The 55307-nt window shown below is 67.3% G+C and carries 60 protein-coding genes, 2 pseudogenes and 1 riboswitch (2 of these 63 running past the window's edge); of the genes and pseudogenes, 46 read left to right on the top strand and 16 right to left on the bottom strand.

Annotation, left to right across the window (positions count from 1 at the left end):
- Together U5S82_07815 and U5S82_07810 are read right to left on the bottom strand one after the other, a co-directional pair.
- Positions 1-632 carry the 5' portion of a GIDE domain-containing protein gene (locus U5S82_07815; protein ID MDZ7751553.1) on the bottom strand. It extends 292 nt beyond the left edge of the window, so only the first 632 of its 924 coding nucleotides appear in the window; it begins with the start codon at positions 630-632; the stop codon falls past the left edge of the window.
- A gap of 1 nt (position 633) precedes the next feature.
- Positions 634-1206 carry a LemA family protein gene (locus tag U5S82_07810; GenBank protein ID MDZ7751552.1) on the bottom strand — a complete coding sequence of 191 codons (573 nt, stop codon included), beginning with the start codon at positions 1204-1206 and terminating at the stop codon, positions 634-636.
- A gap of 241 nt (positions 1207-1447) precedes the next feature.
- Positions 1448-1540: riboswitch (glycine riboswitch) on the top strand.
- 173 nt (positions 1541-1713) lie between these two features.
- Here U5S82_07810 and gcvT point away from each other — a divergent pair.
- From gcvT to gcvPB, 5 genes are all read left to right on the top strand, one after another.
- The gene (gene gcvT / locus U5S82_07805) at positions 1714-2799 is read left to right on the top strand and encodes a glycine cleavage system aminomethyltransferase GcvT (GenBank protein MDZ7751551.1); all 1086 of its coding nucleotides are present in this window, start codon (positions 1714-1716) and stop codon (positions 2797-2799) included.
- A gap of 74 nt (positions 2800-2873) precedes the next feature.
- Complete coding sequence (gene gcvH, locus U5S82_07800; protein ID MDZ7751550.1) at positions 2874-3269, top strand: glycine cleavage system protein GcvH; 396 nt, start codon at positions 2874-2876, stop codon at positions 3267-3269.
- Positions 3270-3281: 12 nt separating this feature from the next.
- Positions 3282-4679, top strand: coding sequence for an aminomethyl-transferring glycine dehydrogenase subunit GcvPA (gcvPA, locus tag U5S82_07795; protein ID MDZ7751549.1), 1398 nt, complete (start codon positions 3282-3284; stop codon positions 4677-4679).
- Between the two features lie 16 nt (positions 4680-4695).
- The gene (tpx, locus tag U5S82_07790; GenBank protein ID MDZ7751548.1) at positions 4696-5193 is read left to right on the top strand and encodes a thiol peroxidase; all 498 of its coding nucleotides are present in this window, start codon (positions 4696-4698) and stop codon (positions 5191-5193) included.
- 61 nt (positions 5194-5254) lie between these two features.
- Entirely contained in the window at positions 5255-6769 is a 1515-nt protein-coding gene (gcvPB, locus tag U5S82_07785) for an aminomethyl-transferring glycine dehydrogenase subunit GcvPB (protein MDZ7751547.1), read from the top strand.
- 122 nt (positions 6770-6891) lie between these two features.
- Here gcvPB and U5S82_07780 read toward each other — a convergent pair whose 3' ends face one another.
- The gene (locus tag U5S82_07780; protein MDZ7751546.1) at positions 6892-7767 is read right to left on the bottom strand and encodes an HDOD domain-containing protein; all 876 of its coding nucleotides are present in this window, start codon (positions 7765-7767) and stop codon (positions 6892-6894) included.
- Between the two features lie 58 nt (positions 7768-7825).
- Positions 7826-8182 (bottom strand): Rap1a/Tai family immunity protein, encoded by a 357-nt coding sequence (locus tag U5S82_07775; GenBank protein ID MDZ7751545.1) that lies wholly within the window; start codon positions 8180-8182, stop codon positions 7826-7828.
- A 112-nt stretch (positions 8183-8294) separates the two neighbouring features.
- On the opposite strand from U5S82_07775, the gene gloB reads away from it, so the two are divergent.
- From gloB to lnt, 13 genes are all read left to right on the top strand, one after another.
- Positions 8295-9071 carry a hydroxyacylglutathione hydrolase gene (gloB, locus tag U5S82_07770; GenBank protein MDZ7751544.1) on the top strand — a complete coding sequence of 259 codons (777 nt, stop codon included), beginning with the start codon at positions 8295-8297 and terminating at the stop codon, positions 9069-9071.
- Between the two features lie 911 nt (positions 9072-9982).
- Positions 9983-10939 (top strand): AAA family ATPase, encoded by a 957-nt coding sequence (locus U5S82_07765; protein ID MDZ7751543.1) that lies wholly within the window; start codon positions 9983-9985, stop codon positions 10937-10939.
- 79 nt (positions 10940-11018) lie between these two features.
- Positions 11019-11936, top strand: coding sequence for a DUF58 domain-containing protein (locus U5S82_07760; GenBank protein MDZ7751542.1), 918 nt, complete (start codon positions 11019-11021; stop codon positions 11934-11936).
- Positions 11937-11956: 20 nt separating this feature from the next.
- The gene (locus U5S82_07755; protein ID MDZ7751541.1) at positions 11957-12469 is read left to right on the top strand and encodes a DUF4381 domain-containing protein; all 513 of its coding nucleotides are present in this window, start codon (positions 11957-11959) and stop codon (positions 12467-12469) included.
- Positions 12469-13494, top strand: coding sequence for a VWA domain-containing protein (locus U5S82_07750; GenBank protein MDZ7751540.1), 1026 nt, complete (start codon positions 12469-12471; stop codon positions 13492-13494). Before U5S82_07755 ends, U5S82_07750 begins: the two co-directional genes overlap by 1 nt.
- Positions 13491-14495: a VWA domain-containing protein gene (locus U5S82_07745; protein MDZ7751539.1), complete on the top strand. Its 1005-nt coding sequence runs from the start codon at positions 13491-13493 to the stop codon at positions 14493-14495. Before U5S82_07750 ends, U5S82_07745 begins: the two co-directional genes overlap by 4 nt.
- Positions 14492-16330 (top strand): tetratricopeptide repeat protein, encoded by a 1839-nt coding sequence (locus U5S82_07740; protein ID MDZ7751538.1) that lies wholly within the window; start codon positions 14492-14494, stop codon positions 16328-16330. The genes U5S82_07745 and U5S82_07740 overlap by 4 nt, the downstream gene beginning before the upstream one ends.
- Positions 16324-17793 carry a hypothetical protein gene (locus tag U5S82_07735; GenBank protein ID MDZ7751537.1) on the top strand — a complete coding sequence of 490 codons (1470 nt, stop codon included), beginning with the start codon at positions 16324-16326 and terminating at the stop codon, positions 17791-17793. The genes U5S82_07740 and U5S82_07735 overlap by 7 nt, the downstream gene beginning before the upstream one ends.
- Positions 17794-18167: 374 nt before the next feature.
- Positions 18168-19505 (top strand): tRNA (N6-isopentenyl adenosine(37)-C2)-methylthiotransferase MiaB, encoded by a 1338-nt coding sequence (gene miaB / locus U5S82_07730; GenBank protein ID MDZ7751536.1) that lies wholly within the window; start codon positions 18168-18170, stop codon positions 19503-19505.
- 66 nt (positions 19506-19571) lie between these two features.
- Positions 19572-20543, top strand: a complete 972-nt coding sequence (locus U5S82_07725) for a PhoH family protein (protein ID MDZ7751535.1) — start codon at positions 19572-19574, stop codon at positions 20541-20543.
- Positions 20485-20955 carry an rRNA maturation RNase YbeY gene (gene ybeY, locus U5S82_07720; protein ID MDZ7751534.1) on the top strand — a complete coding sequence of 157 codons (471 nt, stop codon included), beginning with the start codon at positions 20485-20487 and terminating at the stop codon, positions 20953-20955. Before U5S82_07725 ends, ybeY begins: the two co-directional genes overlap by 59 nt.
- 62 nt (positions 20956-21017) lie before the next feature.
- The gene (locus tag U5S82_07715) at positions 21018-21869 is read left to right on the top strand and encodes a transporter associated domain-containing protein (GenBank protein MDZ7751533.1); all 852 of its coding nucleotides are present in this window, start codon (positions 21018-21020) and stop codon (positions 21867-21869) included.
- A 19-nt stretch (positions 21870-21888) separates the two neighbouring features.
- The gene (gene lnt / locus U5S82_07710; protein ID MDZ7751532.1) at positions 21889-23403 is read left to right on the top strand and encodes an apolipoprotein N-acyltransferase; all 1515 of its coding nucleotides are present in this window, start codon (positions 21889-21891) and stop codon (positions 23401-23403) included.
- Positions 23404-23554: 151 nt separating this feature from the next.
- On the opposite strand, the gene U5S82_07705 is transcribed toward lnt, so the two are convergent.
- Positions 23555-23920, bottom strand: a complete 366-nt coding sequence (locus tag U5S82_07705) for a tyrosine-type recombinase/integrase (protein MDZ7751531.1) — start codon at positions 23918-23920, stop codon at positions 23555-23557.
- Between the two features lie 83 nt (positions 23921-24003).
- On the opposite strand from U5S82_07705, the gene U5S82_07700 reads away from it, so the two are divergent.
- Genes U5S82_07700 through U5S82_07690 form a run of 3 tightly spaced genes read left to right on the top strand, consistent with a single transcriptional unit; the run spans position 24004 to position 25788 of the window.
- Positions 24004-24324, top strand: coding sequence for an IS66 family insertion sequence element accessory protein TnpB (locus U5S82_07700; GenBank protein ID MDZ7751530.1), 321 nt, complete (start codon positions 24004-24006; stop codon positions 24322-24324).
- Positions 24321-24686, top strand: coding sequence for an IS66 family insertion sequence element accessory protein TnpB (gene tnpB, locus U5S82_07695; GenBank protein MDZ7751529.1), 366 nt, complete (start codon positions 24321-24323; stop codon positions 24684-24686). The genes U5S82_07700 and tnpB overlap by 4 nt, the downstream gene beginning before the upstream one ends.
- A 34-nt stretch (positions 24687-24720) precedes the next feature.
- A complete protein-coding gene (locus U5S82_07690) occupies positions 24721-25788 on the top strand; it encodes an IS66 family transposase (protein ID MDZ7751528.1) in 1068 nt (355 codons plus the stop codon).
- Between the two features lie 42 nt (positions 25789-25830).
- On the opposite strand, the gene U5S82_07685 is transcribed toward U5S82_07690, so the two are convergent.
- Genes U5S82_07685 through U5S82_07670 form a run of 4 tightly spaced genes read right to left on the bottom strand, consistent with a single transcriptional unit; the run spans position 25831 to position 29694 of the window.
- Positions 25831-26847, bottom strand: a complete 1017-nt coding sequence (locus U5S82_07685; GenBank protein ID MDZ7751527.1) for a tyrosine-type recombinase/integrase — start codon at positions 26845-26847, stop codon at positions 25831-25833.
- A complete protein-coding gene (locus tag U5S82_07680) occupies positions 26844-27794 on the bottom strand; it encodes a tyrosine-type recombinase/integrase (protein ID MDZ7751526.1) in 951 nt (316 codons plus the stop codon). Before U5S82_07680 ends, U5S82_07685 begins: the two co-directional genes overlap by 4 nt.
- 8 nt (positions 27795-27802) lie before the next feature.
- Positions 27803-29023: a site-specific integrase gene (locus U5S82_07675; protein ID MDZ7751525.1), complete on the bottom strand. Its 1221-nt coding sequence runs from the start codon at positions 29021-29023 to the stop codon at positions 27803-27805.
- Positions 29020-29694 carry a hypothetical protein gene (locus U5S82_07670; GenBank protein ID MDZ7751524.1) on the bottom strand — a complete coding sequence of 225 codons (675 nt, stop codon included), beginning with the start codon at positions 29692-29694 and terminating at the stop codon, positions 29020-29022. The genes U5S82_07675 and U5S82_07670 overlap by 4 nt, the downstream gene beginning before the upstream one ends.
- A 224-nt stretch (positions 29695-29918) precedes the next feature.
- On the opposite strand from U5S82_07670, the pseudogene U5S82_07665 reads away from it, so the two are divergent.
- The 10 genes and pseudogenes from U5S82_07665 to U5S82_07620 all read left to right on the top strand — a co-directional run bounded on the left by U5S82_07665 (position 29919) and on the right by U5S82_07620 (position 37898).
- Positions 29919-30335: pseudogene (locus tag U5S82_07665) on the top strand (transposase).
- A 95-nt stretch (positions 30336-30430) separates the two neighbouring features.
- Positions 30431-31696, top strand: coding sequence for a site-specific integrase (locus tag U5S82_07660; protein MDZ7751523.1), 1266 nt, complete (start codon positions 30431-30433; stop codon positions 31694-31696).
- Entirely contained in the window at positions 31693-32640 is a 948-nt protein-coding gene (locus U5S82_07655) for a tyrosine-type recombinase/integrase (GenBank protein ID MDZ7751522.1), read from the top strand. Before U5S82_07660 ends, U5S82_07655 begins: the two co-directional genes overlap by 4 nt.
- The gene (locus U5S82_07650; protein MDZ7751521.1) at positions 32637-33740 is read left to right on the top strand and encodes a tyrosine-type recombinase/integrase; all 1104 of its coding nucleotides are present in this window, start codon (positions 32637-32639) and stop codon (positions 33738-33740) included. Before U5S82_07655 ends, U5S82_07650 begins: the two co-directional genes overlap by 4 nt.
- Before the next feature lie 64 nt (positions 33741-33804).
- Entirely contained in the window at positions 33805-34314 is a 510-nt protein-coding gene (locus U5S82_07645; GenBank protein MDZ7751520.1) for a hypothetical protein, read from the top strand.
- 46 nt (positions 34315-34360) lie between these two features.
- Positions 34361-35707, top strand: a complete 1347-nt coding sequence (locus tag U5S82_07640) for a DDE-type integrase/transposase/recombinase (protein ID MDZ7751519.1) — start codon at positions 34361-34363, stop codon at positions 35705-35707.
- Positions 35707-36507 (top strand): AAA family ATPase, encoded by an 801-nt coding sequence (locus U5S82_07635; protein MDZ7751518.1) that lies wholly within the window; start codon positions 35707-35709, stop codon positions 36505-36507. Before U5S82_07640 ends, U5S82_07635 begins: the two co-directional genes overlap by 1 nt.
- Positions 36504-36689, top strand: coding sequence for a hypothetical protein (locus tag U5S82_07630; GenBank protein ID MDZ7751517.1), 186 nt, complete (start codon positions 36504-36506; stop codon positions 36687-36689). The genes U5S82_07635 and U5S82_07630 overlap by 4 nt, the downstream gene beginning before the upstream one ends.
- Before the next feature lie 539 nt (positions 36690-37228).
- A pseudogene (locus U5S82_07625) lies at positions 37229-37435 on the top strand (transposase domain-containing protein).
- Between the two features lie 265 nt (positions 37436-37700).
- Positions 37701-37898, top strand: a complete 198-nt coding sequence (locus U5S82_07620; GenBank protein MDZ7751516.1) for a hypothetical protein — start codon at positions 37701-37703, stop codon at positions 37896-37898.
- Between the two features lie 355 nt (positions 37899-38253).
- On the opposite strand, the gene U5S82_07615 is transcribed toward U5S82_07620, so the two are convergent.
- The 3 genes from U5S82_07615 to U5S82_07605 form a co-directional block, all read right to left on the bottom strand.
- Positions 38254-38586 carry a DUF5615 family PIN-like protein gene (locus tag U5S82_07615; protein ID MDZ7751515.1) on the bottom strand — a complete coding sequence of 111 codons (333 nt, stop codon included), beginning with the start codon at positions 38584-38586 and terminating at the stop codon, positions 38254-38256.
- Entirely contained in the window at positions 38583-38813 is a 231-nt protein-coding gene (locus U5S82_07610) for a DUF433 domain-containing protein (protein MDZ7751514.1), read from the bottom strand. The genes U5S82_07615 and U5S82_07610 overlap by 4 nt, the downstream gene beginning before the upstream one ends.
- Positions 38814-39020: 207 nt before the next feature.
- Entirely contained in the window at positions 39021-40520 is a 1500-nt protein-coding gene (locus tag U5S82_07605; protein MDZ7751513.1) for an ISKra4 family transposase, read from the bottom strand.
- A gap of 724 nt (positions 40521-41244) precedes the next feature.
- Here U5S82_07605 and U5S82_07600 point away from each other — a divergent pair.
- The 3 genes from U5S82_07600 to U5S82_07590 all read left to right on the top strand — a co-directional run bounded on the left by U5S82_07600 (position 41245) and on the right by U5S82_07590 (position 42842).
- On the top strand, positions 41245-41802 hold the full coding sequence (locus tag U5S82_07600; GenBank protein ID MDZ7751512.1) for a Uma2 family endonuclease: 558 nt from the start codon (positions 41245-41247) through the stop codon (positions 41800-41802).
- A gap of 103 nt (positions 41803-41905) precedes the next feature.
- Complete coding sequence (locus U5S82_07595; protein ID MDZ7751511.1) at positions 41906-42322, top strand: hypothetical protein; 417 nt, start codon at positions 41906-41908, stop codon at positions 42320-42322.
- Positions 42323-42578: 256 nt separating this feature from the next.
- A complete protein-coding gene (locus tag U5S82_07590) occupies positions 42579-42842 on the top strand; it encodes a helix-hairpin-helix domain-containing protein (GenBank protein ID MDZ7751510.1) in 264 nt (87 codons plus the stop codon).
- Between the two features lie 442 nt (positions 42843-43284).
- Here U5S82_07590 and U5S82_07585 read toward each other — a convergent pair whose 3' ends face one another.
- Positions 43285-43962, bottom strand: coding sequence for a nucleotidyltransferase family protein (locus U5S82_07585; protein MDZ7751509.1), 678 nt, complete (start codon positions 43960-43962; stop codon positions 43285-43287).
- Complete coding sequence (locus U5S82_07580; GenBank protein ID MDZ7751508.1) at positions 43959-44960, bottom strand: phosphotransferase; 1002 nt, start codon at positions 44958-44960, stop codon at positions 43959-43961. The genes U5S82_07585 and U5S82_07580 overlap by 4 nt, the downstream gene beginning before the upstream one ends.
- A 164-nt stretch (positions 44961-45124) precedes the next feature.
- Between U5S82_07580 and U5S82_07575 the strand changes: the two genes are divergently transcribed.
- The 12 genes from U5S82_07575 to rapZ all read left to right on the top strand — a co-directional run bounded on the left by U5S82_07575 (position 45125) and on the right by rapZ (position 54120).
- Positions 45125-46093 carry a calcium/sodium antiporter gene (locus U5S82_07575; protein ID MDZ7751507.1) on the top strand — a complete coding sequence of 323 codons (969 nt, stop codon included), beginning with the start codon at positions 45125-45127 and terminating at the stop codon, positions 46091-46093.
- On the top strand, positions 46094-47065 hold the full coding sequence (locus U5S82_07570) for a KpsF/GutQ family sugar-phosphate isomerase (protein MDZ7751506.1): 972 nt from the start codon (positions 46094-46096) through the stop codon (positions 47063-47065).
- 273 nt (positions 47066-47338) lie between these two features.
- Positions 47339-47863 (top strand): 3-deoxy-manno-octulosonate-8-phosphatase KdsC, encoded by a 525-nt coding sequence (gene kdsC / locus U5S82_07565; GenBank protein MDZ7751505.1) that lies wholly within the window; start codon positions 47339-47341, stop codon positions 47861-47863.
- Entirely contained in the window at positions 47860-48429 is a 570-nt protein-coding gene (gene lptC / locus U5S82_07560; protein ID MDZ7751504.1) for an LPS export ABC transporter periplasmic protein LptC, read from the top strand. The genes kdsC and lptC overlap by 4 nt, the downstream gene beginning before the upstream one ends.
- On the top strand, positions 48407-48931 hold the full coding sequence (lptA, locus tag U5S82_07555) for a lipopolysaccharide transport periplasmic protein LptA (protein MDZ7751503.1): 525 nt from the start codon (positions 48407-48409) through the stop codon (positions 48929-48931). Before lptC ends, lptA begins: the two co-directional genes overlap by 23 nt.
- A complete protein-coding gene (lptB, locus tag U5S82_07550; GenBank protein ID MDZ7751502.1) occupies positions 48928-49653 on the top strand; it encodes an LPS export ABC transporter ATP-binding protein in 726 nt (241 codons plus the stop codon). The genes lptA and lptB overlap by 4 nt, the downstream gene beginning before the upstream one ends.
- Positions 49654-49703: 50 nt before the next feature.
- Entirely contained in the window at positions 49704-49895 is a 192-nt protein-coding gene (locus U5S82_07545; GenBank protein ID MDZ7751501.1) for a hypothetical protein, read from the top strand.
- 131 nt (positions 49896-50026) lie between these two features.
- A complete protein-coding gene (locus U5S82_07540) occupies positions 50027-51529 on the top strand; it encodes an RNA polymerase factor sigma-54 (protein ID MDZ7751500.1) in 1503 nt (500 codons plus the stop codon).
- Positions 51530-51697: 168 nt separating this feature from the next.
- Positions 51698-52012, top strand: coding sequence for a ribosome-associated translation inhibitor RaiA (raiA, locus tag U5S82_07535; protein ID MDZ7751499.1), 315 nt, complete (start codon positions 51698-51700; stop codon positions 52010-52012).
- Between the two features lie 52 nt (positions 52013-52064).
- Complete coding sequence (locus U5S82_07530; GenBank protein MDZ7751498.1) at positions 52065-52526, top strand: PTS sugar transporter subunit IIA; 462 nt, start codon at positions 52065-52067, stop codon at positions 52524-52526.
- A gap of 25 nt (positions 52527-52551) precedes the next feature.
- Complete coding sequence (locus U5S82_07525; GenBank protein MDZ7751497.1) at positions 52552-53067, top strand: hypothetical protein; 516 nt, start codon at positions 52552-52554, stop codon at positions 53065-53067.
- 171 nt (positions 53068-53238) lie between these two features.
- Positions 53239-54120 (top strand): RNase adapter RapZ, encoded by an 882-nt coding sequence (gene rapZ, locus U5S82_07520; protein ID MDZ7751496.1) that lies wholly within the window; start codon positions 53239-53241, stop codon positions 54118-54120.
- On the opposite strand, the gene queC is transcribed toward rapZ, so the two are convergent.
- The gene (queC, locus tag U5S82_07515; GenBank protein MDZ7751495.1) at positions 54108-54797 is read right to left on the bottom strand and encodes a 7-cyano-7-deazaguanine synthase QueC; all 690 of its coding nucleotides are present in this window, start codon (positions 54795-54797) and stop codon (positions 54108-54110) included. The two genes, rapZ and queC, sit on opposite strands and share 13 nt — an antisense overlap.
- Positions 54794-55307 carry the 3' portion of a 7-carboxy-7-deazaguanine synthase QueE gene (queE, locus tag U5S82_07510; GenBank protein MDZ7751494.1) on the bottom strand. Its footprint extends 152 nt past the window's final position, so the window shows 514 of its 666 coding nt (coding positions 153-666); its start codon lies off the right edge, out of view — the gene reads right to left on this strand; the stop codon is at positions 54794-54796. Before queE ends, queC begins: the two co-directional genes overlap by 4 nt.

Genomic DNA, 55307 nt, shown 5'->3' with positions numbered 1-55307 from the left:
ATCTTCGCGGCGTCTTTCTTCCAGGCCGTGAGGAGGGCCCGCAGGTCTTCGCGGGCATCGCCGGGGTCGCCGGCGCCGCCCACGGTGCGGAGCAGGCCGATGGCGTAGAGGTCATCGGCTGCGTGCATGCGTTCCTCGGTGTAACGGTAGTTGCCGCTGGCCAGCCAGCTGCGCCCCCCGGGCGCGGGCCCCGGCGGCTGGGGGCTGTTGCCGTACCAGACGTCCCGGGCCCGTGGGGTGACCGCCGCGCCCTCGGGATCGATGATGCACTGCCCGGTGTCGTCCACCAGCAGGAACAGCTCGTCGCTGGTGGTGCCGCGGATCTTGCGCCAGCGGGTCTGGCGCTTGCCGTTGACATGGTGGGTCTGGCGCTGCTCCACCTTGTAGCGGTACCAGGTGCAGCGGCTGCCGGTGAGGGGGGAGACAATAGGCACCCCGTCCATCAGCTCCTGGCGACCCTCGAGTTCCACGTAGCCCTGATGGGCGGAGCGTATCTTGGCGGTGGGGGTGTCCTGGATGATGCGCAGGCGGCGGTAGAACACGATGGACCCCACCAGCCCCCCCACCGCCGCCGCCACCGCCAGGGCCAGGGCTATCCAGTAGCCCGCGGGGTCCACGGCGGTGGGGTCCATATCAGGAGAACAGGGCCTTCACGTCCACGTCGCGGGTCTCCTCCTCGGAGAACTCCAGCAGCTCCCGGGGGCCGAAGCCCAACAGCCTCGCGACCACCAGGTCGGGGAACTGCTCGACGCGGATGTTGTTGATGTTGACACTGTCGTTGTAGAACTCGCGGCGATCGGCGATGGCGTTCTCGAGGCCGGTGATGCGGGCCTGCAGGTGCTGGAAGCTCTCGTTGGCCTTGAGTTCGGGATAGGCCTCGGCCACCGCGAACAGGTTCATGAGCCCGGAGCGCAGCTGGGTCTCGGCGGGGCCGAGGGCGCCCACATCGCCGCCGGCGCGGGCGTTCTGCACCGCCGAACGGGCCCGCATGACCTTCTCCAGGGTTTCCTGCTCGTAGGTCATGTACTGCTTGCAGGTCTCCACCAGCTTGGGCAGCTCGTCGTGGCGCTGCTTGAGCAGCACGTCGATGTTGGACCATGCCTGGGATACGTTGTGCTTCAGCCGCACCAGGTTGTTGTAGACGAGGGCGGCATAGACGAGGACCAGGGCGACGATGCCCCAGAAAATGAAGGTGCCGATTTCCATGGTGTTACTCCTTCGAGGTTGGGCGCCCGTAGCGGCGCGGCGGTAAGGGGATTCTAACCCCCTGCCGGTGCCGCGCCGCCCGGACCCCGGGACGCGGCATGTCTCCCCGATGTAGCGACGTGGCCGGGGGATCATTGAGTCCTGGGGACGGGCCGTGCTGCGCGCTGCGCGCGATGGCGTCGCGAACCCGGTGGCCGGTGGGTTGGTTTCGCCCCTTCAGGGGGTTATAGTCGGGTCTCGGTTAACACCCGTGGGAGAGACCGGCCCCTCGCTGGCCGGCGCCGAAGGCGCAACGTGCTCGGAATCGCTCAGGCAAAAGGACCGCGGGAGGTATACCGACTCTGGAGAGTGGCCCCAGGGGCGCGTGGCGCGTCGAGGGGCCCACCGATGGGGCGAGGGGTTGCCATGCAACCGCGAAACTCTCAGGTAAAGGTACAGAGGAGCGGCTGAGGCCTGCGGGGCCGCAGCCGTTTTTTTTGCCTTAAGACTTGAGGAGTACCGAAGGTTATGGGACGCCAGACACCCCTGTACGACAGCCACGTGGCCAGCGGCGCGAAGATGGTGGATTTCGCCGGCTGGGACATGCCCATCCACTACGGCTCCCAGCTCAACGAGCATCGCCAGGTGCGCCAGGCCGCGGGCATGTTCGATGTCTCCCACATGGCCGTGGTGGACCTCGCCGGGGCCGCCACCCGGGATTTCCTGCGTCACCTCCTGGCCAACGACGTGGCCAAGCTTCAGACCTCGGGTGCCGCCCTCTACACCTGCATGCTCAATCCCGCCGGGGGCATCAAGGACGACCTCATCGTCTACCGCCGGGATGACGGCGCCTACCGCATGGTGGTGAACGCCGGCACCCGGGACAAGGATCTGGCATGGATCAGGGAGTGGGCCGCGGACTTCGACGTGGCGGTGACCGAACGTCCCGATCTGGCCATGATCGCCGTCCAGGGCCCGGCGGCGCGGGATGCGGTCCACGGTGTGGTGTCCGACGGCCTGGCGGCGGGGCTGGCGGACCTCGAGCGCTTTCACGCCCTGGCCGGCGACGGGCTGTTCGTGGCCCGCACCGGCTACACCGGCGAGGATGGCTACGAGATCATCGTGCCCGGCGACGCGGCCGCCGACCTGTGGGCGCGGCTGGCGGCCCGCGGGGTGGCCCCCACGGGCCTGGGGGCGCGGGATACCCTGCGCCTGGAGGCGGGACTCAATCTCTACGGTAGCGACATGGACGAGGACACCACGCCCCTGGAGAGCGCCCTCGGCTGGACCGTGGCCTGGGAGCCTGCCGAGCGCGACTTCATCGGCCGCCAGGCCCTGGAGGCCCAGCGGGCGGCGGGGCCAGCACGGATCCTGGTGGGGCTGGTGCTGGAGGGCCGCGGCGTGCTGCGCGGTCACCAGAAGGTCATCACGGACAAGGGCGAGGGGGAGACCACCAGCGGCAGCTTCGCTCCCACCCTGGAGCGTTCCGTGGCCCTGGCCCGGGTGCCCGCCGGCACCACCTCGGCGCAGGTGGAGATCCGCGGGCGCCTCCATGACGTCATCATCAGCAGACCCCCCTTCGTCAAGAACGGCCAACCAAATCTCCATATCTGAGCTATAACGACGGTAGCGGCCGCAATGGCGGCCGTCACACCCGTCATAAACCTTGAAAACCGGAGCAAAGCACGATGAGTGACATTCCAAAAGACCTGCGTTATAGCCCATCCCACGAGTGGGTCCGCGACGAGGGCAACGGTGTGGTGACCCTGGGGATTACGGACCACGCCCAAGAGTCCCTGGGGGACCTGGTGTTCGTGGAACTGCCCGAGGTGGGGCAGGCCATCGCCGTGGGCGACGAGATGGGGGTGGTGGAGTCGGTGAAAGCCGCCTCGGACCTCTTCAGCCCCGTCTCCGGCGAGGTGGTGGAGGTCAACGAGACCCTGGGCGATACCCCCGAGGCGATCAATGGCGATCCGTATGGCGACGGCTGGATCGCCAAGGTGAAACTGTCCGTCCCCGCCGAGTTGGACGAGTTGCTCGACGCCGACGCCTACACGGCGGTGGCCGAGGAAGAAGACGACTAGGAGGCCGTAGACGTGCCGTTCATACCCCATACCGAGACCGATGTGCAGGAGATGCTCCAGCGTATCGGCGCCGATTCCATCGATGCCCTGTTCGAGGAGATCCCCGCCAACCTGCGTTGTCGGGGCCTCGACGGTGTGCCCCCCGGTCGCAGCGAGGCGGAGGTGGCACGGCTGTTGAAGAAGCGGGCCGCCGAGGACTCCGGCACCCTGTGTTTCCTCGGCGCCGGTGCCTATGACCATCACATCCCGGCGGCGGTCTGGGAGGTGGCGACTCGCGGCGAATTCTACTCCGCGTATACCCCCTACCAGGCGGAGGCCAGCCAGGGCACCCTCCAGGTCATCTACGAGTTCCAGTCCATGATGACCTCCCTGACGGCCATGGATGCCTCCAACGCCTCCCTCTACGACGGTGCCTCGGCGCTGGCCGAGGCGGTGCTCACGGCGGTGCGTCTGGGGGGGCGCAAGGGCAGCCGCAAGGTCCTGGTGCCCGCCTCGGTGCATCCGGTGTACCGACGCGTGGTAGCGGCCATCGTGCATAACCAGGGCATCGAACTGGTGGAGGTGCCCTACGATGCCGTCAGCGGCCGCACCGATCCCGCGGCCCTGGCGGCCTTCGAGGACGACTACGCCGCCCTGGTGGTACCGCAGCCCAACTTCTTCGGCGTGCTGGAGGAGGTGGACGCCCTCACCGACTGGGCCGGCGCCAAGGGCATGCTCACCATCGCCGTGGTGAACCCCCTGGCCCTGGCCCTGCTCAAGCCGCCGGGCCGCTGGGGCAGCCGCGGCCAAGGGGCGGACATCGCCTGCGGCGAGGGCCAGCCCCTGGGGATCCCCATGGCCTCGGGCGGTCCCTATTTCGGTTTCATGTGCTGCAAACAGGAGCACGTGCGCCAGATGCCGGGCCGCATCGTCGGCCGCACCGTGGATATGGACGGCAACACCGGCTTCACCCTGACCCTGCAGGCCCGCGAGCAGCATATCCGGCGCTCCAAGGCCACCTCGAACATCTGCACCAACCAGGGCCTCATGGTCACCGCCGCCACCATCCACATGGCCATCCTCGGACCCGATGGCCTGAAGGAGGCCGCCGCCGCCAGCCATCGCAACACCGTGGCTCTGGCGAAGCGCGTCACCGCCCTGGGGATGGAGCCCCTGTTCGACGGCCCCTTCTTCCACGAGGTGGCCCTGCGGGCCCCGGTGGATGCGGGCGGGTTATTGCGGGCCATGGCGGAGCACAACATTCTCGCCGGCGTGCCCCTGGAGGACTACTACCCGGAACTCGGCAACGGGCTGCTGGTGTGCGCCACCGAGAAGCGGGTGACCGAGGACATCGATGATTACGCCGCTCACCTGGAGCGGATCCTGGCCAGGCCGGGCGCCCCGGGGCACCCGGTGCAACCGAACGTGTAACTTAGGAGTAAGGGATATGGCGACCGTCACACTCGAAGGCACCCCCATCAACACCAATGGCGAACTGCCGGCGGTGGGCGACAGGGCCCCCGATTTCACCCTGGTGAACAACAAGCTGGAGGACGTGAGTCTCAAGGATTACGCCGGCAAGAAGAAGCTCCTGTCCATCGTGCCCAGCCTCGACACCCCGGTCTGCGCCACCTCCACCAAGCGCTTCAACGAGCTGGTGGCGAATCGCGACGACGTGGTGGTGTTGATCGTCTCCGCCGACCTGCCCTTCGCCAACGGACGCTTCTGTACCGCCGAGGGAGTGGATGGCGTGGAGACCCTGTCCCTCATGCGGGGCAAGGAATTTGCGAAGGACTACGGCGTGTTCATCGTCGACGGCCCCCTGGCCGGTATCACCGCCCGTGCCGTGCTGGTGCTGGACGGGGACGACAGGGTGGTGCATAGCGAACTGGTGCCCGAGATCGCCCAGGAGCCCGATTACGACCAGGCCATGGCGGCCCTGTAGCCGCCCCCCGGGCGCAGGGGCGCCCGGGCCATTTATTTCCAGATTCGAGGACGATTCCAGTATGGTGATTTTCGAACATTCCCGCGCCGGCCGGCGCAGTGGCGCCCATCGTTTCGACGCCGGGGGTTCCGACGCAGCGGGCACCGTGAGCGACCTGCCCCCGGAGCTGCTGCGCGGCGCGGAGCCGGAGCTGCCCCGGGTATCGGAGCTGGAGGCGGTGCGCCACTACACCCGCCTGTCCCAGAAGAACTTCTCCATCGACACCCACTTCTATCCGCTCGGCTCCTGCACCATGAAATACAACCCGCGGGCCTGCAACACTCTGGCCGGCCTGCCGGGTATCGTCGACCGCCACCCCCTGGCCCCTGACAGTCACAGCCAGGGCTTCCTGCGTTCCATGTTCGACCTCCAGGAGATATTGAAAAGCGTCACCGGCATGCAGGAGGTCTCCCTCACCCCCATGGCGGGGGCCCAGGGGGAGTTCACGGGCATGGCCATGATCCGGGCCTACCACGTGGCCCGCGGCGACCATGAGCGCACCGAGGTGCTGGTGCCCGACGCCGCCCACGGCACCAATCCCGCCACCGCGGTGATGTGCGGCTTCAAGGTGAAGGAGATCCCCACCGACGCCGTGGGGGACGTGGACATCGACAAGCTCAAGGCGGCGGTGGGGCCCCATACCGCGGGCATCATGCTCACCAACCCCTCCACCCTCGGGGTGTTCGAGCGCCACATCGCGGCCATCGCCCGCATCGTCCACGAGGCCGGCGGCCTGCTCTACTACGACGGCGCCAACCTCAACGCCATCCTCGGCCGCACCCGCCCCGGCGACATGGGCTTCGACGTGGTGCACATGAATCTCCACAAGACCTTCTCCACCCCCCACGGCGGCGGCGGCCCGGGGGCCGGCCCGGTGGGGGTGGGGGAGCGCCTGCGGCCCTTCCTGCCGGTGCCTATGGTCACCGAGGAGGACGGCGTGTACCGCTGGCTCACGGAGCGCGATCGCCCCCAGTCCATCGGCCGCCTGTCGGCGTTCATGGGCAACGCCGGCATCCTCATGCGTGCCTACATCTACGCCCTGTTGCTGGGGCGCGAGGGCATGGAGCGGGTGGCGGAGTTCGCCACCCTCAACGCCGCCTACCTGGCCACCCGGCTGCGCGAGGAGGGCTTCGAGCTGGCCTATCCCGACCGCCGGCCCACCCATGAGTTCATCGTCACCCTGCGCCGCGAGGCCAAGGCTTTCGGCGTCACCGCCATGGATTTCGCCAAGCGCCTGCTGGATTACGGCCACCACGCCCCCACCACCTATTTTCCGCTGCTGGTGCCCGAATGCCTGCTCATCGAGCCCACGGAGACCGAGAGCCGGGAGGTGTTGGACGAGTTCGTGGCCGCCATGGCCGCCATCCGCAAGGAGGCCGGGACCCGGCCCGACTACGTGCGCGGCGCCCCCTACACCACCCCGGTGCGGCGCCTGGACGATGTCCGGGCGGCTCGCCAGTTGGACCTGCGCTGGCGCCCTGCCCAGGAGGAGGCGCCGGCAACGGCCCCGGAGGTCGAGGAGGCCAGGCAGGCCTGAGGCCACGGCCGTTGCCGGAACCTGCGGGTGAACCGGGGACGCCGTGTCCCTGTCTCGACCGTCATGCCGGGCTTGATCCGGCATCCAGGGGAAGGTGGCACCGGGCCATCTTCTCCTGCCCGTCAGCGGGGATGGATGTGGCTGTGGACCTCGGCGAACTCGTCGTTCACCTTGTCGATGAGGCCGTCCAGGTCGATGCCGCCCCGGGTCATGCCCACCGTCGCCAGCAGTTCCTCCTGGAAGCCGGGCAGCTCTACCGTGATGCCCCGGAACAGCCCGGCGCCCTGGATCTGGTGGGCCAGCAGATCGGCCACCCAGATGTAGGAGGCCTCGCCCTGGTGGGCGCCTGCCACGTCGGGCCGATGGTGGTAGCGCACGCCGCCGGTGATGGTGGCGGGCAGTTGCCAGGCGCCGAGGATCTCCCCGCCCAGCTCGCCGTGGTCGAAGCCGAAGGTGTCCCGCTCCAGGGCCTGCAGGGTGTCCTCGTCACCGTTGGCGTCACGGATGAGGCCCTGCTCCATGTCCCCCAACTGGTTGCAGATCATCAACAGTCCCACGTCGTGAAGCAGGCCGGTGACGAACAGCCGTTCGGGCAGGGGATAGTGGCCGCGCCGCCCCAACTCCCGCGACAGCATGGCGGTGTAGAGGCTGTGGCGCCAGAAGGACTCCATGTCGATCTGCCGGTTGCCGAGGCGGCTGAAGGCGTCCACCGCCGACACCGCCACCACCAGTGTGTGGAGATCGTTCAGCCCCACGATGGCGATGGCCCGGGACAGGGTGTCGATCTGGCGGGGAAAGTTGTAGAAGGAGCTGTTCACCAACCGCAGCAGGCGGGTGGCGAGGCTGGTGTCCTGGGCGATGACGTCGCCGATGGCGGACACGTCGGCGCGCTCGTCGTGGATCAGGGCCATCACCCGGGTGCAGGTGTGGGGCGGCGAGGCGAGCCCCGCCACCTCGGCGAGGAGTTCGGCCTTGGTGGGGGTGGAGGTGGGGGTCATGGCAGCGCCTCGGGTGGTTGGTCCGGGCGGTGGCCCGGCGGGCGGTATGGCGGTGCGGTCAGCGGCAGGGGAAGTGCTGGCGAAAGGCGTTGAGGGCAAGGCCGGCTGCGGCGTTGTTCAGCTCCGATTCGTACTCCTGGGCCCATTCCACGAACACCCGGCGCAGCTTGAAGGGCGAGGCATCGGCGGGCACGCAGAAGCCCGGTGCCGCCCGCTGCCAAGTGCGCAGAGTGGTGGCGCCGTCGGCGAGGCCGGTGAGATAACCCTCGCACAGTCCCCGGTCCAGGGTGGCGGCATCGGTGGATCCGCAATAGTCGAGGAGCTGGCGGCCGGTCATGTACACCAGTTCGGTGGCCGGCACCGTCAGGGGCAGGAAGCCGGCGAGCAGGAGCAGGGTCTTCGGGGTGATGGCCATGGCTGGGAGTATCGCTGGTGGACGAGGACGATAGATTATCCCATTCCGGGGGGCGGATTCAGCACCGGCGGGTCGGTTATCATGGCCTGAACCCTATCGAGGGGAGTCCCCTATGCCTGATATCTCGCCTATTCCCGCATTTTCCGACAACTACATCTGGCTGGTGCGCGGTGGCGGCGATGGGGCCGTGGTGGTGGACCCCGGCGATGCGCAACCGGTGCTGGAAAGGCTGGCGCGGGAGGGCCTCGAGCTGCGCTCCATCCTCGTGACCCACCATCACGCCGACCACGTGGGGGGGATCCCCGCGCTCATCCGCCGCTTCCCCGGCATCCCGGTCTACGGACCCGCCGGCGAGGCCATCCCCACCCTGACCCAACGCCTCGGCCACGGCGACCGCCTGGTGCCCGCCGGGCTGGACACGGAGTTCGAGGTGCTGGACGTGCCCGGCCATACCGCCGGCCACATCGCCTACTACGGGGACGGCGTGCTGTTCTGTGGCGACACTCTGTTCGCCTGCGGCTGCGGGCGCCTGTTCGAGGGTACCCCGGAACAGATGGCCGCCTCCCTGGGCCGCATCCGCGCCCTGCCGCCGGAGACCCGGGTCTACTGTGCCCACGAATACACCCTGGTGAACATCGGCTTCGCCAAGTGGGTGGAGCCTGACAACGCCCATCTGCTGGCCCGCGAGCAGGCGGATGCCGCGACCCGCCGCGAGGGGCGCCCCACGGTCCCCTCCACCCTGGAGCTGGAGCTGCGCACCAACCCCTTCCTGCGCTGGGATGATCCCGCGGTCATCGCCGCGGCGGAGCGCTATGCCGGTCACGATCTGAGCGGTGCGGCCGAGGTGTTCGGCGCGGTGCGGCGCTGGAAGGATCGGGAATACGATTGATAACAGAGCGTTTTTATTGACCTGCGCCGGGCACCTGGCCGGCATCGCGAGGGACGGCGCTTGTGGTCAAAGGATAATCTACCGTAAGGTGGGGTTTTAGGTCTTTTGCGATGATAGGGACTCTAGGGCACCGGCCATCACCGGCGCGCACCAGGGCCGAGTCCCGCCACCCATCCGAGGAGTTCCATCCATGTCGTCACGGACACGAACGATTCCGTATGTGTTGACCGCCCTGTTGCTGGCGGCACCCGGGGTCTACGGCGCCTCCATGGGGGCCTCGGGCAAGCCCTGTCCGGCGCCGGGTGGGGCTTCCGCCCCTGCCGCGGGCGCCGCATCGATGGTCCCCCGGGCACCCCGCGCCGGGGGTTGGCCCACGCCGCCGGCCAACCTGCCGTGGCGGCCGCCGCCGGCGGCCTGGGGTCGTCCCCCCTATGCCTCCGGCTACAGCTATAGCTATAGCTACAGCTCCTCTCCCCCCGGCGCCGGCATGGCGCGTCCAGCGCCGCCCGCCGCCCAGCGCCGGGGCGGTAGCGCCCCACTATCTCCCATGGTTGGGTCCATGGCGGGGCCTGGGCCTGGGCCTGGGCGTGGCGTCGGCAGCGGCATGGCGCCATGGCCGGCCATGCCCCAGGGCGGCACCCAGGCGCCCCAGGCGGGCCGGTCCCTGCCCGCCAGTCGTCCGGGCTGGCAGCCACCCGCCGTGAGCCCGTCCCGGCCTGCTGCGCGCCCGCACCGGCCTGCCCCGGCGGCGCCCGTCGCGGACGAGCCGTCCCCCCGCGACCAGCCCGTCAGCCCCTACGCCGGCCCCATGGACGACCCGTGGGCAACAGAAAACGACCCTAGACATGCTCGACCCTGAACCCGGAAACGCCATGAATAGCCCACTGTACTCGCCGGGCGCCCCGGCCTCCCTGAATCCCCAGGTGCTGGAGCCCCTGCGCCGCCATCTGGCCTCCCGCGTCATCGGCCAGCAGGGCCTGCTGGAGAGCATGCTGGTGTGCCTGTTGTGTGACGGCCACATGCTGGTGGAGGGGCTGCCGGGGCTGGCCAAGACCACCGCCGTGAAGGCCCTGGCCGAGGGGGTGGAGGGAGAGTTCCACCGTATCCAGTTCACCCCCGATCTGCTGCCCTCGGATCTCATCGGTACCGACATCTACCGCCAGTCCGAAGGCACCTTCGAGTTCCGCCCCGGCCCCCTGTTCCACAACATTCTCCTCACCGACGAGGTGAACCGCGCGCCCGCCAAGGTGCAGTCGGCGCTCCTCGAGGCCATGGGGGAGCGCCAGGTGACGGTGGGCCAGAAGACCTATCCCCTGCCGGATCTGTTCATGGTGCTGGCCACCCAGAACCCCATCGAGCAGGAGGGCACCTATAACCTGCCCGAGGCCCAACTCGACCGCTTCCTCATGCACGTGTGGGTGGACTATCCCAACAAGGAAGAGGAGTTTCGCATCCTCGAGCTGGACAACGATCGGCGCCGCCATCCGGAGCAGGCGGACCGCCATCACATCTCCCAGGACATCATCTCCCGGGCCCGCGAGGCGGTGGCGGGCCTCTACCTGGACGACAAGCTGCGCCATTATATCGTCGACTTGGTGAGCGCCACCCGGCGGCCCGCGGATTACGACCCCGAACTGGCGCGCTGGTGCCGCTACGGTGCATCGCCGCGCGCCAGCATCGCCCTGGCACGGACCGCGCGGGCGGTGGCGTGGATGGCCGGCGAGGCCTACGTGGGGCCCCAGCACATCCAGAAGGTGGCGCCGGAGGTGCTGCGCCACCGTGTGCTGCTCAGCTTCGAGGCCGAGGCGGAGGGCATCACGCCGGACGACTTCATCGCCCGGCTGCTGAAAGTGGTGGCCATACCCTGAGCGGTCGTGGGTACCCTGTGGCGTTTCCTCCGGCATCCGCGGCTGTCGCCGAAGCTCCGATCGTGAGTATGGTGGGCCGTTGATCCCCCAGATAGACGAACTCCTCGAGCTGCGACACCGCGCCCACGCCATCGGCCTGGGGGTGCGCCACCGCGTCACCTCGAGCCTGGCGGGGCTGTACGGCTCCGTGTTCCGGGGCCGCGGCATGGACTTCGAGGAGAACCGCGAGTACCGCGAGGGCGACGAGTTCCGCTATATCGACTGGCGGGTCACCGCCCGTAAGGGTACCCCCCATCTCAAGGTGTTCCGCGAGGAGCGGGAACGCCCGGTGATGTTGTGTGTGGACGTGGGCGCCCACATGCGCTTCGGTACCCGCGGCACCTTCAAGGCGGTACAGGCGGCGCGGGCGGCCGCCCTGCTGGGCTGGGCCGCCGCCGCCAACAAGGACCGTGTGGGGGCTCTGCTGTTCGGCGACCCCGCGCGCCGCCTCGAATTTTTTTGTGCCAACCGTTCCCGCAGTGCCTTCTGGCGCATGCTCCAGGGGCTGGCACGCCCCCGCCATGGCGGCCACGGCCGGCCCCAGGAGGATCTCATGGAGGCCTTGCTGCGGGCCGATCGGGTGGCGCCCACGGGCGGCCTGATGTTCGTCATCGCCCACCTGGACCTCGACGCCAACGCCCTGCGGCCCGCCCTCGGTCGTCTGTCCCAGCGCCACGAGGTGGTGCTGGTGGCCGTGGATGATCCGGCGGACCGCGAGCTGCCGGACATGGGGCGGGTGGTGTTCCTGGACGCCGACGGCCGCGAGGTGGAGGTGGACACCGCCGACGAGGGCGGCCGCCAGCGTTATCAGGCGGCATGGGAGGCGCGCCGCCTGGCCCTCCGGGAGGTGTGCAAGCGCCTCGGCATCGGCCTCCTGCCCGTCGCCACCGACGGCGATGTAGAGGCCGCCCTGGCGGATGGCCTCAAGTACGCCCGCCGCCCCCAGAGGCGGCGATGAGCACTCAGCCGGTGAACCCCTTGTCGATAAACCCTGCGTCGATAAACGATGGCCTGCGGGATATCCACGGCCTGGACCCCGCCCCCTGGTGGCCGCCGGGACCGGGCTGGTGGCTGGTGGCGGCCGGGGTGGTGGCCGTCGTCGCGCTGGTGCTGCTGCTGCGCCGGCGCCGCAGCCATCAACGGGAGCAATGGCGCCGGGATGCCCTGGCCCGGCTGCGGCGCCTGGAGCGGCGCCTGCCGAATCTCACCCGCCACGATGCCGCCGGCGAGCTGGTCCAGCTGCTGCGCCGCGTGGCCATGGTGCGCTACGGACGCCACCAGGCCGCCGGACTGTGGGGAGATGAATGGCTGGCGTGGCTGGAACGCCATGATCCCCGCGGTTTCCCCTGGCGCAGCCGCGGTGCGGTGCTGGTGTCATCGCCTTATGCGCCACCGGACCCCGAGGACGGCCGTGCCCTGGCGGAGCTGGTGGCGGCGGCCCGCCACTGGGTGCGCCGCGAGCCCGACAACGCGACGGAGGGACGCGCCTGATGCTCGACTTCAACTGGCCGTGGCTGGTGCTGCTGTTGCCTTTGCCGTGGCTGCTGCGGCGCCTGTGGCCCGCCCGCGAAGGCGCTCCCGGCGGGCAGGCGGTGCCCACCCCGCGGCTGCTCAATCCCGGCGTGGCCCACCTGCGCCAGGCCTTCGCGGTGCGCCGGGCGGGCCGCTTCGACCTGTCCCTGCTGGAGCGCCTGCTGGCGGCCCTGCTGTGGGCCGCCCTGGTGGCGGCCCTCATGGGGCCCCAGTGGCTGACCCGCCACGAGGAGGTGGTGAGCCCCGGCTATGATCTCATGCTGGCGGTGGACGCCTCGCGCTCCATGGAGGCCCTGGATTTCAGCGTCGACGGCCGTCCGGTGAACCGCATGGCGGTGGTGAAGGGAGTGGTGGGGCGCTTCGTGTCTCAGCGCGCCGGTGACCGCATCGGCCTGGTGGTGTTCGGCGACAGCGCCCACCTCCTCACTCCCCTGACCCCCGACGGCGGTGCCGTGGGGCGCATGCTCGACAACGTTCAGCCGCGTATGGTGGGGGACGGCACCGCCATCGGCGATGCCGTGGGCCTGGCGGTGAAGAAGCTGCGGGAGCGCCCCCCCGGCTCGCGGGTGATCATCCTCCTCACCGACGGCGAGAACACCGCCGGCAGCCTGTCGCCGGTGGACGCCACCCGGCTGGCGGCCCACTACGGCATCCGCATCTACGCCGTGGGCGTGGGCAGCAAGGGCAAGGTGCCCTTTCCCCGCGCCGACGGCACCATCAGCTACGAGGACATGCAGATCGACGAGGCGGCCCTGGAGCGTATGGCCACCGCCACCGGCGGTGCCCATTACCTGGCCACCAACACCCAGGCCCTGGAAGACATCTACGCCAACATCGATCGGCTGGAGAAGACCGAGACCCACACCCACGTCACCTGGCTGCCCGAGCCCCTGTATCGCTGGCCCCTGGGGGTGGCCCTGGCGGCCCTGCTCGGGCTCGGGGTCCTGTCGGTGCGCCGCGGAGGGGCCCTGTTCGCGACATGATGGAGACCTTCCACTTCGCCCAGCCCCTGTGGCTGTGGGGCCTCGCGGCCGTGCCCCTGATGTGGTGGCTGTCGCGGCGCGAGTGTGCCCATTGCGCCACGGCACGCCACAAGCGCTATGCCGATCCCCACCTGCTGCCCTACGTGGTGCAGGGCTACCGCACCCCCGGCGCCATCCGCCGCCAGGTGTGGCTGTGGGCGCTGCTGTGGGTCATCGGCGTCATCGCCATGGCGGGCCCGCGCTGGGGCTACGAGAACGTCTACCTGGCGGGCAGCAGCGACAGCCTGGTGGTGGTGCTCGACCTCTCCCGCTCCATGGACATCGCCGACGTGCGGCCCTCGCGCATGGCCCGCGCCCGCCAGGAAGTGGATGATCTGCTGCGGGCGGCGCCGGAGGTCAGCACCGGCCTGGTGGCCTTCGCCTCGGTGTCCCACGTGGTGGTGCCCATCACCGCCGACAACGAGATGGTGCGCGCCGTGCTGCCCTCCCTGTCGCCGGACCTCATGCGCTGGTCCGGCAGCCGCGTTTCCTCCGCCCTCGACAAGGCGCGGCGGCTGCTGGACGCGCGTAGCGACGCCGGCAGCCGGGCCATGCTGGTGGTGACCGACGGTGACCTGCCCGAGCCCGGCCTGGAGAACCAGGTGGCCCTGATGCGCGAGGCCGGTATCACCGTGCACGTCCTCGGCGTCGGCACCCCCGAGGGCGGCGAGCTGCCCATGGAACGCCGCCGTGACCGCGGGCCCGTCATGAAGCCCATCGTCTCGCGCCTCGACGAGACCGCCCTCAAGGGCCTGGCCGCGGCCGGCGGCGGCATCTACCGGCGGGCCGATTACCTGGAGGAGGACACCGAACGCCTGGTGGCCGCCGTCACCAGCGGCCAGGTGGATACGAACCGCGGGGACGTGCGACGGGTGTGGTCGGAGCGCTACTACCTGCCCCTGGCCCTGCTCATGGTGCTGTTGCTCATGCGCCTGCGCCGCATGGCGCCGGAGCCGGCATGAGGCCCCCGGTGATCCAGGCCAGGTTGTTGCCGGCCCTGGCGCTGTGCGTCCTCCTGCCGGCGGCCCCGCAGGTCGCCGCGGGCTGGTTCTCGGGGCCCGAGGACGAGGCCCGCGAGGACTTCCGGGAGGGGCGTTTCGAGGTCGCGGCCCAGGCCTTCGACGACCCCTTCCGCAAGGGCGTCGCCCTCTACCGGGCCGGGCGTCTGGAGGAGGCGGCCCAGGCCTTCGAGCAGGTGGATCGCGACGAGGTGGCCCTGGATGCCCATTACAATCTGGGCAACACCCGCTTCCGCCTCGGCGCGTACGAGCAGGCGGTGGCGGCCTACGAGGCCGTGCTGGAGACGGACGAGGGTTACCAGGATGCCCGCCACAACCTGATGCTGGCGCGTGCCCGCCTCGCCGCCCTGGAGCCCGAGGTCGAGGAGGAGTCGCCGGAGGAGCCCCGGCAGGAAGACGAGGCCCCGCCCGACGAGGAGACCCCGCAGGAAGAGTCCGAGGAGCAGGAGTCCGGGCCGGAAGAATCAGAGCAGGAAGCATCGGAGCAGGAAGAGTCGGGCGAAGAGGAACAGCAATCGGAGCAGGTAGAGTCGGAGCAGGCAGAGTCGGAGCAGGAAGAATCCGGCGAGCAGGAGCAGGAATCGGAGCAAGGCGACTCCGGCGAGCAGGAACAGGAGTCCGAGCAGGGGGAATCCGGCGAGCAGGAACAGGAGTCCGAGCAGGGGGAATCCGGCGAGCAGGAACAGGAGTCTGAGCAAGGGGAATCCGGCGAGCAGGAACAGGAGTCGGAGCAGGGGGAATCCGGCGAGCAGGAACAGGAGTCCGAGCAAGGCGAATCCGGCGACCAGGAGCAGGATGATCAGCAGGGCGGCCAGCAGAGCGAGGAGGCCGAGGAGCAGGAGGGCGGCGGCGAGGACGGCGAAGAGGGTGAGTCCGGCGGCGACGGCAGCGCCGACCAGGAAGGCCAGGGGGAGGGCGATGCCGGCACCGAGGGTAGCGCGGCGGACGCCGGTGAGGGTGAGGCCGAGGGTGAGTCCGCCGCCGGCGCCGACGAGGGCACCGAGGCCGAAAGCGGCACCGCCGCAGAAGAGGCCACCGGCGGGACGGACGGCGAAGAGACCCGGGAAGAGGACCCGGAGGGTGAGTCGTCCCCGGACGAGGCCGCGGCGGCGCGGCAGGACCCGGCGGGTGGCGGGGAGCCCCGGGAGGAGACGGGCCCCGGCGACGAGGATGCCGCTACCGAGACGGACGGCGGCGACGAGACGGGGGCCGAAGAGGAGGGCGCGGATGACGACGGGCAACCCGAGCAAGCGGACGACGCCGGCAGCGAGCCCGACCCCGAGGCGGCGACGGATGGCGCAGACGACACCATGACAGAGGAGCCGGGCGCCACCGGCGACGAGCCCGCGCCCCCGGAAGAGCGGCAGCCCCCCGAGGGTAGCGAGGAAGCCGCTGAGACCGACGAGGCGGGGGGCGAAGGCGAAGAGCCCCGGCAGGACGAGGCTGGCGACCGGCCGCCGGCAGAGGGCACGGCGGGCGGGCCGTCGGCCGCCCCCGACCCCCGCGCCCTGGAGGCGGACGAGGCCAGCGAGGCGGTGCAGGAGATGGATCGTCTGGATCAGATGCGTCAGGCCGGCCTGGAGCCTTTTTCCGAGCAGGCGCCCGGTTTCGGTGGCGTGCCGGGCATGGGGGGCGAGGTGCCCGGCTGGCTGGTGGAGGAGTGGCTGGAGCGGGTGGAGGGCGATCCACGCCAGCTCCTGCGCAACCGCTTCATGCTGGAAGAGCAGCGGGCCTCCCGGGCCATCGGCGGGCGCATGGTGGAGCCGCGGCCATGGTAGGCGCGCACGCCATGGTCCGCCGGGTCCGCCTGCCGGCGGCGCTGCTGGTGCTGCTGGTCTGCTGGGGACACGCCGCGGCGGCGCCGGGGCGCATCTACGCCGAGGCCTGGCTCAGCAACCCGTCCCCCTACGTCAAGGAACCGCTGCTCTACACCATACGCATCTTCAGCAGCGTGGACCTGCGCACCTACCAGGTGGTGCCGCCCGTGGTGACGGACGCCACCCTGGAGCGGGTGGAGGAGTCCAACCGCAACGCCACCGTCACCCTGGGCGATACCCGCTACGTCACCAGCGACCTCCGTTATGTCCTCACTCCCCTGCAGGCGGGGGGGCTGAACATAGGGCCGGCCCGCGTCACCGTGGCCTATGGCGGCGGCGCCGGCGGTACCCCGCCGGGGGAGGAGACCTTTCATACCCAGCCCCTCAAGCTGGAGGTGCGCGAAGCCCGAGCCGTGGAACAGGCGTGGCGCCCCCTGCAGTGGCTGGAGTTGCGCACCGAGCTGCAGGCCTCGTCACCGCGGGTGGGCGAGCCCCTCCTGCTGGAGGTGGAGACGCGCGCCCGCGGCGCCCTCGGCGAGCAGTTGCCCAGCGTCGCCACCCAACTCGCGGTGCCCGGCTTCAAGGTCTATCCCGAGCGGCCCCGGGTGGATACGCGCATCCGTCAGCCGGGCCATATCTGGGGGCGCCGGGTGGAGACCTTCACCCTCATCCCCACCCGCGAGGGCCGCCTGGAGGTGCCCGAGCTGGTCCTTCACTGGTGGGACCTCAACCGCCGGGAGGCGGTGACGGAACGGGTGCCGGCCCGGGAACTCGAGGTGCGACCGGCCCTGCGGCGCGTGGCCGGTGAACCGGCGGGCGCCGGGCCGGTGACGGCCGATGCCGGTCCCGGGATGGCGAGCTTCTTCCTCATGGTGGCCGTCGCCGTGGCGGGCGGCCTGGGGCTGTTCTGGCTGCTGGGGGATAGCGGCGGCGGCCAGTTGCGCATCCAGCGCCTGCGGGGGCACTGCAGTGCCCGCTGCCTCAGCGGACTGAGCTACGTGGAGGGCAGGGCGCGGTGCCTGCACCACGGCGTGGTGGACCTGCTGGACCACAGCCTGCCTCTGCCCCTGCTCCAGGCCTGGTGGCAGCGCCAGGCCCGGGTGGCCTCCGACGTCCCGGCCCTGCGCCGCATGGTAAGCAGTTTCGCCGCCATCCGCCTGGGGTTGCCGGAGCGCACCACCCTCCACGACACCGGTGAGGCCCTGGCTGCCGGTGCCGCCGCCGAGGACGGGGAACTCATCCGCCACCTCACGCGCCAGCTCGACGATGATTATTACGGTGGCCGGGAGGTGGATCTGCCCCAATGGCGCGAGGAGTGGGAGATGGTGCTGCGGGGTTGCCTGGAGCGCAGCGCCCGCCGCCGCCGGCCGGCCGCCGTTCGGGAAGAGGGTCGCCAGGAACTGCCTGCCCTCAATCCCGAGTAGCCGCCGGGTAGCCATGGGAGCGGGCGGGCGGGGACCAGGGGTCTTCGGGATAGCCGGAGAAACCCCTGCCCGTTGCCGGTGGCACGGGCGGCGGGGCTGTTGTAAGTTAACGAACATGGCGATATACGGTGTCCTGGAGAAGACAATGAGGAGCGCGTTTCGCCATGTTCGTTCCCTCACCCCATCCCTCTCCCAGAGGGAGAGGGGGAGAACGTGCTTCGCGATTTTTATGTTATTGGTCCCTTTACCGAGATGCCGGCACCGAACCATGCCCGTTACGCCCCTTGCGTCCTAGCGCCGACCAGACCCCGGACGACCCCGCGGCCGTCCCTGCCGCGCGCCCTGTCCCCGAACGCCCCGTCCAGGCCCCGACCGTGAAGCGCAAGCTCTTCATCAAGACCTTCGGCTGCCAGATGAACGAGTACGACTCGGCGCGCACCGCCGAGCTGCTGGAGAGCCGCCGGGACCTGGAGCTGACGGACGACCCCGCCGCCGCCGACGTGCTGCTGCTCAACACCTGCTCGGTGCGGGAGAAGGCCCAGGACAAGGTGTTCTCCCAGCTCGGCATGTGGCGGCCCCTCAAGGAGGCCCGCCCCGGGGTGGTCATCGGCGTGGGCGGCTGCGTGGCCAGCCAGGAGGGCGCGGCCATCCAGGAGCGGGCCCCCTACGTGGACCTGGTCTACGGCCCCCAGACCCTCCACCGCCTGCCCGAGATGCTGGACCGCCTGGCCTCCACCCATCACCACCAGGTGGACATCAGCTTCCCCGAGATCGAGAAATTCGACCGCCTGCCCGAGCCCCGGGTGGCGGGCCCCACCGCCTTCGTGTCCATCATGGAAGGCTGCAGCAAGTACTGCACCTTCTGCGTGGTGCCCTACACCCGCGGCGAGGAGGTGAGCCGGCCCTTCGACGACGTCATCGCCGAGGTGGCCGCCCTTGCGGCCCGCGGCGTGCGGGAGGTGACCCTGCTGGGCCAGAACGTCAACGCCTACCGCGGCCCCACCCACGACGGCGACGTCGCAGACCTGGGGCTGCTGGTGACCTACGTGGCGGCCGTGGACGGCATCGACCGCATCCGCTACACCACCTCCCACCCGGTGGAGATGAACGACGCCCTCATCGCGGCCTACGCCGAGGTGCCCGAGCTGGTGAGCCACCTGCATCTGCCGGTGCAGAGCGGCAGCGACCGCATCCTGCGGGAGATGAAGCGCGGCCACACCGTGGCCCAGTACCTGGACACCATCCGCCGCCTGCGCGCCGCCCGCCCCGATCTCAGCCTGTCCTCGGACTTCATCGTCGGCTTCCCCGGCGAGACGGCGGCGGACTTCGAGGCCACCATGGACCTCATCGAGGAGGTGCGCTTCGACCACTCCTTCAGCTTCGTCTACAGCGCCCGCCCCGGCACCCCCGCCGCCGCCCTGGCGGACGACGTGCCCATGGCGGAGAAGAAGGCACGGCTGGCGCGGTTGCAGCGGCGTATCGGCGAGTTCACCCAGGGCTACAGCGCGGCCATGGTGGGCACGGTGCAGCCGGTGCTGGTGGAGGGCCCGTCCCGCAAGGACCCCCTGATGCTCGCCGGCCGCACCCCCAACAACCGGGTGGTCAACTTCGCCGGCGACTTGCGCCAGCGCGGGCGCTTCGTGGACGTGCTCATCACCGAGGCCCTGCCCAACTCCCTGCGCGGGCGCCGCGTGGACAGCGCCGCGGCCTGAACGGGTGGCCCCTTGAGCGACGACACCGCCACCCTGTCCGACCGTCCCGATGCCGTGGACGTGGTGATGGAGCCCCACGACAACCAGCGCCTGGCCAACCTGTGTGGCCAGTTCGACGAGCACCTGCGCCAGGTGGAGCGCCGCCTGGGGGTGGAGATCGTCAACCGCGGCAACGCCTTCCGGGTGCTGGGCGATGCCCAGCCGGCCCATGCCGCCGGCGGCGTGCTGGAGAAGCTCTACCAGGCCACGGGGGAGGAGCGCCTGACCCCGGCGCGGGTCCATCTGTTCCTCCAGGAGGCCGGCGTCGAGGCCCTGGATGACGACCCCCGCGACGAGGTGGCCATCCGCATCCGGCGCGCCGTCATCCGCGGCCGCGGCCGCAACCAGAGCCGCTATCTCAGGAACATCCAGCGCCACGACATCACCTTCGGCGTCGGCCCCGCCGGCACCGGCAAGACCTACCTGGCGGTGGCCTGCGCCGTGGAGGCCCTGGAGACGGACCGGGTGCGGCGCCTGGTGCTGGTGCGCCCGGCGGTGGAGGCGGGGGAGCGCCTCGGCTTCCTGCCCGGCGACATGGCCCAGAAGATCGACCCCTATCTGCGCCCCCTCTACGACGCCCTCTACGAGATGCTGGGCTTCGACAAGGTGGCCAAGCTCATCGACAGTAACGTCATCGAGGTGGCGCCCCTGGCATTCATGCGCGGGCGCACCCTGAACGAGTCCTTCGTCATCCTCGACGAGGCCCAGAACACCACCGTGGAGCAGATGAAGATGTTCCTCACCCGCATCGGCTTCGGCTCCACGGCGGTGGTGACCGGCGACGTCACCCAGATCGACCTGCCCAAGGGGCAGCGCTCGGGGCTGCGCCAGGTCATCGAGGTCCTGAAGGACGTGGAGGGCATCAGTTTCGCCTTCTTCCAGTCCAAGGACGTGGTGCGCCATCCCCTGGTGGGGCGGATACTGAATGCCTATGAAGACTATGAACGGGCCGAGGGGGACGACCGTGGCGGTGGACATCCAGCTGGCGACCACGGCTGACTGCCCGCCGCCGGAGCAGCTGCAGGCCTGGACCCGCCACGCCCTGGGGGAGCGCCCCGGCCCCGTGGAGGTGACGGTGCGGGTGGTCGACGAGGCCGAGATGACGACCCTCAACGGCACCTACCGCCACCGTGAGGGGCCCACCAACGTGCTGTCATTTCCCGGTGACACCATACCCGGCACCGACATCACCCTGTTGGGGGACGTGGTGATCTGCGCCCCCGTGGTGGCCCGCGAGGCCGCCGCCCAGGGCAAGACCCCGGCAGCCCACTGGGCCCACATGGTGGTCCACGGCATGCTGCACCTCCAGGGCTTCGACCATCTCAGCGACGACGAAGCCCGGGACATGGAGGCGCGGGAGGTGGCGATCCTGCTCGACATGGGATTCGGCGATCCCTACGAGCAGGCATGAGAGGCAACAGCCAGACGGCCAGCCCGAATGGGTCGGGCTGGCGTATATTCCCAAGGAGAGACATGAACGACGACCGAACTAGCGGCGGTCCTTCGAGCTGGTTGGAACGCCTCAGCCAGGCCCTGCTGGGGGAGCCGAAGGACCGTCAGGAACTCATAGGCCTGCTGCGGGACGCCGAGCAGCGGCGCCTGCTGGATGCCGACGTGCTGGCGATGATCGAGGGGGCCCTGCAGGTCTCGGAGATGCGGGTGCGGGACATCATGGTGCCCCGCACCCAGGCGGTGATGGTGGAGCGGGATGCCCCCCTGGACCAGCTCATCGACACCGTCATCGAGTCCGCCCATTCGCGCTTCCCGGTGCTCGGCGACAGCCCCGACGAGGTGGTGGGGATCCTCCTGGCCAAGGACATTCTGCCCTACCTCCAGCCCCACGGCGACGGCCGTTTCCCCATTCGCGAGGTGCTGCGCCCGGCGGTGTTCATCCCCGAGAGCAAGCGCCTCAACGTGCTGCTGCGGGAGTTCCGCGCCTCGCGCAACCACATGGCCATCGTGGTGGACGAGTACGGCGGCGTCTCCGGGCTGGTGACCATCGAGGACGTGCTGGAGCAGATCGTCGGCGACATCGACGACGAGCACGACGTGGACGACGAAGAGACCTTCGTACGCCGCCACAGTGAAAGCCTGTTCACGGTGAAGGCCCTGACCCCGGTGGAGGACTTCAACGACATGCTCGGCACGGATTTCGACGACGACGAGTTCGACACCATCGGCGGCCACGTGCTGAAGGCCTTCGGGCGCCTGCCCGAGCGCGGCGATGAGGTGTACATCGGCAACCTGCGCTTCGAGGTGCTGAAGGCCGACGGCCGCCGCGTCCACCTGCTGAAGGTGGAGCGCGTGGGCGAGGTCCCCCAGTAGCACGCCGGCACAGCGGCCCGTGACGGCGGCGATCCCCGGCCCCGCCCCGTCCCGCCGGCGGGATGCGCGTGCCCTCGCCTGGGACGCCGGCGTGGTGGCGGCCGGGGCCGCGGGGCCGCTCGCCTTCTCGCCCTTCGAGCTGTGGCCCGCGGCCGTCCTCTCCCTGGCCGTGCTGTTCCTGGCCTGGCTGCCCGCCACCCCGGGCCGTGCCGCCCGGCGCGGCTGGCTCTACGGCGCCGGCATGCTGGGCACGGGCGTGTTCTGGATCCACGAGAGCTTCCAGTTCCAACACGTCGCCCTGCCCCTGGCGGTGGTGCTCACGGGCCTCCTCGTCATGGCCATGGCCCTCTACCCCGCCCTCACGGGCTGGCTGGTGACCCGTCTGCCGGCGGGGGCGGCGGTGCGCCTGCTGGTGCTCTTCCCCGTCGCCTGGACCCTCCAGGAATGGCTGCGCAGCTGGCTCTTCACCGGCTTTCCCTGGCTCATGGCGGGCTACGCCCAGGTGGACGGACCCTTCCGGGGCCTCGCCCCCGTGACCGGGGTGCTCGGGGTGACGGCCCTCACCGCCCTTGCCGCCGGCGCGCTGGCGGCGCTGGTGGCCCGGCCGCGCCGGCCCGCGGCCCCGTTGGCGGTACTGGGCGCCATCGCCCTGGCCGGCTGGCTGGCCCACGGCGTCCCGTGGACCACGCCCACCGGGGACACCCTGCGGGTGGCCCTGGTCCAGGGCAACGTGCCCCAGGACCAGAAATGGCTGCCCGAGCGCCGCCGGCCCACCATGGACCATTACCTGAACGCCACCCGCGCCCATGGCGACGCCGACCTGATCATCTGGCCCGAGACCGCTATTCCCGCCCTCTACCACGAGGTGCGCCCGTTCCTCGCCGGCCTCGAAGAGCAGGCAAAGGAGAGGGGCCAGGCCCTCATCCTCGGCATCCCCTACCTGGACGCCGGCAGCGGCCTGCTCCACAACTCGGTGGTCACCCTGGCCCCCGGCGAGCGCCTCTACCACAAGCGCCACCTGGTGCCCTTCGGGGAGTTCGTGCCCTGGAGAGACGTGCTGGAGCCCCCCATGCGCGCCCTCAACCTGCCCCTGCCCACCTTCCGTCCCGGCCCGCAGGACCAGGCGCCGGCGCGGGTGGCGGGCCATGCCGTGGCCGTCTCCGTGTGCTACGAAGGGGCCTTCGGCGAGCTGGCGCGCCGCGACCTGCCGCGGGCGGAGCTGCTGGTGAACCTCACCAACGACGCCTGGTTCGGCCGCTCCATCGGCCCGCCCCAGCACTTCCAGATGGCCCGCATGCGCGCTCTGGAGAGCGGCCGCCCCCTGCTACGCGCCACCAACACCGGCATCACCGCCATCATCGGCCCCCGCGGCGAGATCCGCGCCCGCATCCCCCAGTTCCAGACCGCCGTCCTGCGCGGCCAGGTCCAACCCATGGCCGGCGCCACCCCTTACGTCAGGTGGGGGCAGTGGCCGGTGGTGGCCCTGGCCCTCATAGTTCTGGTGATGGCGGGGTGGCGGTGGCGGTGGGGATAGGGCTCCGCCCGGGTCAGGTACCTACCGCAGCCCCCTCCGAAACACCTTCAAAGGGCGGCGGCGCATTGCTTCCGGGGCGGGATGCGACTACGGTTCCTCGAGGACCAGGAAGCCAACATGCATGGATGAGCCTACCCCATACCATATCCTGTCATTCGTCCTCGAGGGGGCTCCGGACGCCGTGGCCACCGCGGTTCAGCACGTGGGTATAAATCTGAGTGGTGGAGACGTCCTTGTGGCCGAGTAGCTCCTGCACCGTCCGGATATCGTAGCCCGCCTCGAGGAGATGGGTGGCAAAAGAGTGGCGCAGCGTGTGACTGCTCGCCGGCTTGAGGATGCCACTGGACCGCACCGCCGATTTGATCGCGCGCTGCAGCGCCGACTCGTGCAAGTGGTGCCGGCGCCGGACCCCGGTTCGCGGGTCCAGCGCCGGTTGGGATGCGGGAAACAGGTACTGCCACGCCAACTCGTGCCCGGCCTGGGGATACTTGCGCCCCAGGGCGTGCGGCAGGTACACGGTAAGCGCCCTCAAACCGGCACCTATTTTCCCGAGCCACGCTGGCCAACACTGTGCGAAGTCATCACGCACAGGAGGCACACATGTTGGACCAGCAGACATCTTTGAGGCAGGAGGATTGGCGGCAGCACTTCGAAGCCTGGCGCAGCTCGGGGCAGTCGCAGCGCGCGTACTGCGAAAGTGCGGGGCTGAAGTACTCGCGGTTCTGCTACTGGCGGCGCAAGCTCGAGGGTGAGCCGGGACAGGGTGGGGCCGGTGCGGCGTCGCGCTTCGTGCCCGTGGCCTTGGGTGGCACGGGTGGGACTGCTGGTCTGAGGGTGGTGCTGCCCAATGGCGCCGAGCTGCAGGGGATAGACGCTGACAACCTGGCGCTGGTCGGGCAACTGCTGGCGCGCCTGTCATGAACCGCTATCTGCGCCCAGCCTACGACATGCCGGCCATCTATCTTTACCGGGATCCGGTGGATTTCCGCAAAGGCCCCCGCGGGCTGGCCGCCATCGTCGAGCAGGAACTCGAGCACAATCCCTTCGATGGCGGCCTGTATGCCTTCACCAACCGGCGGCGCAATGCGATCAAGTGCCTGTACTGGGAAGACAACGGCTTCGTGCTCTATTACAAGCGCCTGGCCGAAGAGCGCTTCCGCTGGCCACGCCCCGAGGAGGCGGTGCTGCCATTGACTGGACAGCAGATCAACTGGCTCCTCGACGGCTACGATCTCGGGCTGATGAAAGGGCATAAAAAGCTGCATTACGAGTCACTTTTCTGACCCATAGGCCGCTGTTTCTGTTATACTTTCGCGCATGTTGGACGCGCAGAAAACGCAGCTGAAACCCGCTCCCGATACGCCCGTATCGATACCGGCTCTGCTCGACGTCATTGAGCAGAAAGACCACCTGATCGCCAAGCACGAGCGGCTCATTGCCGAGCAGCAGAAGCTGCTCAGGCTGCTGGAGGAGCAACTGCGCCTGGCCAAGCAAAAACGCTTCGGTGCCAGCAGCGAGAAGCTCGCCTTCCAGGGTGACTTCTTTGACGAGGCCGAATTGGAAGTCGCCCTCGGCGAGGTCGAGGCCGAGTTGGAAAAGGCCGACGCGCCGGTGCCGCGGCCGCCACGCAAGAAAGCCGAAGGGTTCTCCGACAGGCTGCCGCGCGTGCGGGTCGAGCTGGCGCTGCGCGATGAGGAGAAGGTTGGGGCCAGCAAGACCTTCTTCACCAAGGTTAAGGAAGAACTGGACATCGTGCCGGCGCAGGCGCGGGTCATCGAGTACTGGCAGGAGAAGGCCGTGTTCGATGACCACGACGATGAGGGCAAATCGCTCGTCAAGGCGGCGACCCGTCCCGTCCATCCGCTCGGCAAGTGCCTCGCCAGCGTCTCGCTGCTGGCCTACATCCTGGTGGCCAAGTATGCCGATGCCCTGCCGCTGTATCGCCTGGAGAAGATCCTGCAGCGCTATGGTGGCCCCATCAGCCGCACGGCGATGGCGAATTGGATCATCCGCCTGGATGATGTCTTCAAACCCCTGATCAACCTGCTGCGCGAACAGCAGTTGTCCGGTGATTACCTGCAGGCCGACGAGACCCGCATCCAAGTCCTCAAGGAAGATGGCAAGGTCGCCACGTCGGATAAATGGATGTGGCTGGTCCGCGGAGGACCACCCGAGCGACCGGTGGTGCTGTTTCACTACGACACCTCGCGCGGCGAGGAGGTCCCCTTGCGCCTGCTCGACGGCTTCGAAGGCGTGCTGCAGACCGACGGCTATGCCGGTTACAACCAGGTCTGTCGTGACAACCCGATCACCCGCATCGGCTGCTGGGACCATTATCCCGCGTCCCGTTTTATCCGGAGTCAGGTACTGGCTGCTGTGGCATGACAAGGCGGGGCGGGACATTTCCCTCCAGATAAAACGAAGGCATCACAGGGAGTCCAGGAAAGCGAGCAGGTCCGGTTTCGGTTGCCACGGCGTGACCCGTGCCGGAGCGATGCCGGCACGCTTCCAGAACGCCTCGAGTGCTTCGCGTTTCATCTTGAGGTTTGTCGTGACGTAGCGACTGGTGGTGGTAATGCTCGCGTGCCCCAGGTAATCGCGGATGACGGTGATGTCGTTGCCGGCCTGCAGCAAGGCGACGGCGCAACTATGGCGAAGGGCATGGGGGGTGATGCGCCGCCGGCGGAGGCTCGGGACATCGTTCGCCGCCAACGCCACGTACTTGCCCAGGATGTAGGCCACACCATCGCGCGAGAGCGGTTTCTTGCGGCTGCTGAGGAAAATCGTGTCACCTGGCCCGCCTTGTCGCACGGTTGGCAGATGCTGCAGAGCGGTGGCGGTTTCCGCCCAGAGCGGACAGATCCGATCTCTTCCCCCCTTGCCATGGAGGCGTACTTGGAAAGGCTTGGTCAGGTCGAGATCCCGGCCCTGCACGGCAAGCGCCTCGCTGACTCGCGCGCCGGTATTGTAGAGAAACAGCAAGAGGGCATGGTCACGAAGCCCGAAGGCCGTTCTGCGATCCGGCTTTTCCAGGATGACATGCACGTCCTCCGGCTCCAGGTAAGTGGCGAGCGGCACCCTGGCCTTCTTGGTCGGCAACGACAAGACACGCTGGTATTGCTCTGCGTTGGCCACGTCCTGGCGGAGCAGGTGTCGGAAAAAGCTGCGGATGGCGGCAAAGCGGCAATTACGCGTCACCGCCTTGTTTCCCCGCGCCGACTCCAGATGGGCGAGGAAATCGGCAATTGCCTCAACCTGCAGATCATCCAGTTGCAGATCGGCCACCGCGCAGTGCTTGGTATCGGCCAGGTGGAGGAGGAGCAGACGTAACGTGTCGCGGTAGGCGCGCACCGTGTGGGGGCTGGCACCCTGGGCACGTTGTAGATGGTCACGGAAGAACAGCTCAACCAGGTGCGGGAGCGGATTGTTCGCAGGCCGTGTCATGTTCGGCGAGCAGCGTCCCGGAAGCGCGCGGCGAAGCGCTCACTGGCCAAGTCCATCAGCTCCGCCGTGGCGGTGAGGTAGGCCTCGGTGCCGAGGACATTATCATGACCCATGTAGGCCGAGAGCCAAGGCAGGCGCGCGTGAATGTCCACACCCTGGTGGTACCAATCGGTCAGGCGATGGACGGCGAAGGCATGCCTCAAGTCATACGGACGGGGACCGATGCGACCGCGCGGCGGTTTCAGCCCCAGTTTGCGCAGGAGTTGGCGGATGGCCTCGGAGGCAACACCGACGGGCAGGCCATCACCGCTGTTGCGCACCAGCAGCGGTCCCTCATCGCCGTTGGGCACGATCGCCGCCCGCTCGGACAAGTACTCGTCAAGGACCTGAGCAAGATCGCCGTGGAATGGGACGAGCCGGGTCTTGCCCTTGCTCTCGCGCACGATGAACAGGTCCCGCTCCAGGTCCGCATCCTGCAGCATGAGGCGCACGGCCTCGCCAAGCCGCAGTCCGGTACAGTACAGGATCAGGAGCAAGGTGCGCAGCGTCCCGGGGGTGAGATTGCGGTGACGATGCCTGCCTGCAGCGTCGACGAGTGCCCGGACCTCCGCATGGGAGAAGACATAGGGCAGGAAGTGCGCCTCGGTGGATTGCGGTGCCCATTCGCGACCGGGCACGAAGCCTTGGGGATCGGACCGGCGCCGATACAGACAAAGCTGTCGGATCACCCCCAACTCCAGAGTGACAGTCACGGGCTTGCGCCCGCCGATACGCGAGAGCCAGCCGCCGATCATGGCCTCCAGCTCTATCTTCGCGTCTGCGCCGGCCTGCGCTTGCGCGAAGCGTTGGAAATTCCGCAGCATGGCTTCGCCGCGCCGATAGGGATAACCGAGGGCGCGCTTGAATGCCAGGAACTGGACGATGTCCTGGGCCAGCTGCGCTTGCATGACCCGGGTCATGTCGGCAGCGCCAGGGCCACTTCGCGTAAACGCTCAGTGGCAACGCGCAGGTACGCCGAGGTCGATTCCGGACGGCGGTGGCCAAGGATGTCGCCGATCACCTTGGGCGGCACCCCCTGCTCGAGCTCCCGGCAGGCATGGGTGTGGCGCAGCACATGGCTGCCGAGATAAACGGCCGAGACGCCAGCAGTCTGGGCGTGTTTGTGCAGGATGTGCCGCACGGCCGAGGAAGCGCCCAGCGGCCCATGGGGCGCCCGCAGGCTGATGAAGAGGCGGCGCGTGTGCGCATGTTGCGGGCGCCCGTGGCGCAGGTAGGCCACCAGCACCCGCGCCACGGCCGGCAACAGCGGCAGCTCCACCGCCACACCGGTCTTCGGTCGGATGACATGCAGAATGTCGGCGCGCCAGTCGATGTCTTCCAGGCGTAGGCCCAATACCTCGCCGGCCCCCAGCCCATAGACGCTCATGAGCAGCAACAAGGCATAATCGCGCCGCCCCGCGGCCGTGGAGCGGTCAATGGCGCCCAGTATCCGCTGTACCTTCTCCCACGGCAGTGCCCGCAATGGCCGCTCACCGCGGCGCACGATGGGGGCCATTACCGAGGGAGCCAGATCCGATGCCAGGCGGCCGATGGTGTGGAGAAAGCGCAGGAAACTCCGCACGCTGGAGGCCATGTCCGCCACGGTGGTGCGCGCATAATGCTCCCGGCATGAAACGATGAATGCATCGATGTCAGCAAGAGCCAATTCCGCGATGTCGCTCTGCCGGCCGCGCAGGAAGGCGAGGAAGGCCGTGATGTGAGCCAGCTTCTTTTTTCGTGTTGCCGGCGGATTTCCCCGATGCCGGGCGAGATGCTCCTCGAATTCCTCCAGCAACGGGCAGAACGGTGATGCTGTTTTCGGCGCGGGCTCCCATGGCGGGGTCGGACAGTCCATTGCCTCCAAGGCGAGGGCCCAGGCCCGCAAGGCGCTGCGTGCGCCCTCGAAGACCAGGCGGCGATCGATCCCGCGTTTGCTGGCATACCAGGTCGCAAAGGTGTCGACACCAGCCAAGGTGAGCTGCGAAACCTCCACGAGCTTCTGTGTGCGGCAGTAGGCTCTGAACCGTTGCGCCCAAAGCAGATACACACCGATCGTGCTCGATCGCAGACAGCGGTTCTGCCGCCAGATCCGCACCACCTGTGTACGTCGCGGCTGGGTGCTTGTCGGAATGGTCATGTGATCCGCTTCTCGCGCAACGCGTCAACAGACGCGATGATCGAAAAACTAACGGAGTCCGGGCGGCGGATCTGGCCCCTTATCGTGTTGGATTTGTCCGCCGTGATTGGCGCTTGCCTGAGGAGAGAGGCAAAACCAACCGGAGACGGCAGCACGCCGAGGTACATAGCGGCTATTTCCCGCACCTCGGGAAGGACCCATTCCACACCGAGCCACTGTCGAAGCGCGCTGACAGTGGGCTGACAACCGCAGAGGCATTCCGGGATGAGATCGAACAAGATCCGGAGCGCGGTATGTACCCGCTGGACGCGGCGCCGCGTCCAGCGAATTGCCGCTGGGAGCGAGATGTCGTCTGTGCGCAGGCTGTCGGCAGCCGCTTCCAGGCTCCTGGCTTGCTCGACTTCTATGACCACCCGCTCCAGGTCGCTGACCGATCCGGGCAGCCGCGAGGCCAAGCAATCCGCCAGCAGACTGAATGTGCGGTGACCTTCGGGGCAATACCAGCGAGGAATGCGGGTGCCAGGCGGTTCAACGCGCCCATAGGTGCCGTGCCGGGCAAAGGAGCACCCGCCATCTGGATGCAGCGGACAGCGTTCCAGAGCGGCATCCCGCCATGCTTGATGCGTGACGTATTCACGACTGCTGAGGGTGGTCTTGAATCGTAATTGCATCGCACAACGCAGGTCCCTTCAAACGTCACTTATTCTGACCACTCCCGGCAGCGGATATTCATCGGCGAGCAGCTGCTGGGGCTTTCCACAGCACCTTTTTTATCTGGAGCAAAAACCTCCCGCCGCGCTTTCACGCCACGGCTGCCAAGCACTGACTCCGGATAAAACGGGACGCGGGATAATGGTCCTTATCTCGAGATCCAGATAAGGACCATGCGCGGCGAAAGTTTGTCGAAGCCGCCAAGGCTGCGCCGGCGACCCGAAAAAGCGACAAGGTCAGCAAGGCGGACGTGGCCATTGGCAAGATCCGCAAGCTGTATCGTATCGAGGTCCGTATCAAGGATCTGCCCCCAGAGCAGAGGACCGCGCAACGGCAACAGCTCAGCCAGCCCGTGCTCGATGATCTGGAGACGTGGTTAAAGGCCAACATCAGTCGCGTGCCGAAAGACAGCCTGACGGCCAAGGCCATGGCGTACACCCTCAACCAGTGGGACCTGCTGGTCGGTTACTGCGCCGATGGCCGGCTGCATATCAGCAATGCCCTGGCGGAAAACGCCATCCGGCCGTTTGCGGTTGGCCGGCGTTATGTAAGCCTCTCGATTATGCAAGGTTCGCCGCGCGTTGCCACCTTAACGGCTTGATTTTACTAACCGGTCACCTTCCTTCGGTGCTGAGTTGTCGTGCATAAGCAGCGGTGCTTTCCTTCGAGGTTCATCCGTCATGAAGGAGTGCCGCCATGTCCCTCTCGTTCCCATCTCGGTTATCGCGCGCCACCCGAGGGTGGTTCGCCGGTACGGTTCTGGACTCTCATGCGGAGTCCTACGTGGCCTGGCTGGAGGCACGCGGCTACGCCCCAGGCACTATCGACCGCTATCTACGGGCCGTTGCCCATTTCGCCCATTGGTCCGCACCGCGACTGAACGCCATCGGGGAGATCGACGAGGAGCTGGTCCGTCGCTTCGTTGACGACCATCTGCCCCAATGCCGATGCGCGCCGTGCTGCGTTCGGTCGAGAGCGGATGTCCGCGCAGCATTGGTCCAGCTGCTCGCCCAGCTCCGGACCGAAGGACTGAGCGCCGAGAGCGCCCTGGCCATCCCCGCAGCGATCGAGGCTGAGCTCCAAGCCTTCGACACCTATCTCGCCGATGTCCGAGGCCTGCAGGCGGTGACCCGATACCAGGGTCAGCTGAAGCACGTTTATCACTTCCTCCTCGCGCACTTCGTCCAGGGTGCCCTTCAGATGGCAACGCTCGCCCCGGACGACATTGCGCGGTTCGTGACGGAGCACACCGCGGGCTGGAAGCCCACCTCGGTCAAGCAGGTCTGCATCGCGCTGCGGAGCTACCTGCGCTTCAAGGCTGTCCAGGGTATGGACACTGCGTCCCTCGCCGGCGCAGTGCCCCACGTGGCGCAGTGGCGGCTGAGCCAGCTGCCACGGGGGCTCTCGCGGCAGGAGGTGGAGCAGCTCCTCGGGGCCTTCGATCGCCGCACCGCGAACGGGCGCCGGGACTATGCCATTGCCCGCTGCTACGTGGATCTCGGGCTGCGAACTGCCGAGATCGGGCGGCTGCAGCTCGACGACCTAGACTGGCAGCAGGGCCAGATCCGGATCCGCTCGAAGGGCAGACGCACCGACGTGTTGCCATTGCCGCCGACGACCGCTCGAGCCATCGTGGCCTACCTGCGTTCCGGGCGTCGCGCGACGCCACGCCGCGACCTGTTCCTGCGCCATCGCCCACCCCTCGAGAGACCGGTGACGCCCACCACCATCCGGGGGGCGATCCGCAACGCGGCCCGGCGATGTGGACTAGCCACGCGACTCCCCGGGCCCCATGTGCTGCGCCACACCATCGCCTGTCGGCTCGTCCAGAGCGGTGCCTCGTTCAAGGCCATCGCCGATCTGCTGCGCCATCGTAGCCTCGACACGACCATGATTTACGCCAAAGTCGACCTCGAAGGGTTGAAGAAGGTGGCGCTGCCCTGGCCGGGGAGACGGCCATGAACGCGCCCGTCACCATGCGGGCCAGAGTGGAGCGCTACCTGGCCGAGCGCCGCCACGCGGGCTACGCGCTCCGCATCGAAGGCCAGCAGCTGCTGCGCTTCGCCGAGTTCGCCGAGCAGTGCGGCCATCAGGGGCCGTTGACCCTGGACCTCGCCGTGCGCTGGGCCACGGCCTCACCCCGGCCAAGCCCCCTGACCGCACCCCGGCGTCTCGAGGTCCTGCGCGGGCTCGCGCGCTTCTGGCAGCATCTCGAGCCCGGCACTCAGGTGCCGCCACGGCGGCTTCTCGGCCGCGGCCACCGCCGCCTGACGCCACATATCTACACCGAGGGCGAGATCCGCGCGCTGCTCAATGCCACCAAGAAGTTGCACCCTCCGGGTAGCCTGCGGGCCCTGTGTTGCCGGGCAATCTTTGGGCTCATCGCCGCCACCGGCCTGCGGCTCTCGGAGGCCACAGGACTCACCCGTGAGGATGTGGATCTCGCGCAAGGGGTGCTGCTGATCCGGCACACCAAGTTCGGCAAGTCCCGCTGGGTACCCCTGCATCCCACCACGACCCGGGTTCTGCGGCGCTATGCGCAGATCCGGGACCGCGACCCGCGAGCCGCCCCCAGCGAGGCCTTCTTCGTCGGTGATGCCGGGCGTCCAGCCCGGCCCCGAAATATCGAGTACGCCTTCGCCCAGCTGCGCCGACGGCTCCAGTGGACCGCCCGCGGCGGTCATCCGGCACCGCGCATTCAGGACCTGCGGCACACGTTCGTCTGCCGTACCTTGCAGCGCTGGTACGCGGACGGCCTCGACATCGACCGCCACATCCTGGCGCTCTCGACCTACGTTGGGCATGCCAAGGTCACCGATACCTATTGGTACGTGACCGCAATTCCCGATCTGATGGCGATCGCCGCCCGGCGCTTCGAGTACTTCGCCGAGGGAATGCAGCCATGAGCGCCCAGTCGCCGGTTCTTCCGGATCTCGGCACGCTGCTCCAGCGTTTCTTTGTCGAGTATCTGCTCGAGCAGCGCCGCGCGAGCCCGCGTACAATCGCCGCCTACCGCGACACCTTTCGGCTGCTCCTCCGCTACGTCGAGCGCCAGCTCGGCACGCCACCCGCGGCGCTCTGCCTCGCGGATCTGACCTGCCCCCTGGTGCTCGGCTTTCTGGCCGACCTGGAGAACAGCCGCCACAACAGTGTGCGTACCCGCAATGCCCGGCTGGCCGCCATCCGTGCCTTCCTGCACTACGTGGGCCTGCGCGAGCCTGCTCTGCTCGCCGTCACTCAGCCGATCTTGGCCATCCCCATGAAACGCTTCGAGCGCCCTCTCGTCGGCTTCCTCTCCCGGGAGCACATCGAGGCCCTCCTTGCCGCGCCGGACCCTGCCACCTGGAGCGGACGACGGGACCGGGCGATGTTCACGACCCTCTACAACACGGGTGCACGCGTCTCGGAACTCATCGGCATGCGCGTCGCCGATCTGTCCCTCGCCCCGGCGCCCTCCATCCGCATCCGTGGCAAAGGGCGCAAGGAGCGCAGCGTGCCCCTATGGCAACGCACTGCCGTGGTGCTGCGCCACTGGGTCAGCACCCTCCCGTGCGTTCCCGAGCAGCCCTTGTTTCCGAACCGAGCCGGTGGTCCCCTGACACGCACGAGCGTCGCCGAACGGCTGGCGCGCGCCGCCACGCCGCTTACCCAGCGATATCCTGAGCTCGCCCGTCAACGGTTCTCCCCCCACATCATCCGGCACTCCACCGCGATGCATCTCCTCCAATCGGGGGTGTTGTTTCGCAGATTAAAGCGTTGGATACCAGTCGGATCTTCTCGGTTTGTCCCGCTGGTGAAGCCTCTGGTCAGAGAGAGTATTCCGGGAAGTCGTCGGGCAGGGGTGTCGCCGGTGGATGTTGAGGCTTTCGCTGATCGGGGCAGAGCCGGTAATCTCTACTTACCGATAAGTGAGAAGAAAGGAAAAGGCCCGCGCGGTGACAGCCGCCGGGCCGTGGCCGGTGCAGCTTCGATTCCAAACGGGGCACACCAGCGAGGATTACGTTAACCGCCAAGCCTGGCGGGAGGCAAGTCTCTCTCGCTGCCCAAACCATCCTCGTGGTGGTTGCTCGTTGGCCCGCCACGGCACCTACGAGCGCAAGACGCCGGCGGGGACACGAATCGCCCGCTGGTACTGCCCTGAGAGTCACACCACCTTCAGTCTGTTGCCGGACCATCTGGCGGCACGGCTGCCCGGTACGCTCAACGAGCTGGAACACGTGGTGGCCGTCGCCGAGCAGGCGCCGAGCATGGAAGCGGCGGCAAGCACCTTGCGCCTGGATATCGAGCTGCCGGGGGCGCTGCGCTGGATACGCCGGCGCATTGTCTTGGTGCACCGTTTCTTGCTCATCGTCATCGCTCTTCTGCCTGACCAACTGGCCGGCTGCCTCGCGACCGTCACTCACCTTCGTGGCCATCTCGGCCATGAGACCGTGCTGATGGCGCTGCGTGCTTCGGCGGCCCGGCAGCTGCCTCAACTGCCGACGCCGGTGGGGTTTTGTCCCCGGGCAACCGCCCACGGTGATCCCAATTTGGCCACCCAACAACCCCTGGGGCCTGATCCGCCGCGTTCTCCGCCGTAACGTCTCCTCTCCCGGGCCCAAGGGCTCATAACCGAGAGAAGATCCGATGACTGATCCTGATGATGACCACCGCCAGGCGGTGGCCCTGTTCCGCTACGGCCTGATCGCCGACCTCGTACACTGGCCCCCGGGCAGTGCCGGCATCACCGAGCGGCTGCGCGCCAAGGCAGACAAGGACTATGTGATCCCCGGCAGCCGTCGCTCCCGCGTGGCCGCCGAGACGATCCGCGACTGGCTCAAGCACTATCGGCGCGGCGGCTTCGACGCGCTGTTGCCCAAGCCACGGGCCGATCGGGGGCAGCCCCGGCGACTGCCCGACTCCGTGGCCGAAGCGCTGTGCGCCATCAAAGAGGGGCATCCGAAGCTGTCAGTGCGCGCAGTGATCAAACACGCACGCGAGCAGGGCCTGGTCCCGGCCGAGCAGCCGTTGCCCGCCTCCACCGTGCACCGTCTGTTCACCCGCGAAGGGCTCATGGTCAAGAAGACCGATGCACCCATCGGCACCGATCGGCGGCGCTTCGCCTTCCAGTACGCCGACGAGCTGTGGATGAGCGATGTGATGCATGGCATCACCGCCGCTGATGGGCGGGGCCGGCGCAGAAAGACCTATCTCATCGCCTTCATCGATGACGCCACCCGCGTCATCCCCTATGCGGCCTTCGCCTTCGCCGAAAACACCGGCGCCTTCCTGCCGGTGTTCAAGCAGGCTCTCATCCGCCGCGGGATCCCCCAGCGCCTTTACGTCGACAACGGCGCCAACTACCGCTCCCGCCAACTCGCCCTCGTCTGCGCCAGGCTCGGCACGGCGCTGATCCACGCCCGACCCCATCAACCTCAGGGGAAGGGCAAAATCGAACGCTGGTTCCGCACCGTCCGAGCACAGCTGCTCACCCAGCTCACCGCTGAGGATACGGTGAGCCTCGAGGCCCTCAACCGACGCCTGTGGGCCTTCATCGAGGGCGAGTATCACCACACCCCGCACCGCGGCCTCGACGGCAAAACGCCCCTCGAACAGTGGGCCCTGGTCGGCGATCAGATCCGCTTCCCCGATCCCGGCCTCGATGCGCTGTTCCTCTGCGAGACCAAGCGCCGGGTCATGAACGACCGCACCGTGAGCCTGAACGGCCACGTCTATGAGGTCGACGCCGTGCTCGTCGGCGAGACCGTGACCTTACAGTACGACCCCGCCGTGCCGCCCACCCGGCCCCTGACCGTGGTCCATAAAGGCCAGCCGGCAGGACAGGCCACGCCGCTCGATGCCTATGCCAACACCACCGTGCGCCGCGACCGGCCCTCCTGGCGCCTCGACACCGATACCCCAGCCTCCGAACCGCCCCCGTCGCGTCTCACCCTCGGGGCCTTCGACAACCCGCACAATGAGGAGAACGACTAATGTATCTGCGCCACTTCGCGTTCACTCGCTTCCCCTTCGAGAATACCCTCGAGGCCGATGAACTCTATGCCTCCACCGCCCGCCGCGAGGCCGAGGCCCGGCTCACGCACCTCATCGATCTGCGCGGCATCGGCCTGCTGACCGGCGAGGTCGGCTCCGGCAAAACCACCGTCTGCCGGCACGTCACCGCCGGACTCCATCCCGGCCTGTACCGCGTCTATTACGTCTCCCTGTCCACCGGCAACGTGCTCGATATGTACAAGTCCATCGCCTGGGAACTCGGCCTGCCCACGGAGCGGTCCCGCGCTACCGCCTACCGCGCCATCCGCGTCGAGATCACCCGCCTGGTGCAGGAGGCCAAGCAGCTGCCCGTGTTGATCGTCGACGAGGCGCAGCACCTACGCAATGACGTGCTCGAGGATCTGCGCCTCTTGACCAGCTACGCCATGGATGCCGACAACCGCCTGTGCCTGCTGCTGGTCGGGCTCACCGAGCTGCGCCGACGCCTCGCCATGGCCGTGCACGAGTCGTTGAGCCAGCGACTGGTGGTGCGCCACCACCTCCCCGGCCTCTCGCGCGACGAACTCGATGACTATCTCATTCACCGCCTGCGCCTCGCCGGCGCCGAGGCCCCCATCTTCACCCCACCCGCAACCGAGGCCCTGTTCCAGGCCTCGCGCGGGCTTCCGCGCAAGGTCAACCGCATCGCCCACTACGCCCTCACTGCCGCCGCGCTGGACAACCAACACCACGTCACCGAGACCCACCTCCAGACAGCGCTCGACGAGCTGCAACCGTGAGACACCACACCACCATGAACGACGACGATCAGACCCTGCCCGACCACCTCTCCGACGAGGCCGCCGCTCAGATGGTTGACCTCCTCTACGCCATCGCCCAGACCCTCGAAAACCGCTACTTCGCCGAGATCACGCGCTACTACCAGAACACCAATCCCAGACAGCCCGACCTCTGGGACTGAATCCCAGTCTTTCCCAACCGCAACCGCCGCCACAAGCGGCGCCCATCTCGCCAGACCTCCAGCTTCTTCTCATCCTATCCTGCCCGCGCTCTTCCACCGGAGCGCTCAAACCGAGAAAACTGCAGCCTACTCGCTCGGAATAAACCGGGAAATTACTGGTGGAATAATTTGAGATACAACAGGGGGTCGACATCACCGTGATCGCCCTATGGTTGGGTCACGAGAGTCCGAGCACTACCCATGCCTACGTCGAAGCCGACCTGGCGATGAAAGAGCGGGCCTTGAGTGCGCTTCAGCCACCGAAAGCTGCACCGGCACGGTATCGGCCCTCTGATCGAGTGCTCGCGTTCCTTCAGGGCCTCTGATTATGTAAGGCTCCGGATGGGCCACGAGCAAAGTCGACCCCGTGGCCCCTCCCTGCGATCGCGACGCCGCGGGGTCTGCGGGCGCGCCAGCGCCGAGAAGGCCTGGCTCGCCCTAGCGAACCTTGCATAATCGAGAGGCTTGCATAACGCCGGTTATGCAAACGTTTGCATAACCGGCGCAACTGGCTGTTTGCCGACACCCCGCGAGGCGCGCGGGCGAGCGCAACCTGCTACAGTCTGATCGAAACGGCCAAGGCCAACGGGCTCGAACCCTTTGCCTATCTCGAGCACGTACTCACCCATATCGGTGCCGCGGATACCGTGGAGCACATCGAGACGCTGCTGCCGTGGAATGTCCGCTTGACCGCCGGGTCGGATTAAGCGCGATAGCGTATGTCACGAACAGAGTGATTTGCGCTCTGAAGGCGTAAGCCGTAAATTTGAAGCTGACAGGGAATGTTGAACGCCGACCGACAAGGAGACGTCATCCGGTGCGACTTTCCGTAAAGCCCCATGTGCAGGGATGCGTGTGGGGCTTTGTCACGTCAGGCCCCTTTGCAAGAAGGCCGATTCTCTGGCGCTTACTCCACAAGTCCTGCGCACCTGACGCAGGCCAACCCAGCCTCACGACCCAGGAGACCACATCATGAGCATGAAAGTCTTGCGGCTGTACACGCACTGGCAGGCGGAAGACGCCTACAGTGTGCTCACCTTCATCGACGAGCTGCGCGAACAGATCATCAATGAATATGGCGAGGAGATCGTGCAGATGCTGCAAGAGGCCCGTGCCGCCGGCGAAGAACAGCAGCTGGAACTGCCATTCGCTGACGTAGCACAGTTCTGATCGAGAAACCTGCGTGCAGGATCCGTGAGGAATGACCGCGGGCGGGAAACCCTCACGAAAAGTGGAAATGCTACCCTCGAAGACTGTGATTACACTCAATCTGGGCCTTCCCGTAGCGGTTCCCGGGGGCCGCAGCGTGCTTTACCACGGCCGGGTTAAGGCCATTTTTAACCGCGAAAGACGCGAAAGGACACGAAAAGGACAAACGGAGAGGGTTCCCCACTCATCCATCCCGGAGCAGCTCGAGCCTGGGCACCCCCGACGCTGGCCCTTAACTTTCGCGCCTTTCGCGATTTTCGAGTTTAATAAATGGGTAGGTTGGTTGCTCTTGGCAACCGACAGCCCGGCTGATCCCTTAGTAGACCTCCAGGCAGCTCGACTCGGGGTCATTCAAGAATGCATTTACTTCATCACGGCGACTGATGAGGAGGGCAGTGATGTACCAGTTAGGCTTGTTGCCGCATTTCAGCCAGATGACCTTGGGCGGGCAACCGTGCAGCACGGTGAACTCATGGAAGTCGGAATCCTTGGTTACCAGGGTGAACCCGTTTACCTTGGCGTACCTCCAGATAGTGATGTCATCCGAGTGGTCCATGCCGACCGCCCTCACCTGGGTCGAGCCAGGATAGGCCGGCTCCAGTTGCTCCAGCATGCGAAAGGAGAGGTTTTCGTCGAGCAGAAGCTTCAAGCCGGGCCGAGGGTGGCCAGATGGTGCTCGCGGTCGGCCGCGAAGGCCAGGCACGCGCGGATATCTTCCGTCGTAAGTTCAGGATAATCAGACAGAATTTCCGCCTCGCTGGCTCCAGAGGCGAGCCAGTCCAAGACGTCATAGACTGTTATGCGCATACCGCGTATGCACGGCTTGCCGCCCCGCTTGCCCGGCTCGATGGTGATGCGTTCCAGAAAATTCGTCATGACAGGCTCGAACTCGTATCGTTACATTAACGTATCACGGGCCAAGGGCCCGAAGCAGGACACGATCATCTTTCTTAAGTTATAGGATATGAGCGGCGTACCGCCGCCCCGGTTGTGGCGGCTTTAAAACCATTTTAACCATGGAATACGCGAAAGGACACGAAAAGGAAAAGGGTGCGGCTCTTTTGGAGCGACATCCACCAGCCCCTATGCGGCCAGGCAGCACGGCTGGCCATACCCGGTCGGATAGTTGCGCCGCCGCTCTTGGCTGCGATGGAATGCAAAGTAGTCCTGTAAGTCTCCGCTGGCATGCAGGGCGCGCAGCTTGAGGATGGCCTCAGCACCCTTCAAACTCCATCGGGCGCCGGTGATTTCCAGGCGGTCCTTGACCAGGTAGCGACAGGCACCCTCGATGACGCCGGTGGCGATGGGCCATCCGTGGGCCAGTGCCTCGGCATAATCCAGGCGCGCCTTGTTCTTGAGCAGGTAGCGGGCACAGGTGTCCACGGCCTTGCGCCGCGCTGGCGTCAATCCCTGGCGTGTCGCGCTGCGGCGCATGCCGGCAGCCACGCTGCTGGCCTCGCTGTGCAGGACGCGCAGAGCCCGCTCCATGACCCACTGCTCGGCGCCCTGCGAGCCCGCGGGATGGAAGCAGTAAGCGGCCTTCCACAGATACTCCAGCACATGGATGAAGTCCTGGATGACCACCACGTCGCCCCCGTAACGCGCGATGCACCCGTTCACGATGTCCAGCTGCTTCTCGTGCCCGTCTACGAGCACCAGCCAGCGCCGCCGGCGCTCTGGATCACGCCGGGCAGCCTCCTGAAACAGGCGCTCGATGACCATCTCCGGGGGCTCCTCCAGGCTGGCCCATACCCGTTTCCCTTCAGGCCGGGGCCGGGCATCGCTCGAGCGCTCCTCCACACCCATGATCTGCTCGGCACTGCGCCAGTGCGGCGCCACGTCGTAGATAGCCGCCACGGTGGCCATCCGCTTGCGGTTGCGCTTCTCACCCTGGCTCAGCCGGGTCTTGAGCTTGTGACACGTGCTCTGGGCCGCCTTGCGGGTCGCCGGACGCAAGTCCTCGGTCCGCACCACGATACCCTTGCCGTCCGCGCTCATCACCAACAGATCGGTGTCCTCGGCCTGTGTGCCCGCGCGGGACTGATAATAGGCATCAAAGTCCTCCACCACGACCGTGGACAGCTGCTCGGCTTGGCGCTTGGGCACATGGCCTCCTGTGTTCTGGCGCACCGCGCTGACCGTCTCGTCGAAGGACTCCTTCACCACGGCCTTGACCACCCGCTCACGCAGACCGTGCGAGTACTTCTCCCGCGGCAGGTTCAGCGGCTCTTCCAGCGGAAAGACGCTCGCCAATCCCCGCTCGCTGTAGCCTTTGGGCCGGACCTCGACGGTCCCGAACACGGTCTCAAGCTGCCGGCTACGGTCGCCGCGACACTGCTCCCGCACCTGGCCATCGGCACCTGTCACCGCGCTCACACGCACCTCGTTATGCGTGCGCAAATCCACGTAACCCTGCATCAAGCGCCGCAGAACTTCCCGTCCTTCCTCCTCAATGAGTCGTTCCACCTGGCCGTGCTCCAATGCCTCGTTGTCCGCGCTGCAAAGCGCACCCACCAAGTGCTCAAACCCCTCTCGGGCCGCCGTAAACTCGTCAAATCCATCCACCTTGGTATACGCTGTCATCGTCGGAAGGGCCTCCCAGTGGTACATAACGGTTTCGTAGCTTGTTACATACCATCGGCTGGCCCTTTCGGCTACCCCTAATCACGCTATCTCATTGATTTCATTGCGCCATAAAAGATCTGCACCCAAAGGAAAAGGTTTAGGGGGTGTCCACGGCAGTGGTTGAGCCTCTCCGTCGGCTGCCAGGAGCAGCCGACCTACATCTCTAGGAATACCCCCCACCGCCTGCTCCTTTGGCACGGATGTAGGTCGGGATTCATCCCGACATGAAATTCGCCGCGCACACCACAGGCCGGGCCGGAACCACCTGACAGGCTGTCGGGCTGAAGCCCGACCTACGAAAACAAGACACCGCATCTTCCTAAGGCACGAATGTAGGTCGGGATTCATCCCGACATGAAATTCGCCGCGCACACCACAGGCCGGGCCGGAACCACCCGACAGGCTGTCGGGCTGTGCCCGACCTTTAGGGCAAACCCATTAATTAACCGCGAAAGGCGGTAAAGGACGCGAAAAAGAGAGGGTTCCGTGGGCATCCATGGGGTGGAGGCCGAGCCCCCTGTCGGCTGCCAGGAGCAGCCGACCTACGTCTCTGATTTTCGAGTTGTTTCGTGTGTTTCGTGGTTGTCTCAAAGGCAACACGGGTTCGGCCGGCTTTACGCGGTGGCGGCTTTTTGCTATCAACAGACGTAGCCGCATCATTCGGATGCCTCGGAGCACGGGGATGACCATCGCCGCACCACAAGCCTTCCGCTGGACCCGGGACATGTACGATCGCATGGTGGATGAGGGGATCCTGGGCCCCCATACCCGGGTGCAGCTCATCGATGGAGAGGTGATAGAGATGCTGCCCCAGGGCAGCCGCCACGCCGGTGTGGTGCAGCTCGTCGGAGAGGCCTTGCGCAAGGGCTGCCCGGAGGATGCCCACGTGCGTTTTCAGTTGCCCCTGGCCCTGGATGACCATTCGGAACCGGAACCAGAGCTGGGCGTCGTGCCAGGGGTGCCCCGGGACTACATCAAGGCTCATCCCGCCACGGCCCTGCTGGTGGTGGAGGTGGCGGAGTCGAGCCTCGGCCTCGATCGTACCCGCAAGCACCGCATCTACGCCTGCAACACCATCCCGGAGTACTGGATCGTCAATCTCGCCGAGGTGGCCCTGGAGGTTCACCGCAGCCCGCGGGGAGAGGCCTACGAAGAGCGCCGGGAGTTGAAGGCCGGGGCCACCATCGCCCCCTTGGCCTGGGAAGGCGCCCCCGTGGCGGTGGCGGACCTCCTGCCCTGAGTGCTCCCGGCCTATCAGTTCAGGACAGCCCTCACCGGGCCGGGCTGTATTTTTCCCTTCCTCCCATTAGACTTGCAGCAAATTCATGGATGGGAGAGCGGCAGTGGCACTGGCCCAGGAAGACATAGACTACATCAAGCACCACGTGGTGGACTGGCTCGCCGAGGGGGGCTTCGGACGTGTCAGTGGCGGCTTCGACCCGGAGTTACGGGAACGGGTGGTGCGGGTGGAGGAGGAACTCCGGCACCAGCGGGAGCTGATGCAGCAGGGGTTTGCGCTGATGGAAAAGCGCTTCGAGCAGGTCGACAAGCGCTTCGAGCAGGTGGAAAAGCGCTTCGAGCAGGTCGATAAGCGCTTCGAGCAGGTCGATAAGCGCTTCGAGGAGATGATCGGACGCTTCCAACAGGTCGATTCCCGTTTCGACCAACTCACCCGCCGCATGGACCGCTTCATGGTGTGGTCCTTCGCCACCACCCTGGCCGTAGGCGGCCTGGTGGTGGGGATCCTCAAGGCCGGCTGACCCCGGAGGGCTACGCGGTTGACCAGTAGGCCATCGGTTACGGGCCGCCGGAGTTCCAGGAGGAGATCAGGCGCCTGGCCGAGGCGGTGACCAGGCTCTGGTAGGGCGCCCTTGAGCGCGAAGGGGCCATCGTGGCCCGGTTAGTGTCCTCGTGTTCGTCCGCAAGGGTTCAATTGCCGGTCGTTTTGGCCTACGCTTTACGCGTCGTCGGAGACGACAGCTAAACGGAACTTCCAATCAAAGGAGATCGTGAATCATGAAGATTCTAAGGAGTGCCATTCTATCCCTCGCCCTCGTCCTGCCTTCCATGGTCCTTGCCCTCGGTCCGGTGAACATCAACACCGCCAGCGCCGAGGCCATCGCCGAGGCCATCAAGGGGGTGGGGATGCAGAAGGCCAGCGCCATCGTCGCCTACCGGGATGCCCATGGACCCTTCAAGTCCGTGGACGAGTTGGCGGCGATCAAGGGCATCGGTGCCAAGACCCTGGAGCAGAACCGCGCCAAGCTGACCACCGAATAGGGGGGCCCCAAGGCGTACTTGATGCGGGCCACGGCCCGCATTTTTCGTTTGTGCGTTGCCTTGCCGGGAGCTCGGGGTTACACAAAACAAAGCGGGAACCACGAAATACGCGAAAGGACGCGAAAGGACGCGAAAATGGGAAAAGGGAAAAGGGAAAAGCTTCGGTGGTGGCTTGAGATTTTCAGCTCCGCTTCATAAGCTCGCCACCGCGGTGACCGGTTGGGGGCGAGGTGCGCCACATCGGAAATGAAGGTTGTCCAGATGACTATTTTGACGCCAGCCGTCTCGATCCTTAGTCAGCCACCCGAATGGATTTCCATATAACTTGTTCTTTTTTCGCGTCCTTTCGCGTATTTCATGGTTAAAAACAATTTTTTCCGTAGGTCCGTTACTCTTCGCAACCACCACACCGGGCCTTTCCCATTTCCCCTTTCCCTTTCCCTCAGCCCACTCTCCGCCTCAGCTCCTCCAGCCGTGCGACGGTGCCCACGTCGGTCCACGCCCCGGCGTAGCATTCGCCGCTCACCCGGCCGCGGGCCGCGGCGTCGCGCAGCAGGGGCGCGAGGGGGAAGATCCCGGGTTCGCAACCTTGGAACAGGTCCGGGTGGTAGATGCCGATGCCGCTGAAGGTGAGGGCGCCGGGGGCCTCTCCGCTTACCCAATCCGTCACCCGTCCCGCCGCCAGGGCGAAGTCGCCGGCGGTGTTGTGGTCGGGGTTGGGCACCAGCACCAGGTGGGCCAGATCCGCCGGCGCCAGGGCCATGCGCTCGAAGGGATAGTCGGTCCAGATGTCGCCGTTGACCACCGGGAATGGGCCCCCGCCCATCAGCTCGAGGGCATTGAGGATGCCGCCGCCGGTGTCGAGCGCCGTGCCGTCCTCGCGAGAATAGACGATGTCCACGCCCCAGCCGCGGCCGTCACCGAGGGCCTTTTCGATAAGATGTCCGAGGTGGGCGGTGTTGATCACCAGACGTCCGTAGCCCGCACTGGCCAGGCACCGCACGTGGCGGCCGATGAGGGTTTCGCCGCCGGCCTCCACCAGGGGTTTGGGCAGCCTGTCCGTCAAGGGGCGCAGGCGCTCGCCGCGGCCGGCGGCCAGGATCATGGCGGCCCGGGTCATGGTTGGGCCGGGACGGCGGAGGGATCCCCGAGCCACGGCACCAGGGGGGCGAGCTCCGGGTACTCCAGGGCGGCGGCCCGGATATAGCCGGCGGTGCGCGGGATGTCCCCCAGGTAGCCCGACTTGCCGTCGCGGTGGTGGAGGCGGGCGAAGATGCCCATGGCCTTGAGATGGCGCTGGGTGGCCATGAGGACGAACCAGCGCAGGAAGACGCCGTCGTCTGCGGGGTCCAGCACGCCCGCCGTCGCGAGGCGGTCGCGATAGTCGAGGGCCCATTGCCGCACCCGGGGCCGGGGCCAGGCCACGTAGCAGTCCAGCAGCAGACTCGCGAGGTCGTAGGTCACGGGTCCCAGCACGGCGTCCTGGAAGTCCAGCACCCCCGGCCCGCCCTCGTCCAGGTACATGAGGTTGCGGGAGTGATAATCCCGGTGGGTGAAGGCGACGGGCTGGGCCAGGGCGTTGGCCACCAGAAGGTCGCATTGGGTGTTCCAGGCGGCTTCCTCGGCGCGACTGAGGTGTCGTTGCAAATGGACCGCGAGGTACCACTCGCGGAAGATCCCGAGTTCCCGGCGCAGCAGGGCCTCATCGTAGGGGGGCAGGCCGGCCGTGGCCGCATTCCGCTGAAGCCCCAGGAGGGTGTCCAGGGCCGCAGCGTAGAGGGACGGCGCACGAGTGGCGTCGAGGACGTCCAGATAATGGGTGGTGCCGAGGTCGGAGATGACGAGGCAGCCCGCCGCGGCATCCCCGGCCCGAATGGTGGGTACCCGTGCCCCCGCCGCCGCCAGGCGGTCCCGGATGTCCGTGTAGCGGCCCAGGGCGTCGGCTTGATCGGGGGCGTACATGACCAGCAGGGCCTCGCCGTGCCAGCCGTGGACCCGGAAATAGAGCCGCGTGCCGGCATCCCCGGCGATGGGCTCCAGCCAGGGCCGCGCCGATCCCAGGACGCCGCGGGTCCAGGCCTCCAGCTCATTGGCGGCGGCTGGCCGGGCGGGCGTCACGCCACCATCGGTGCCAGCGGAGTTTCTGATAATATCGCCCTGCCTCGGAGGTTCTCGACACAACGGTTTGCCCGTGCCCCTGCGACTGGCACGGGCCCCAGGCCAGCCGCGGGCAGCATAGCCGGTTTCGTTAATTCTGTTAATCCATAGGTCAGTTCGCGCCCATGCTTTTCAATCTGGCCATCGTCGTGGCAGGCATCGCCCTGCTGGTGTGGAGTGCCGACCGCTTCGTCTACGGTGCGGCGGGGCTGGCCAACGCCTTCGGCATCTCGCCTCTCATCATCGGTCTCACCGTGGTGGGTATGGGCACCTCCGCCCCCGAGATGCTGGTGTCCGCCATTGCCTCCCTGGACGGCAACCCGGGCCTGGCTTTCGGCAATGCCGTGGGTTCCAACATCGCCAACATCGCCCTGGTGCTCGGCGTCACCATCGTGGTGATGCCCATCACCGTCAGCTCGGCCATCCTGAAACGGGAGTTCCCCGCCATGGCGGCGGTCATGATCCTCGCCCTGCTGCTGATGCTGGACCGCGACCTCAGCCGCGGAGATGGCCTGGTGCTGGTAGCGGCGACGGTGATTCTGCTGGCCTGGGCCACCCGCATCGGCCTGCGCTCCCGGGAGCCCGACCCCCTGACGGCGGAACTCACGGCGGAGATACCCACCACCCTCACCGCGCCCAGGGCCCTGGGCCATGCCCTGGTGGGGCTGGTGCTCCTGCTCATCGCCTCCCGCATGGTGGTATGGGGGGCGGTGAACATCGCCACCACCCTGGGGGTCAGCGACGTGCTCATCGGCCTGACCATCGTCGCCGTGGGTACCAGCCTGCCGGAATTGGCGGCCTCGGTGGCCAGCGCCCTCAAGGGCCAGCCGGATTTGGCCTTGGGCAACATAATCGGGTCCAATATGTTCAACCTGCTGCCGGTGCTGGCCATGCCGGGGCTGTTGGCCCCCGGCCCCATAGCCGACGAGATCCTGTTGCGGGACTATCCGGTGATGCTGTTCATGACGGCATTGCTGTTCGCCATGGCCTATGGCTTCCGGGGCAACAAGCGGCGCATCAATCGCTTCGAGGGCTTCATTCTGCTGGCGGGATTCTTCGGCTATGAGTACCTGCTCTACCTCACGGGCATATAAATGAACAAGGAGGCCCTCAAGGCCCTGGGGGTGGCCGTGCTGGAGATGGAGGCGGCGGCGGTGGCGGCCCTGTGCGAGCGCATCGACGGCGGATTCACCGGCGCCTGTGAGTACATGCTCGCCTGCCGGGGCCGGGTGGTGGTGACGGGCATGGGCAAGTCGGGCCATGTGGGCGGCAAGATCGCGGCCACCCTGGCCAGCACCGGCACGCCGGCGTTCTTCGTTCACCCGGGCGAGGCGAGCCACGGTGACCTCGGCATGATCACCGCCGGCGACGTGGTGCTGGCGCTGTCGAATTCGGGCGAGACGGACGAACTCATCACCATCATTCCCATCATCAAGCGCCTCGGCGTGCCCCTCATCGCCATGACCGGCAACCCCGCCTCGCGCCTCGCCACCGAGGCCGATGTCCATCTCGACGTCAGCGTGACCAAGGAGGCCTGCCCGCTGGGACTGGCGCCCACCTCGAGCACCACCGCGGCCCTGGCCATGGGGGACGCCCTGGCGGTGGCCATGCTGGAGGCCCGGGGCTTCAGCGCCGAGGACTTCGCCCGCTCCCATCCCGGCGGCACCCTGGGGCGGCGCCTGTTGCTGCATATCTCGGATATCATGCACCGTGGCGATGGGGTGCCGCGGGTGAGCGCGGATGTGCGCATCAGCGAGGCCCTGGTGGAGATGAGCCGCAAGGGCCTCGGTATGACCGCCGTGGTGGATGCAGACGACGGCGTGGCAGGCGTCTTCACCGATGGCGACCTGCGGCGCGTCCTCGACCACCGGGTGGACGTGCATGCCGTGGCCATCGGCGAGGTGATGACCCGGGACCCCAAGACCGTGCCGCCTAATCTGCTGGCGGCCGAGGGCCTGGAGATCATGGACCGCCGCAAGATCAACGCCCTGCTGGTGGTGGACGCAGATGGCCACCTCATCGGCGCCCTCAATATGCACGACCTGCTGCGCGCCGGGGTCCTGTGATGCCGAGGAGTTAACGTGAAAGTCGCGAAGCACGAACTCCCCCTCTCCCTCTGGGACAAATCCGTCGGGAACGGATTTGAACGCGCCTTGGCGCGGCCCGCAGGGCGAAGGGCAGGATGCCCGGAGTACAGGGATGGGGTGAGGGAACGAACATGGCGATACGCGCTCCTCTTTCATCATTTCGGGTGGCGCGTATCGCCATGAGAGTTTAGCTGATGGCGGTTGATTCCTCCGTGAGATCAACAGAATTTTTATCGACAGGGAGCGGGACATATGCGTGACGTGCTCGAAAAGGCCGCCAAGGTCAAGCTGGTGGTATTCGATGTGGACGGGGTGCTGACGGACGGCTCCCTGTACCTGGGGGACGACGGTCAGGAGTACAAGGCGTTCCATTCCCGGGACGGCCACGGCATGAAGATGCTGCAATCCAGCGGCGTAGACATCGGCGTCATCACCGGTCGTACCTCCGAGGTGGTAAAGCATCGCATGACCTCCCTGGGTATCCACTATGTCTACCAGGGCCAGCTGGACAAGCTGCCGGCCTTCCAGGACCTGCTGGAGCGGCTCGGCATCGCGGCGGACCAGGTGGCCTACGTCGGGGATGACGTGGTGGATCTGCCGATCATCCTGCGGGTGGGGCTGGCCATCGCCGTGGCCGATGCCCATCCCCTGGTGGCCCGGCACGCCCACTGGCAGACGCCCCACGCCGGCGGGCGCGGTGCGGGGCGGGACGTGTGCGAGCTGGTCATGGAGGGCCACGGCGTCCTCGACGCCACCCTGGCCCGCTATCTGGAATGATCGCCCGTTGGGCCCCGGCCCTCCTGATGCTGCTGTTGGCCGTGGCCAGCGGCTGGCTGATGCAGCGCCTCACCGAGGTGCCGGAGCCGGATGATCCCGCATTGCGCCACGATCCGGACCTTTTCCTCAATGACTTTGTCAGAGTCGGCATGGACGCCGATGGCGTGCCGGCCGAGGAGCTGCGCGCGAAGCGCATGGTGCACTACCCCGATACGGATACCCACGAGCTGGAGGAGCCCCATGTGCTGGTCCATGGCGACGACGACACCCCCACCCAGGTGCGCTCCGAGCGGGGATGGGTGTCGGCCGATCAGAGTGTCATAATCCTCCAGGGCCGGGTCTATATCTGGGAGGATGACCACGAGGGCCGGCGGCGCCTCGAGGTGTTGACCAGCAACCTCACCATATACAATGACGAGGATTATGCGGAAACCGGCGACACCGCCCTCATCCGTACGCCCTCCGGGGAGTCCAGGAGCGTCGGCCTGAAGGCCTGGATGGCGGGGAACCGCCTCGAACTCATCAGCCAAGTGCAGACCACCTATGATCCCAAGAAGACCGATTGAAGCCCTGCTCATCGCCGCCCTGCTGCTGCCCCTGGCCGCCGGGGCCCTGGAATCGGACGGCGATCAGCCCGTGAACATCGAGGCGGATAACGCCGTGATGGACGACACGGAAGGCGTGGCGGTCTACGAAGGGGAGGTGGTGGTGACCCAGGGCTCCATCCGTATCCTCGCCGACAAGCTCACCGTGTACATGGACGACGACAAGGCCCTGCAACGCGTCACCGCCTTCGGCAATCCCGCGGAGTTCCGCCAGCTGCCGGACGATGCGGAAGAATACATCCGGGCCAACGCGAAGTTCATGGAGTACCTGGAGCCCCAGGACCTCCTCAATCTCAAGACCGAGGCCGTCATCAACCAGGGCAAGGACAGGTTCTCGGGCGATAAGATCACCTACAACACCAAGCTGCATCGCGTCACCGCCCGCGGCTCCAAGGAGAAGGACAAGCGCGTGCGCATCACCTTCCAGCCGGGCAAGAAAGGGGACGGCGACAAAAAAGAATGAGCGTCCTCGAGGCCGAACACCTGGCCAAGCAATACCATGCCCGCCGGGTGGTCAGCGATGTCAGCCTCACCGTCAACAGCGGCGAGGTGGTAGGGCTGCTGGGCCCCAACGGGGCGGGCAAGACCACCAGCTTCTACATGATCGTGGGCCTCGTGCCCTGTGACAGCGGCCGCATCCTCCTCAACGACCACGATCTCACGGAGGCCCCCATGCACGTGCGGGCCCGCCTCGGGCTCGGCTATTTGCCCCAGGAGCCGTCGGTGTTCCGCAAGCTCACGGTGGAGCAGAACATCCTGGCCATCCTCGAGTCCCGGCCCAACCTCAGCACCGTCCAGCGGCAGCGCCGGCTCGAGGGGTTGCTGCGGGAACTCCACGTGGCCCACCTGCGAGAGGCCAGGGGCATGAGCCTGTCGGGCGGCGAGCGCCGGCGCGTGGAGATCGCCCGCTCCCTGGCGGCGGAGCCGCGCTTCGTGCTGTTCGACGAGCCCTTCGCCGGCGTGGATCCCATCTCGGTGCTGGACATCCAGCGCATCATCAAGCACCTCTCCAGCAAGGGCATAGGCGTGCTCATCACCGACCACAACGTGCGGGAGACCCTGGGCACCTGTGATCGGGCCTACATCGTCAACGAGGGGCGCATCATCGCCGAGGGGGACCCCCAGGCCGTGCTCCAGAACCGCCAGGTCAGGGAGGTCTACCTGGGGGAGGAGTTTTCCCTGTAGGCCGGTTTTTATCCGAACACGTCGAATCTTCCGGCTCGTAAGCAGAAACCGTGGGTGTAGAGGCAAGAATTTCCTCTCGTAAAGACGCCAAGAACGCCAAGGGAACAGCAATGGTCTTCCAGCCGATTGACGATGCGGGTGATGCCGTGCTCTCGGCGCTCACCGCGAGCGAAACATTTACCCACGGATTCTGCGAACGAGCCAATCTGTTGGGGTTTCTCAGGATATCCTCGCGCGACTGAGGGCACCGGGACGGTCTTCCCGGCGCACCTTTAACGAGAGGGTTGGCGCAAAGTCTGCAGTAGTTTGTTTATGGCGCCCCTCTCCTGCGCTAGAATCAAGACAGGGATAAACCTATTCTACCCAGGAATCCATGAAGCAATCGTTACAGCTTCGGCTTGGCCAGCATCTCACCATGACGCCGCAGCTGCAGCAGGCCATACGCCTGTTGCAGCTATCCACCATGGAGCTGCAGACGGAGGTCCAGGATGCCCTGGACTCCAACCTCATGCTCGAGGAGGCTGCGGGGGACGATACCGATGACGGTGACGAGCGCGGCGCCAACGGCGCGGAGTACACGGCCAACGACGCGGCGTCCGCCGACGCCGGAGGCAATGACGACGGTTTCAGCGAGGCCCTGGGTGCCGAGGACTCGGACCTCGACATGGAGCCGGCGGGGATCCCCCAGGATCTGCCCGTGGACAGCGCCTGGGAGGATGTCTACGACCTCGGTACCCCCAACGCCTCGGCGGCCCCGGAGACGGAATACGAGAACCGCGGTGCCAGCGGCACCAGCCTGCGGGAACACCTGTCCTGGCAGCTCATGCTGACCCCCATGTCTGAGGCGGATCGCACCATCGCCACCGCCATCCTGGATGCCATCGACGATAACGGCTTCCTCACCGAGACCCTGGAGGAGATCCGGGACTCCGTGGGCGGTGCCGAGCCCGTGGAGTTGGACGAGGTGGAGGCGGTGCTGCACCGCGTGCAGGCCTTCGATCCCGCCGGCGTGGGGGCCCGGGACCTGCGGGAGTGCCTGCTGCTGCAGCTGCGCCAGTTGCCCTGCCAGGATGCCCTGTGTGCCCGCGCCGTGGAGGTGGTGGAGGATCACTTCGACCTTTTGGCGGCGCGTGATACCAACGCCCTCGGCCGCCAGATGAAGCTTGGCTCCGGGGAGCTCCAGCAGGTGCTGGCGGTGGTGCAGGGGCTCGATCCGCGGCCCGGCCGTCAGCTGGCCGACGACGCGCCGGAGTATGTGATTCCCGACGTCTACGTGAAAAAGCAGCACGGGCGCTGGCATGTGGAGCTGAACCCGGAGGCCGTGCCCCGGGTGCGCATCAATCCCTACTACGCCAGCCTGGTGCGGCGCGCCGACAGCAGCGCCGACAATACCACCCTGCGCAGCCATCTCCAGGAGGCGCGCTGGTTCATGAAGAGTCTCCAGAGCCGCAGCGAGACCCTCCTCAAGGTGGCCACCGCCATCGTCGAGCGCCAGCAGGGCTTCCTGGAATACGGCGAGGAGGCCATGAAACCCATGGTGCTCCATGACGTGGCGGAGACCGTGGAGATGCATGAATCCACCATCTCCCGGGTGACCTCGCGCAAGTACATGCATACCCCGCGGGGGATCTTCGAACTCAAGTATTTTTTCTCCTCCCACCTGGCTACCGACGCAGGTGGCGAGGCATCCTCCACGGCGATCCGGGCACTGATTAAGAAGCTCGTCGCCGCGGAAAATCCGGCCAAGCCCCTCAGTGACAGCAAGCTTGCCGCCATCCTTTCCGATCAGGGGATCAGGGTGGCGCGCAGGACCGTTGCCAAGTACCGTGAGGCCATGGCCATTTCCTCATCCAACGAACGAAAGCGGCTCACGTAGCCCGCATTTCTCAACAGCTTGAACCAGGAACGTCACCATACGATGCAGGCAGGAGCAGAATCCGGACGGGGCCCTCGCGGCGCTCTGGCCGTGTCCCGTCCCGGCCCGTGGTGTGTTCGGAGACTGGTGAGAAATGCGGGCTCGAGGCAGGCGCTGAAGGAGCTGTCTATGCAGATCAATCTTAGCGGTCATCACATCGAGTTGACGCCCCCCCTGCGGGACTACGTCAATAACAAGCTCCAGAAGATTGAGCGGCATTACGACAACGTGACCGATGCCGAGGTGGTCCTGACGGTGGACAAGCTCGAGCAGAAGGCGGAGGCCACGTTGCGCATCGCCGGGGCCCGGGTGTTCGCCGATGCGGTGCATGAAGACATGTACGCCGCCATCGATGCCCTGGCCGACAAACTCGACCGCCAGATCATGCGCCACAAGGAAAAGCGTACCGACCATCACCGCAAGGAGGCCGGCAAGGTCATCTGACGCCCACCGGCCGGGGGCACGGCCTGCCCCCGGCCCTTACCCCGATAACAATATGAAAATCTCGGACATCATTACGGTCGACCGGGTGGCTACCCGTGTCGACCCCGCAAGCAAGAAGCGCATCCTTCAGACCCTCGCGCAAATGCTGGCCAGCGGCCACGACGACTTCGACGCCCGCGAGGCCTTCGATTGCCTGTACGAGCGTGAAGCCCTCGGCACCACGGGGATCGGCAAGGGTGTGGCCTTGCCCCACGGGCGCCACCGCCATGCCGAGGGTACGGTGGGGGCCTTCATCAAATTGACCGACGGGCTCGATTTCGATGCCGTGGACGATATGCCGGTGGACCTGCTGTTCGGCCTGCTGGTACCGGTAGAGGCCAACCAGGAACACCTGGACGTGCTGGGGCAACTGGCCGAGATGTTCCGCGATGTCGCCTTCCGCCAGCGCCTGCGAGCCGAGGAGGACCCTGCGGTGATCCACCGGCTGCTGGTGGAGCAGTCCGAGGGCGGCTGAGGGTCGCCTTCCGGCTGCCGCGCGCATGGAGCGGGTCCTGCATGGCGTCTTCCTGGTCATCCACGAGCTTGGCGTGTTGCTGGCGGGCGCGCCCGGCTGCGGCAAGAGCCGGCTGGGCCTGGAACTGGTGGCCCGCGGTCACGCCCTGGTGGCCGACGACTGCGCCCTGTTCCAGGTCACGGACCAGGGCCTGGTGGGCACGCCGCCGCCCCATACCGGGGAGTTCCTTCACGTACGCGGCCTCGGCGCCTTCAATATCCGGCGCCAGTTCGGCGATGAGGCCCTGTGTCCGCAACACCTCCTGCATCTGATCATCGAACTGGACCCCGCGACGACCGGCCGGGATAGCGCGAACCTCCAGCCGCCGCTCACCAAGGAGACGCGCCACGGCGTGGCAGTGGCGGTGCTGAGGGTGGCCCCACCCTGGCCCGGTCCCGCGCTCGTCGAGGCTCTGGTGGCGCGCCACCGGCTGGCCCTCGCGGGCTACGATACGGCGGCCCACCTCGTGGGCCGGCAGGGCCGGGCCGGGCATGGGACCTGAGGGCGATGGCGGTGCCCAAGCCTCTTTTCCCGCCGGCCCGGGCGGGCTACCCTGGACGACCTTGGAGCCGCCGCCGGCCGGCGGCGTTTGCAACCCCGGGTGGGGCGGTGCGGTGAAGTTCCCCCGCCCGGCCCATCATGGAAACCCCGTGCCTGAATCGAGCCAGCCATCATGAGACTCGTGGTCATCAGCGGACTGTCCGGTGCCGGCAAGAGCGTGGCCTTGCATACCCTGGAAGACCTTGGTTTCTACTGCACCGACAACCTCCCCGCCAACCTGCTGCCGGAGTTCACCCGCCAGCTGCTGCGCTTCCGGGACGGCTTCTACGAGCGCGCCGCGGTGGGCATCGATGCCCGCAGTCCGGCGGAGGATCTGCGTCGCTTCCCCACTGAACTGGAACAGCTCAAGGCCCTCGGGGTGGAGGTGGACGTGGTGTTCCTGGAGGCCGAGGACGACATCCTCATCAAGCGCTTCAGCGAGACCCGCCGCCGCCATCCTCTCACCGTCGAGGGCCTGTCCCTGGCCGAGGCCATCCGGGAGGAACGGCTGTTGCTGGAGCACTTCGCCGACAGCGCCAATCTGCGTCTCGACACCAGCCGCACCACCCTCTACCAGCTGCGCGACCTCATCAAGAACCGCGTGGGGGGCACGGCGGGGGCCTCCCTGTCCCTGTTGTTCCAGTCCTTCGGCTTCAAGCACGGAGTGCCGCGGGATGCGGACTTCGTGTTCGACCTGCGGTGCCTGCCCAACCCCTACTGGGAGCCGCGGCTGCGCCAGCTCACCGGGCGCCAGCAGCCGGTCGTCGACTTCCTGGAGGCCGAGCCCATGGTCGCCCAAATGGAGGGCGACATCGAGGCCTTCATCCGCCGTTGGCTGGGGCGCTTCGAGTCCGGCAACCGGGCCTACCTCACCGTCGCCCTGGGCTGCACCGGCGGCCAGCATCGCTCGGTGTACATGGCCGAACGTCTCGCCGCGGCCCTCCAGGCGGAGCGCGGCCCGGCGGTGCTGGTGCGCCACCGGGAGCTCGCGGAGGTCCCCGATCAGGCCTGGTAGCGGGTGGGATCGGGGCCGCCGGCGCGCTCGAAGCCGGTGGCCCGCAGGCGACAGGCGTCGCAACGCCCGCAGGCCCGCCCCGCGTCATCGGCCTGGTAGCAGGACACCGTGAGGCCGTAGTCCACGCCGAGACTGCGGCCGAGGCGGATGATGTCATGCTTGGGCATCTCGATGAGGGGCGTGGCGATGGTGAAGCCATCGCCCTCCACCCCGGCCCGGGTCCCCAGGTTGGCGGTGGCCTCGAAGGCGCGGATGAACTCGGGCCGGCAGTCGGGATAGCCGGAATAGTCCACCGCGTTGACGCCGATGTAGATGTGGCGCGCCCCCAGCACTTCCGCCCAGCCCAGGGCCAGGGACAGCAGCAGGGTGTTGCGGGCCGGCACGTAGGTCTGGGGGATCCCCTCCCCGGGGGCCTCGGGCACGGCCATGGCGGGATCCGTGAGGGCCGAGCCGCCCATGGGGCGCAGATCCACCGCGAACACCTGATGGCGCACCACCCCCAGGGCCGCCGCCACCCGCCGTGCCGCCGCCAGCTCGGCGTCGTGGCGCTGGCCGTAGTCGACGCTGAGGGCGTAACAGGCGAAGCCGGCGTCCCGGGCCACCGCCAGACAGGTGGCGGAGTCCAGCCCGCCGGACAGCAGCACCACTGCCCGCGCTGTCCCGGCCGGGTCGTTCATCGGCCGGGCTCGTCGCCCCACAACAGCTTGTGGAGCTGCATCTGGAAGCGCACCGGCAGCCCATCCTCGAGGATCCAGCGCGCCAGTTCGGCAGGGTCCTGGCGCCCGGCGCAGGGCGAGAACAGGATGCCGCAACGGTCGCGGAGCCCGAGGTGTGCCAGCTGCCCCCGCGCCCATTCGTAGTCGGTGCGGTCACAGATGACGAATTTCACCTCGTCGTTGGGGTCCAGATGGTCCACGTTGTCGTAACGGTTGCGCCCCACCTCCCCCGAGCCCGGGGTCTTGAGGTCCATTACCTTCACCACCCGGGGGTCGACGCGCTCCACGGGCAGGGCGCCGCTGGTCTCGAGAGACACCCGGTAACCGGCGTCGCACAGGCGGCGCAACAGGGCATGGCAGCGCTCCTGGGCCAGGGGTTCCCCGCCGGTCACGGTGATGTGGTGCGTGGGATGGCGGGCGACGACCTCGAGGATGGCCTCCATGGTCATCCACTGGCCGCCGCCGAAGGCG

The organism is Gammaproteobacteria bacterium, from assembly GCA_034522055.1.
GTDB lineage: Bacteria > Pseudomonadota > Gammaproteobacteria > JAABTG01 > JAABTG01 > JAABTG01.
This window is presented reverse-complemented; position numbering and strand designations above follow the sequence as displayed.

Bases quoted from the DNA above. Each gene is read 5' to 3' on its own strand.
- U5S82_07810 (MDZ7751552.1), bottom strand. From the start codon at position 1,206: ATGGAAATCGGCACCTTCATTTTCTGGGGCATCGTCGCCCTGGTCCTC.
- gcvT (MDZ7751551.1), top strand. From the start codon at position 1,714: ATGGGACGCCAGACACCCCTGTACGACAGCCACGTGGCCAGCGGCGCG.
- gcvH (MDZ7751550.1), top strand. From the start codon at position 2,874: ATGAGTGACATTCCAAAAGACCTGCGTTATAGCCCATCCCACGAGTGG.
- tpx (MDZ7751548.1), top strand. From the start codon at position 4,696: ATGGCGACCGTCACACTCGAAGGCACCCCCATCAACACCAATGGCGAA.
- gcvPB (MDZ7751547.1), top strand. From the start codon at position 5,255: ATGGTGATTTTCGAACATTCCCGCGCCGGCCGGCGCAGTGGCGCCCAT.
- U5S82_07780 (MDZ7751546.1), bottom strand. From the start codon at position 7,767: ATGACCCCCACCTCCACCCCCACCAAGGCCGAACTCCTCGCCGAGGTG.
- U5S82_07775 (MDZ7751545.1), bottom strand. From the start codon at position 8,182: ATGGCCATCACCCCGAAGACCCTGCTCCTGCTCGCCGGCTTCCTGCCC.
- gloB (MDZ7751544.1), top strand. From the start codon at position 8,295: ATGCCTGATATCTCGCCTATTCCCGCATTTTCCGACAACTACATCTGG.
- U5S82_07750 (MDZ7751540.1), top strand. From the start codon at position 12,469: ATGCTCGACTTCAACTGGCCGTGGCTGGTGCTGCTGTTGCCTTTGCCG.
- U5S82_07745 (MDZ7751539.1), top strand. From the start codon at position 13,491: ATGATGGAGACCTTCCACTTCGCCCAGCCCCTGTGGCTGTGGGGCCTC.
- U5S82_07740 (MDZ7751538.1), top strand. From the start codon at position 14,492: ATGAGGCCCCCGGTGATCCAGGCCAGGTTGTTGCCGGCCCTGGCGCTG.
- U5S82_07735 (MDZ7751537.1), top strand. From the start codon at position 16,324: ATGGTAGGCGCGCACGCCATGGTCCGCCGGGTCCGCCTGCCGGCGGCG.
- U5S82_07725 (MDZ7751535.1), top strand. From the start codon at position 19,572: ATGGAGCCCCACGACAACCAGCGCCTGGCCAACCTGTGTGGCCAGTTC.
- ybeY (MDZ7751534.1), top strand. From the start codon at position 20,485: ATGAACGGGCCGAGGGGGACGACCGTGGCGGTGGACATCCAGCTGGCG.
- U5S82_07715 (MDZ7751533.1), top strand. From the start codon at position 21,018: ATGAACGACGACCGAACTAGCGGCGGTCCTTCGAGCTGGTTGGAACGC.
- U5S82_07700 (MDZ7751530.1), top strand. From the start codon at position 24,004: ATGTTGGACCAGCAGACATCTTTGAGGCAGGAGGATTGGCGGCAGCAC.
- tnpB (MDZ7751529.1), top strand. From the start codon at position 24,321: ATGAACCGCTATCTGCGCCCAGCCTACGACATGCCGGCCATCTATCTT.
- U5S82_07690 (MDZ7751528.1), top strand. From the start codon at position 24,721: ATGTTGGACGCGCAGAAAACGCAGCTGAAACCCGCTCCCGATACGCCC.
- U5S82_07685 (MDZ7751527.1), bottom strand. From the start codon at position 26,847: ATGACACGGCCTGCGAACAATCCGCTCCCGCACCTGGTTGAGCTGTTC.
- U5S82_07680 (MDZ7751526.1), bottom strand. From the start codon at position 27,794: ATGCAAGCGCAGCTGGCCCAGGACATCGTCCAGTTCCTGGCATTCAAG.
- U5S82_07675 (MDZ7751525.1), bottom strand. From the start codon at position 29,023: ATGACCATTCCGACAAGCACCCAGCCGCGACGTACACAGGTGGTGCGG.
- U5S82_07670 (MDZ7751524.1), bottom strand. From the start codon at position 29,694: ATGCAATTACGATTCAAGACCACCCTCAGCAGTCGTGAATACGTCACG.
- U5S82_07660 (MDZ7751523.1), top strand. From the start codon at position 30,431: ATGTCCCTCTCGTTCCCATCTCGGTTATCGCGCGCCACCCGAGGGTGG.
- U5S82_07655 (MDZ7751522.1), top strand. From the start codon at position 31,693: ATGAACGCGCCCGTCACCATGCGGGCCAGAGTGGAGCGCTACCTGGCC.
- U5S82_07650 (MDZ7751521.1), top strand. From the start codon at position 32,637: ATGAGCGCCCAGTCGCCGGTTCTTCCGGATCTCGGCACGCTGCTCCAG.
- U5S82_07640 (MDZ7751519.1), top strand. From the start codon at position 34,361: ATGACTGATCCTGATGATGACCACCGCCAGGCGGTGGCCCTGTTCCGC.
- U5S82_07635 (MDZ7751518.1), top strand. From the start codon at position 35,707: ATGTATCTGCGCCACTTCGCGTTCACTCGCTTCCCCTTCGAGAATACC.
- U5S82_07620 (MDZ7751516.1), top strand. From the start codon at position 37,701: ATGAGCATGAAAGTCTTGCGGCTGTACACGCACTGGCAGGCGGAAGAC.
- U5S82_07610 (MDZ7751514.1), bottom strand. From the start codon at position 38,813: ATGACGAATTTTCTGGAACGCATCACCATCGAGCCGGGCAAGCGGGGC.
- U5S82_07605 (MDZ7751513.1), bottom strand. From the start codon at position 40,520: ATGACAGCGTATACCAAGGTGGATGGATTTGACGAGTTTACGGCGGCC.
- U5S82_07600 (MDZ7751512.1), top strand. From the start codon at position 41,245: ATGACCATCGCCGCACCACAAGCCTTCCGCTGGACCCGGGACATGTAC.
- U5S82_07590 (MDZ7751510.1), top strand. From the start codon at position 42,579: ATGAAGATTCTAAGGAGTGCCATTCTATCCCTCGCCCTCGTCCTGCCT.
- U5S82_07585 (MDZ7751509.1), bottom strand. From the start codon at position 43,962: ATGACCCGGGCCGCCATGATCCTGGCCGCCGGCCGCGGCGAGCGCCTG.
- U5S82_07575 (MDZ7751507.1), top strand. From the start codon at position 45,125: ATGCTTTTCAATCTGGCCATCGTCGTGGCAGGCATCGCCCTGCTGGTG.
- U5S82_07570 (MDZ7751506.1), top strand. From the start codon at position 46,094: ATGAACAAGGAGGCCCTCAAGGCCCTGGGGGTGGCCGTGCTGGAGATG.
- kdsC (MDZ7751505.1), top strand. From the start codon at position 47,339: ATGCGTGACGTGCTCGAAAAGGCCGCCAAGGTCAAGCTGGTGGTATTC.
- lptC (MDZ7751504.1), top strand. From the start codon at position 47,860: ATGATCGCCCGTTGGGCCCCGGCCCTCCTGATGCTGCTGTTGGCCGTG.
- lptA (MDZ7751503.1), top strand. From the start codon at position 48,407: ATGATCCCAAGAAGACCGATTGAAGCCCTGCTCATCGCCGCCCTGCTG.
- lptB (MDZ7751502.1), top strand. From the start codon at position 48,928: ATGAGCGTCCTCGAGGCCGAACACCTGGCCAAGCAATACCATGCCCGC.
- U5S82_07540 (MDZ7751500.1), top strand. From the start codon at position 50,027: ATGAAGCAATCGTTACAGCTTCGGCTTGGCCAGCATCTCACCATGACG.
- raiA (MDZ7751499.1), top strand. From the start codon at position 51,698: ATGCAGATCAATCTTAGCGGTCATCACATCGAGTTGACGCCCCCCCTG.
- U5S82_07530 (MDZ7751498.1), top strand. From the start codon at position 52,065: ATGAAAATCTCGGACATCATTACGGTCGACCGGGTGGCTACCCGTGTC.
- U5S82_07525 (MDZ7751497.1), top strand. From the start codon at position 52,552: ATGGAGCGGGTCCTGCATGGCGTCTTCCTGGTCATCCACGAGCTTGGC.
- rapZ (MDZ7751496.1), top strand. From the start codon at position 53,239: ATGAGACTCGTGGTCATCAGCGGACTGTCCGGTGCCGGCAAGAGCGTG.
- queC (MDZ7751495.1), bottom strand. From the start codon at position 54,797: ATGAACGACCCGGCCGGGACAGCGCGGGCAGTGGTGCTGCTGTCCGGC.